Source organism: Lacrimispora sp. 210928-DFI.3.58 (assembly GCF_020554865.1).
GTDB lineage: Bacteria > Bacillota > Clostridia > Lachnospirales > Lachnospiraceae > Enterocloster.
The window spans coordinates 1-57,671 of the sequence record NZ_JAJCIC010000005.1 but is presented as its reverse complement, the minus strand read 5'-3'; the positions used below and the strand labels follow the sequence as shown (position 1 = coordinate 57,671).

At 48.1% G+C, this 57,671-nt stretch carries 60 protein-coding genes (1 of these 60 running past the window's edge); 5 read left to right on the top strand and 55 right to left on the bottom strand.

From position 1 onward, the window contains the following. The 48 genes from LIZ87_RS04880 to LIZ87_RS04640 form a co-directional block, all read right to left on the bottom strand. Window positions 1–14, bottom strand: partial view of a DUF2262 domain-containing protein gene (locus LIZ87_RS04880; protein ID WP_227145596.1) — the 5' end (the start) only. It extends 829 nt beyond the left edge of the window; 14 of the gene's 843 nt are visible here — the first part of the coding sequence; the start codon lies at window positions 12–14; the stop codon falls past the left edge of the window. Between the two features lie 13 nt (window positions 15–27). Then, a complete protein-coding gene (locus tag LIZ87_RS04875; RefSeq protein ID WP_442912180.1) occupies window positions 28–1,005 on the bottom strand; it encodes a hypothetical protein in 978 nt (325 codons plus the stop codon). Window positions 1,006–1,158: 153 nt separating this feature from the next. Continuing rightward, window positions 1,159–1,425 (bottom strand): hypothetical protein, encoded by a 267-nt coding sequence (locus LIZ87_RS04870; RefSeq protein WP_227145592.1) that lies wholly within the window; start codon window positions 1,423–1,425, stop codon window positions 1,159–1,161. 170 nt (window positions 1,426–1,595) lie between these two features. Next, window positions 1,596–1,859 carry a helix-turn-helix domain-containing protein gene (locus LIZ87_RS04865; RefSeq protein WP_002593789.1) on the bottom strand — a complete coding sequence of 88 codons (264 nt, stop codon included), beginning with the start codon at window positions 1,857–1,859 and terminating at the stop codon, window positions 1,596–1,598. Between the two features lie 15 nt (window positions 1,860–1,874). Continuing rightward, window positions 1,875–3,653, bottom strand: coding sequence for a VirD4-like conjugal transfer protein, CD1115 family (locus LIZ87_RS04860; RefSeq protein WP_178711368.1), 1,779 nt, complete (start codon window positions 3,651–3,653; stop codon window positions 1,875–1,877). A 54-nt stretch (window positions 3,654–3,707) separates the two neighbouring features. Beyond that, window positions 3,708–4,646, bottom strand: a complete 939-nt coding sequence (locus LIZ87_RS04855; RefSeq protein ID WP_178711366.1) for a DUF3991 and toprim domain-containing protein — start codon at window positions 4,644–4,646, stop codon at window positions 3,708–3,710. A 14-nt stretch (window positions 4,647–4,660) separates the two neighbouring features. Then, on the bottom strand, window positions 4,661–7,537 hold the full coding sequence (gene mobP3 / locus LIZ87_RS04850; protein ID WP_227145590.1) for a MobP3 family relaxase: 2,877 nt from the start codon (window positions 7,535–7,537) through the stop codon (window positions 4,661–4,663). A 346-nt stretch (window positions 7,538–7,883) separates the two neighbouring features. Next, window positions 7,884–8,297: a hypothetical protein gene (locus tag LIZ87_RS04845; RefSeq protein ID WP_002593797.1), complete on the bottom strand. Its 414-nt coding sequence runs from the start codon at window positions 8,295–8,297 to the stop codon at window positions 7,884–7,886. A 406-nt stretch (window positions 8,298–8,703) separates the two neighbouring features. Then, window positions 8,704–8,967, bottom strand: coding sequence for a DUF6103 family protein (locus LIZ87_RS04840; RefSeq protein WP_055650613.1), 264 nt, complete (start codon window positions 8,965–8,967; stop codon window positions 8,704–8,706). 69 nt (window positions 8,968–9,036) lie between these two features. Continuing rightward, on the bottom strand, window positions 9,037–9,315 hold the full coding sequence (locus tag LIZ87_RS04835) for a chemotaxis protein (protein ID WP_227145588.1): 279 nt from the start codon (window positions 9,313–9,315) through the stop codon (window positions 9,037–9,039). A gap of 113 nt (window positions 9,316–9,428) precedes the next feature. Beyond that, window positions 9,429–10,382 carry a C40 family peptidase gene (locus LIZ87_RS04830; RefSeq protein WP_330664540.1) on the bottom strand — a complete coding sequence of 318 codons (954 nt, stop codon included), beginning with the start codon at window positions 10,380–10,382 and terminating at the stop codon, window positions 9,429–9,431. Window positions 10,383–10,507: 125 nt separating this feature from the next. Next, window positions 10,508–10,972, bottom strand: a complete 465-nt coding sequence (locus LIZ87_RS04825) for a gamma-glutamylcyclotransferase family protein (RefSeq protein WP_442912181.1) — start codon at window positions 10,970–10,972, stop codon at window positions 10,508–10,510. A 71-nt stretch (window positions 10,973–11,043) separates the two neighbouring features. Next, window positions 11,044–12,087: an amidoligase family protein gene (locus tag LIZ87_RS04820; protein ID WP_227145582.1), complete on the bottom strand. Its 1,044-nt coding sequence runs from the start codon at window positions 12,085–12,087 to the stop codon at window positions 11,044–11,046. Window positions 12,088–12,102: 15 nt separating this feature from the next. After that, a complete protein-coding gene (locus tag LIZ87_RS04815) occupies window positions 12,103–13,932 on the bottom strand; it encodes a TraG/VirB4 family ATPase (RefSeq protein ID WP_178711361.1) in 1,830 nt (609 codons plus the stop codon). Window positions 13,933–13,949: 17 nt separating this feature from the next. Continuing rightward, window positions 13,950–14,549 carry a hypothetical protein gene (locus LIZ87_RS04810; RefSeq protein ID WP_002593804.1) on the bottom strand — a complete coding sequence of 200 codons (600 nt, stop codon included), beginning with the start codon at window positions 14,547–14,549 and terminating at the stop codon, window positions 13,950–13,952. After that, complete coding sequence (locus tag LIZ87_RS22845) at window positions 14,546–14,806, bottom strand: hypothetical protein (RefSeq protein WP_038292378.1); 261 nt, start codon at window positions 14,804–14,806, stop codon at window positions 14,546–14,548. The genes LIZ87_RS04810 and LIZ87_RS22845 overlap by 4 nt, the downstream gene beginning before the upstream one ends. Before the next feature lie 68 nt (window positions 14,807–14,874). Further along, window positions 14,875–15,225: a 4-oxalocrotonate tautomerase gene (locus LIZ87_RS04800; protein WP_227145580.1), complete on the bottom strand. Its 351-nt coding sequence runs from the start codon at window positions 15,223–15,225 to the stop codon at window positions 14,875–14,877. Between the two features lie 110 nt (window positions 15,226–15,335). Continuing rightward, window positions 15,336–17,057, bottom strand: coding sequence for a DNA cytosine methyltransferase (locus tag LIZ87_RS04795; RefSeq protein WP_227145578.1), 1,722 nt, complete (start codon window positions 17,055–17,057; stop codon window positions 15,336–15,338). Further along, window positions 17,054–17,428 carry a DUF7768 domain-containing protein gene (locus LIZ87_RS04790; RefSeq protein ID WP_195597384.1) on the bottom strand — a complete coding sequence of 125 codons (375 nt, stop codon included), beginning with the start codon at window positions 17,426–17,428 and terminating at the stop codon, window positions 17,054–17,056. The genes LIZ87_RS04795 and LIZ87_RS04790 overlap by 4 nt, the downstream gene beginning before the upstream one ends. A gap of 15 nt (window positions 17,429–17,443) precedes the next feature. Beyond that, window positions 17,444–18,346, bottom strand: coding sequence for a conjugal transfer protein TrbL family protein (locus tag LIZ87_RS04785; protein WP_118584659.1), 903 nt, complete (start codon window positions 18,344–18,346; stop codon window positions 17,444–17,446). Between the two features lie 17 nt (window positions 18,347–18,363). Next, complete coding sequence (locus LIZ87_RS04780) at window positions 18,364–19,383, bottom strand: DUF4259 domain-containing protein (protein ID WP_227145576.1); 1,020 nt, start codon at window positions 19,381–19,383, stop codon at window positions 18,364–18,366. 10 nt (window positions 19,384–19,393) lie between these two features. After that, window positions 19,394–19,729, bottom strand: a complete 336-nt coding sequence (locus LIZ87_RS04775) for a DUF3852 domain-containing protein (RefSeq protein WP_002593811.1) — start codon at window positions 19,727–19,729, stop codon at window positions 19,394–19,396. A gap of 46 nt (window positions 19,730–19,775) precedes the next feature. Further along, a complete protein-coding gene (locus LIZ87_RS04770) occupies window positions 19,776–21,479 on the bottom strand; it encodes a hypothetical protein (protein ID WP_178711358.1) in 1,704 nt (567 codons plus the stop codon). Window positions 21,480–21,575: 96 nt separating this feature from the next. Continuing rightward, window positions 21,576–22,184, bottom strand: coding sequence for a DUF6550 family protein (locus LIZ87_RS04765; protein ID WP_055650603.1), 609 nt, complete (start codon window positions 22,182–22,184; stop codon window positions 21,576–21,578). Between the two features lie 81 nt (window positions 22,185–22,265). Further along, entirely contained in the window at window positions 22,266–22,811 is a 546-nt protein-coding gene (locus LIZ87_RS04760; protein ID WP_002593814.1) for a hypothetical protein, read from the bottom strand. A 22-nt stretch (window positions 22,812–22,833) separates the two neighbouring features. After that, a complete protein-coding gene (locus LIZ87_RS04755; RefSeq protein ID WP_002593815.1) occupies window positions 22,834–23,244 on the bottom strand; it encodes a DUF4320 family protein in 411 nt (136 codons plus the stop codon). Between the two features lie 17 nt (window positions 23,245–23,261). Next, window positions 23,262–24,134 carry a hypothetical protein gene (locus LIZ87_RS04750; protein ID WP_002593816.1) on the bottom strand — a complete coding sequence of 291 codons (873 nt, stop codon included), beginning with the start codon at window positions 24,132–24,134 and terminating at the stop codon, window positions 23,262–23,264. Window positions 24,135–24,136: 2 nt separating this feature from the next. Continuing rightward, on the bottom strand, window positions 24,137–25,066 hold the full coding sequence (locus tag LIZ87_RS04745; protein WP_055650602.1) for a type II secretion system F family protein: 930 nt from the start codon (window positions 25,064–25,066) through the stop codon (window positions 24,137–24,139). Beyond that, window positions 25,063–26,709, bottom strand: a complete 1,647-nt coding sequence (locus LIZ87_RS04740; RefSeq protein ID WP_002593818.1) for an ATPase, T2SS/T4P/T4SS family — start codon at window positions 26,707–26,709, stop codon at window positions 25,063–25,065. Before LIZ87_RS04740 ends, LIZ87_RS04745 begins: the two co-directional genes overlap by 4 nt. Beyond that, on the bottom strand, window positions 26,703–27,515 hold the full coding sequence (locus tag LIZ87_RS04735; RefSeq protein ID WP_227145573.1) for an AAA family ATPase: 813 nt from the start codon (window positions 27,513–27,515) through the stop codon (window positions 26,703–26,705). Before LIZ87_RS04735 ends, LIZ87_RS04740 begins: the two co-directional genes overlap by 7 nt. 3 nt (window positions 27,516–27,518) lie before the next feature. Beyond that, window positions 27,519–28,379 (bottom strand): Flp pilus assembly protein CpaB, encoded by an 861-nt coding sequence (cpaB, locus tag LIZ87_RS04730; RefSeq protein WP_117472002.1) that lies wholly within the window; start codon window positions 28,377–28,379, stop codon window positions 27,519–27,521. 149 nt (window positions 28,380–28,528) lie between these two features. Beyond that, a complete protein-coding gene (locus tag LIZ87_RS04725; RefSeq protein WP_227145571.1) occupies window positions 28,529–28,987 on the bottom strand; it encodes a prepilin peptidase in 459 nt (152 codons plus the stop codon). A gap of 1 nt (window position 28,988) precedes the next feature. Next, window positions 28,989–29,228, bottom strand: a complete 240-nt coding sequence (locus tag LIZ87_RS04720; protein ID WP_227145569.1) for a DUF6133 family protein — start codon at window positions 29,226–29,228, stop codon at window positions 28,989–28,991. Window positions 29,229–29,276: 48 nt separating this feature from the next. Beyond that, window positions 29,277–29,603: a SpoVG family protein gene (locus tag LIZ87_RS04715; protein ID WP_002593823.1), complete on the bottom strand. Its 327-nt coding sequence runs from the start codon at window positions 29,601–29,603 to the stop codon at window positions 29,277–29,279. Window positions 29,604–29,690: 87 nt separating this feature from the next. After that, window positions 29,691–30,251 carry a YodL domain-containing protein gene (locus tag LIZ87_RS04710; RefSeq protein WP_227145567.1) on the bottom strand — a complete coding sequence of 187 codons (561 nt, stop codon included), beginning with the start codon at window positions 30,249–30,251 and terminating at the stop codon, window positions 29,691–29,693. Window positions 30,252–30,267: 16 nt separating this feature from the next. Next, a complete protein-coding gene (locus LIZ87_RS04705; protein WP_002593825.1) occupies window positions 30,268–30,828 on the bottom strand; it encodes a hypothetical protein in 561 nt (186 codons plus the stop codon). Window positions 30,829–30,832: 4 nt separating this feature from the next. Beyond that, on the bottom strand, window positions 30,833–31,111 hold the full coding sequence (locus tag LIZ87_RS04700) for an AbrB/MazE/SpoVT family DNA-binding domain-containing protein (RefSeq protein ID WP_227145565.1): 279 nt from the start codon (window positions 31,109–31,111) through the stop codon (window positions 30,833–30,835). Beyond that, entirely contained in the window at window positions 31,108–31,257 is a 150-nt protein-coding gene (locus LIZ87_RS04695) for a hypothetical protein (RefSeq protein WP_227145563.1), read from the bottom strand. Before LIZ87_RS04695 ends, LIZ87_RS04700 begins: the two co-directional genes overlap by 4 nt. Before the next feature lie 107 nt (window positions 31,258–31,364). After that, entirely contained in the window at window positions 31,365–32,345 is a 981-nt protein-coding gene (locus LIZ87_RS04690) for a DNA adenine methylase (RefSeq protein WP_084770634.1), read from the bottom strand. Window positions 32,346–32,395: 50 nt separating this feature from the next. Beyond that, window positions 32,396–33,388 (bottom strand): DUF5688 family protein, encoded by a 993-nt coding sequence (locus LIZ87_RS04685; RefSeq protein ID WP_227145561.1) that lies wholly within the window; start codon window positions 33,386–33,388, stop codon window positions 32,396–32,398. A 71-nt stretch (window positions 33,389–33,459) separates the two neighbouring features. Continuing rightward, window positions 33,460–35,133, bottom strand: a complete 1,674-nt coding sequence (locus LIZ87_RS04680) for an antirestriction protein ArdA (RefSeq protein WP_227145559.1) — start codon at window positions 35,131–35,133, stop codon at window positions 33,460–33,462. Continuing rightward, on the bottom strand, window positions 35,120–35,683 hold the full coding sequence (locus tag LIZ87_RS04675) for a hypothetical protein (protein ID WP_227145557.1): 564 nt from the start codon (window positions 35,681–35,683) through the stop codon (window positions 35,120–35,122). The genes LIZ87_RS04680 and LIZ87_RS04675 overlap by 14 nt, the downstream gene beginning before the upstream one ends. Beyond that, window positions 35,652–36,308: a hypothetical protein gene (locus LIZ87_RS04670; protein ID WP_227145555.1), complete on the bottom strand. Its 657-nt coding sequence runs from the start codon at window positions 36,306–36,308 to the stop codon at window positions 35,652–35,654. Before LIZ87_RS04670 ends, LIZ87_RS04675 begins: the two co-directional genes overlap by 32 nt. A 999-nt stretch (window positions 36,309–37,307) precedes the next feature. Continuing rightward, the gene (locus tag LIZ87_RS04660) at window positions 37,308–38,555 is read right to left on the bottom strand and encodes a type II secretion system F family protein (RefSeq protein ID WP_178313812.1); all 1,248 of its coding nucleotides are present in this window, start codon (window positions 38,553–38,555) and stop codon (window positions 37,308–37,310) included. Beyond that, complete coding sequence (locus tag LIZ87_RS04655) at window positions 38,555–39,385, bottom strand: type II secretion system F family protein (RefSeq protein WP_227145553.1); 831 nt, start codon at window positions 39,383–39,385, stop codon at window positions 38,555–38,557. The genes LIZ87_RS04660 and LIZ87_RS04655 overlap by 1 nt, the downstream gene beginning before the upstream one ends. Next, a complete protein-coding gene (locus LIZ87_RS04650) occupies window positions 39,282–40,421 on the bottom strand; it encodes a CpaF family protein (protein WP_227145731.1) in 1,140 nt (379 codons plus the stop codon). Before LIZ87_RS04650 ends, LIZ87_RS04655 begins: the two co-directional genes overlap by 104 nt. Before the next feature lie 113 nt (window positions 40,422–40,534). Further along, complete coding sequence (locus LIZ87_RS04645) at window positions 40,535–41,548, bottom strand: hypothetical protein (protein WP_227145551.1); 1,014 nt, start codon at window positions 41,546–41,548, stop codon at window positions 40,535–40,537. A gap of 89 nt (window positions 41,549–41,637) precedes the next feature. After that, window positions 41,638–42,165, bottom strand: a complete 528-nt coding sequence (locus LIZ87_RS04640) for a prepilin peptidase (protein ID WP_178313816.1) — start codon at window positions 42,163–42,165, stop codon at window positions 41,638–41,640. Window positions 42,166–42,461: 296 nt separating this feature from the next. On the opposite strand from LIZ87_RS04640, the gene LIZ87_RS04635 reads away from it, so the two are divergent. From LIZ87_RS04635 to LIZ87_RS04615, 5 genes are all read left to right on the top strand, one after another. Then, window positions 42,462–42,815 carry an ArsR/SmtB family transcription factor gene (locus LIZ87_RS04635; protein ID WP_178313818.1) on the top strand — a complete coding sequence of 118 codons (354 nt, stop codon included), beginning with the start codon at window positions 42,462–42,464 and terminating at the stop codon, window positions 42,813–42,815. 264 nt (window positions 42,816–43,079) lie between these two features. Beyond that, a complete protein-coding gene (locus tag LIZ87_RS22840; protein WP_178313848.1) occupies window positions 43,080–43,304 on the top strand; it encodes a YaaL family protein in 225 nt (74 codons plus the stop codon). A gap of 60 nt (window positions 43,305–43,364) precedes the next feature. Continuing rightward, window positions 43,365–44,708: an alpha-amylase family glycosyl hydrolase gene (locus tag LIZ87_RS04625; protein WP_178313820.1), complete on the top strand. Its 1,344-nt coding sequence runs from the start codon at window positions 43,365–43,367 to the stop codon at window positions 44,706–44,708. 1 nt (window position 44,709) lies between these two features. Continuing rightward, window positions 44,710–46,689 carry a 1,4-alpha-glucan branching protein GlgB gene (glgB, locus tag LIZ87_RS04620; protein WP_227145549.1) on the top strand — a complete coding sequence of 660 codons (1,980 nt, stop codon included), beginning with the start codon at window positions 44,710–44,712 and terminating at the stop codon, window positions 46,687–46,689. Between the two features lie 141 nt (window positions 46,690–46,830). Beyond that, window positions 46,831–47,580, top strand: a complete 750-nt coding sequence (locus tag LIZ87_RS04615; protein ID WP_178313824.1) for an aminoglycoside phosphotransferase family protein — start codon at window positions 46,831–46,833, stop codon at window positions 47,578–47,580. Between the two features lie 268 nt (window positions 47,581–47,848). Here the strand turns inward: LIZ87_RS04615 and LIZ87_RS04610 are convergent, their stop codons facing one another. The 7 genes from LIZ87_RS04610 to LIZ87_RS04580 form a co-directional block, all read right to left on the bottom strand. Next, window positions 47,849–50,296 carry a sensor histidine kinase gene (locus LIZ87_RS04610; protein WP_227145547.1) on the bottom strand — a complete coding sequence of 816 codons (2,448 nt, stop codon included), beginning with the start codon at window positions 50,294–50,296 and terminating at the stop codon, window positions 47,849–47,851. 8 nt (window positions 50,297–50,304) lie between these two features. Then, complete coding sequence (locus LIZ87_RS04605) at window positions 50,305–51,000, bottom strand: response regulator transcription factor (protein ID WP_227145545.1); 696 nt, start codon at window positions 50,998–51,000, stop codon at window positions 50,305–50,307. Between the two features lie 38 nt (window positions 51,001–51,038). Beyond that, entirely contained in the window at window positions 51,039–52,601 is a 1,563-nt protein-coding gene (locus tag LIZ87_RS04600; protein ID WP_227145730.1) for a C40 family peptidase, read from the bottom strand. Between the two features lie 205 nt (window positions 52,602–52,806). Next, the gene (locus LIZ87_RS04595) at window positions 52,807–53,478 is read right to left on the bottom strand and encodes a MerR family transcriptional regulator (RefSeq protein WP_178313832.1); all 672 of its coding nucleotides are present in this window, start codon (window positions 53,476–53,478) and stop codon (window positions 52,807–52,809) included. Between the two features lie 87 nt (window positions 53,479–53,565). After that, entirely contained in the window at window positions 53,566–54,918 is a 1,353-nt protein-coding gene (gene dnaB, locus LIZ87_RS04590; RefSeq protein WP_178313834.1) for a replicative DNA helicase, read from the bottom strand. 6 nt (window positions 54,919–54,924) lie between these two features. Beyond that, on the bottom strand, window positions 54,925–55,371 hold the full coding sequence (gene rplI, locus LIZ87_RS04585; RefSeq protein ID WP_178313836.1) for a 50S ribosomal protein L9: 447 nt from the start codon (window positions 55,369–55,371) through the stop codon (window positions 54,925–54,927). 94 nt (window positions 55,372–55,465) lie between these two features. Further along, window positions 55,466–57,514 (bottom strand): DHH family phosphoesterase, encoded by a 2,049-nt coding sequence (locus tag LIZ87_RS04580; protein WP_178313838.1) that lies wholly within the window; start codon window positions 57,512–57,514, stop codon window positions 55,466–55,468. Window positions 57,515–57,671: the final 157 nt, after the last annotated feature.

Below are 57,671 nucleotides of genomic sequence, written 5' to 3'. Positions count from 1 at the left end.
GTTCTCTTTTTCATGGCGTTCTCCCTTTCAGGTCTGCTGGTGCTGCATGGACACGATATGGCAGTCCGGGCAGAACTCCACATAGAGCGTGCCCTCCGCACAGTCAAACACCGTATCCCACTGGATTTGGACCAGATACTTCATGGGCTTGCCGCAGTGAGGACAGGTCGTATATTCCGCGTCCTGCACCCAGTTGCCAAAGCCGCCGACGGTGTTCACATCCTGGCAGGCCGCGCCGTAAAACAGGGGCACCGGCGCTTCGCCCAGCACAAAGGGATTTTCGGTGAGGGCCTTGTAGTCCTCGGGACTGACATAGCAATCCGTCTTCTCCGCCCCGTCAAAGAGCTCGGAGGGAAAGACTTCCACGCCGCCATCCAGGGTAAAACGGTTAAAGGCGGGGCCTTTCAAAAAGCCCACACAACTGGGGCAGCATGTGGCGGTCAGGATACCGTCCAGTCCCAGAAACCGGAGCCGCTCATCCCGGCCGTCCAGCACCAATATATCCACCATGCGTCCGCCGCAGTGGGGACAGGTATCTTCCCGTTCTAGGCCAATGCGGACGGGAGATTTCTCGCCAGTGGTTCCCTTGACCATAGGATAGCAGGTGTCGAAGTTGAGTTGGATTTTCTGGCCCTCCTTGTCGAAGGTCCAGCCTCCGATCTGCGCATAGCTGGATGGGTCTACATAGAGGCCCTTGCGCCAGGGCCGGGGATTTCGCTCCAGCTCCAGCAGAGTCTCCATTGCCTTGTCATCTCCTTGCATAGCAAGGCAACTCATCAGGTTGGAGGCCGCGCTGGAATATTCCGCGGACAACAGCGCATGGATCAGACCATCCCGCACATCGGCGGGAGCGTGATAATAGATCTCACAGGGCCAGAACACCTCTGCGGCCAGTGCCACTCGCTGAATCTCCGGGGTGATGGCATCATGGTAGCCAAGCAGCTGCCAAAAGTCGGCGAACTCTGGATCCTCCATATCAGCCAGCCTCTGGATGTTCTGTATCAAGTTTCTTTGTTTTTCGACAATTTGTTCCGGCGTCCAGGCCAGAGCAGCTTGCCGTTCTTGCTCGCACTTACATTTCCAACACAATCCCTCATAACCCAAGGGGGTTCCACAGCTGGGGCAGGTATATTTCAGACTCATGTTCTCATACTCCTTTCAGGCAATAAAAAAGCCCCACGCCGCACTGTCATAAAGACAGGCTGACGCAGGACATGAAGAAGCCGCGTTGAAGGAGCCGCATCCACCAGAGGATGTAGTTTCTTCAACAACCAAAATATTTTTTTCGTATCTTAAAGCAGCAAATTGCTGTCCAATATATTTGTTCATAGCGGCACCCTTTTTGTTCACATAGCATTTTTTTATTATACCACATATTGTTTTATTCGGGAATATTTTTCTTACCCTAAGTTGTTTTATATTCACCAAAAATTGATACGCATTAACCTCACACTCACCTTCTTTTTTTATAGATAACTGTCTAATTTTTTCTCTGATTATTATATTTCTTCAAGTGATACCTTCTCTTCATATGTCATATTGCCATATCCCATATGCCACCAAGAAAACAAACTGATCCCTTGGTGGCGTATCTTCTAGCTGCTGTCTATCAGCGTATATAAAAGACTGCTTTTTCCTCCGTTTTCACGCCACCTCTGTTCCTTTTTTATAAGCCCAGCCTTTACCAGATCCTGAATCGCCCGTTCTACAGTTCTCCGTGATAGGTTTAATTCCTTTGCGATAGTGCCAATCGCAGGATAGCATTGTCCGTCTGTATTACTCCGGTCCTTCAAATACATATACACAGCTTTAGCCCGATGGGGCAGATCTGAAGAATAAATTTTAGAAAAATAAGCCATCTGTTCTCCTCTCTGCTAATCGGTTCTAAGAGGTGGTCTTCGAGTAGCTGCCTTATGCTGTTTTTCCTTCGCTGTCTCTCCATGAGCCTTTCCTCCTAAAAAAGAAGCCTCCTCCAACTTTCCGCTTTCAACAGATCCCCTCCATAAGTCTTCCTCATCAAAATCAGACCGCCTTACTATTTCCTCCTCCAATTCCAATCGGTCAGCATATACAACCTCTCTTGCTGCCTGTTCCGGGACTTCATAAACCTCCTCAAACCGGATACCCCATTTAAAAAACAAAGGAAGTCTTGTTTTCATAGGGCATACCCCTGTCTTAGCAAGAATGAAATTCCCTTTTGGCAAGGTCTTTAACTCCTCCGGCGCCATTAATGGTCTGCTCATCATCTGCAGGCTCTGGCTGGGGTCATTTTTTCCTCTGGATATAGAACCAGACAACACTGTTCTGTTTCCCAATGCTTTTGATAAGATTTCTGCGCTCTCTGAGTTTGGTGCAAAACCTCCAAACAAAATATCCTGGCAGTTATCGATGATAATACTGGAACCTTCTTTTCCATAATTCTTTTCCAACTGCGCAAAGCTCTGAATGATAGGAACCATGCTGATCCGTCTGGAACGGCCTGCAGAAAACATCATCTCCATGGATTCAATTTTTGGTATGGTTCCGATTTCATCCGCAAACATCATGACTCTGTTGGGCAGCTTTCCTCCATGTTCATCTGCAATCGTCAACATTTCCCGGTAAAGCTGTTGTAAAAACAGGGATACCATAAAATACTTCGTGTTATCTTCTTCCGGCAGCACAATAAAAATTGCTGACTTTTCCCTACAGAATGTTTCCGTGTCCAAGGTACTCTCAAAGCACAGGATCTGTTCCATTTCAGAATCCAGAAACGCATTCAATCTGGACATGGTTGTGGATAGCACAGAGGCCATTGCCTGATCCGCAGAATTTAAAGCTGCTCCTGCAAACCACTTCGCCTTGTGAGTAGGTGGCAGCTTATCCATAAGTAACTGGAACAGGCTCCGGTTCTTCACTGGGGATGGCGCTAGAAGATCCTGAATCAGCTTGAACACAGAAATGATATGGCGTTTCTCTGGCGGGCAATACTCTGCAATCAACAGAATCACAGAAGTCAGCAAACCTTCTGCTGCATCATAGAAAAAAGCATTTTGTCCATAACTGCTGGCAGAAGCCCCTTCAGAGCAGATGATTGTTTTAGCTGTAATTTTCGCATACTTCTCTGCTCTTGCCTTTGCTGCCAGATTTTCAGGATTCTTTAAATACTCATCCATGTATTTATTAACCAGCGTCAGGATATTGTTGCCATCAGAACGGGTGGGATTTCGTAAATCCAGAATGGAAATCCGATAGCCATAATATTCCTTGGCTATACCTGCATAATTACGAAACAGATCGCCCTTCGTGTCTGTGGTGAGGAAACTCATTCCAGAAGCACAGGCATATTCGATATTAGGGTATAAGAAGTTTGCGGTCTTACCCACTCCTGCTGCCCCGATCATGAGACAGTGAATATCTCCACTGTCTACCAGTGCTGTGATGGAATTTCCTTTCTTTTTGTATCCAACTACCAGCCCCTGCTCTTTTGGTAGATGCTTTCCTGCTCTCCATTGCTCCGGTTCATATGGTACATGAGCATACGTTTCCCGTATTTCCTTTTCCGTTGCAAACCGTGCAGTTCCATACTGCCCGTCTCCTACCGTTCTCGATTTAATTCCGTTTAAGGTATAATGATTTGATATCATTACCAGACTGCCGATTACAGCGAACATCCCCAAACCTATACAAATAAATATAATGACTCCCTGTATCCTACTCCCCTCCTCTCACATCATCTGTATAACTGTCTGCTGTCTGTTCATATATTCCGGCGGTGGCTTCTTCAGCTCTTGAAGATCCTCATTCCAATCCTTCAGATTTGAAAAAAGCGAGAATACCATATGGTATCCCCGCTCAGACAGGTTTTTCTTTATCCGTTCCCTTGCCTGGATTCCCGCCTTATCATGATCCAGACATAAAGCAATTTGGGAGATGTGCGGTGCATCATTCAAAAGCTGCATCAACGCATGTTCTGCCACCCCACAGAGTGCCACATAACTATGATCCATCCACCCCTTTTGATACATGGAAATAAAAGACAGCATATCAATCGGTGCCTCAAATACATACACGGTATTACTCTTCCCAACCCAACGAAAACTGTACCTTGGATCACATCCTTCTACATTCCCCTTAAATGGTTGTCCCTTCTGACAGGTTCCCCTTTTATGTGCATGGCGTGGGATTCCATCTGAATCAAAACCCACAAACACAACATTATGATATTTAACATCTTCATAAATCATGTGTTTTCCTGCAAATACAGATACTACTTTAGGATCCACACACCTTGTCTTTATCAGATACGCAAAAGCACGGTGCATGGTCTGGTTCGCCTCTGGAAGTACAAATGGCTTTTTCGGTTCTAGTTGCTGATTCACGCTTTCCCGGTATGCAACTCCCTGTTCTCCACCAAGCAGCATTGTAACTGCATCCGGAAAGCTCTGGTTATAAAACATCCGCACAAAGTCAATGGCACAGCCTCCCTTTTCTGTCGCGTGATCATACCATCGATTTCCCCTCACTGTAATACTGTGATCACTGGCCAGGCGCTTTTCTCTTCCAGAACGAAGCAGCTTTTCCCCCTGCCTGGAAAGAAAATCTTCCAGATCCACCGCATTGGCCCTCTGTTTCTGTTCTTCCGTAAAATAAACAAATTCTCCCATGCCATCCTCCTTCGTCAATAAATACCTTGTGCCGGCTCCTGATCATCCCTATGATGTCCTTGAGCCTGCTTTTTCTCTGACAGTTTCCTGCGTCGTTTCCGGTCAATCTGATACCGCTTCATTTCCATTGGTCTCTGTACTTCTTCGCAAAACAGCTTTTCCAGATGATGAAGCAGCCTGGTTGCTGCCAGAAACAAGGACGGATCCTGATATGCATCCAGATGTTCCAGTAAAAAACTGGCATACAGATTTCCTTGTTCTGCCGATGCTGTCAGATATTCCACTGCCTTTTCCCGATCACGGGAAACATCTCTGCCACAGAGATATAACTTTCCCAACACATACTGAGCATACTGGTTTCCTTTTTCCGCACATAATCCCAGGTAATGTACTGCTGTTTCCACATTTTTCGTTACATGTTCTCCTGAAAGATATAACTTCCCTAACTGATAAAAGGCCCATTCATTTTTCTGCTCCGCTGCCTGTTGAAGCCATTTCATTGCCACTTCCACTTGAGGAGAAAACGCTTCCCCCTTGAGATATAGCATTCCAAGCCGATACTGCGCATATGGATTTCCTTTTTCCGCTGACAGGCTGAGCCACTTCACAGCCGCTTCCACATCCTTCGGTATTTCCTCCCCCAAAAGCAACAAACATCCCATCCGATATGCAGCATATTCATTTCCAAGTTCTGCTGCAGAGCGGAACCATTTCATGGCCTGATCCATATCTTTATTAAAATACACACCATCCTGGTATAATTTCCCCAACACATACTGGGCAGCTGAGTGCTCTGCATTTGCTGCTTTTGTAAGCCATTCCACTGCCTGGCCGCTGTCTCCACTTCCCGTTTCCAGCCAGAGTGTTCCAAGTGCATACTGAGCATTGATATTCCCCAGCTTTGCAGACTTTTCCCAATACCTGGCCGCCCCCTCATCATCTTTGCTGGTTCCCATTCCAGTATGAAGCATCTGACCAATCCGGTACTGGAGTTTATCATCATGACTTTTTTCTTCCAGAACCACAAAACCGGAATACGCATTCTGAAATCTCCACTCTGCCTGCTGTAAATCCGGCTCTGTACCAAAACCATCCCTATACATCTTCGCCAGTTCCAGGCTGGCATAAGGATTCCCCTGCTCTGCTGAACTCATATACAGAGAAAACGCCCGTATATTATTTTGCTCCACCCCCCGGCCCCGCCGGTAAAGCCCAGCCAGAGAATACTGGGCATACTTATGATCCATTGCAGCCGCCTGAGAAAACCAGTGTGCCGCTTTTTCATAATTTTGTTCTGATCCCAAACCAGAAGCATACATTTTCCCAATACGATATTGCAGATAGGGTTTCTTCTTTTTCTTTACGGATTCTTCTCTTACAAGAAATGCTTCCAATGCCTTCTCATACCATTTCTGTGCCAGCCCCACATCCGCATCCCGTCCCAAGCCATCCGCAAACATCCGGCCAAGGTCGTGCATGGCAAACCCATTCCCCAGCTCTGCCTCCTGAAGGAACTTCTGATATGCCTTTTCAAAATCCTGTAATGTAGAATCGCTGCCATACAAGTAATTCCTAGCCTGTATATATCCATCTGTCCACCAGTTGGAACTGGATTTTCCTTTTCTGCCATTAGGAAAAAGCTCTTGCTTAAGTTCCTCCTCCGCATAGTCCGAATCTAGTTCCCCTGTCAGCTCTGCTGTGGGATCTGGTTCTTGTATAAAAAAATCGTCCTTTGGCTCTGAGTATCCATCTTCATTCTCTTCAAACAAAAAATGATGACTGCCAAGCCTTAATGCTTCTGCAATCACCATATTTTTGATACTTTTTAATTTAGGCTGTTTTGATAAAGGCGGTAATTCTTCCGTCTGTTTTCGGTAGGTCTTCACAATCTCATCCTGCCATAGCCCCCATTCCCGGTACAGGGCAGACACCCGGTCATCTTTCTCCAACTCGTCTACGATGTGATCGACCAGATCCTTCACATCTCTCTTCAGGTAGCCATAAACCTTTTTCCCACCTGTATTCTGCAGCCGTTTAGAAAGCTGCATCATACTGGTTTCAATTTCCGAACTCTTAAGCGTCCCCGCCCGTATTTCATCTATCCATGTCTTCATTACAACTTCCGACCGTTCCTTTAAATTCATACGAGACTGCGCCTGTTCCTCATAAATATTTGCAAAATCCTGACGGAAAATATCATGCGCCAGCTCAGAACGCATGGCCTCAATCGACTGCTTTGTCAGATACCCTTCTCCATCTTTTACTGAGTACACCAATAGATGAACATGGGGATGATGGCTTTCATTATGAAATGCAGCGTACCATTTCAGATTGGCGCTGTCAATTTTCATATGCTTACACAGCATTGCCCGTTTGGAACGCAGCAATGCCATCCACTGAACAGCACTGTCGTACCCTAACCGGGCTGCATCCTCGCGCCGAAGGGAAATCACATGTGTCCACACAATTCCCTTGTGATCTGCCACCTGATTCTGCACCTGTCCAAGAACCACCGGTTCTCCCTCATCTGTAAACAGACCATGCTCACCAATCTTTTCTACACGGGGACGATGCGCCAGATAATCCACATAATTTTTTCGTGTCGCTGCTATATCAAGATTTTGTTCCAATGCACAGGAAATAAATTCCGAGGCATTTTCGATTGTTGGTTTTCTTTGATAATCTTCATACTCCAGCATTTCTTTTGTCGCCGGAAAATCCTGCAGGAGCTGATGCACCAACTTCTTTTGACTCACCGTTGCTGGGAGGTACTTTTTACTCGTATCAATTTTCTCTACCCCTTTCCGCGTTCCAATGTAATGGACATAATTTTCTTTCTGAGATGGTTTTGCATCTTTTAAATATCGGGAAGTAAAAATAAGTTTTGGCATGTTACTCCTTTTAAAAAAACAAAAAGGAACCTATGGCATATCACACCATGATTCCTCCTGCTTTTATCATATCATCTTCCGTTACAGTTTTTACCATTTGGAGCATATCAGGCACTTTGCTTAATCCAGTCAGAAAAAAAGTCTATCTGCTCTTTCGTGTGAAACCAATACTCCACGTTTCCCATAACCATAGGTGCCGCTTCGATTCTATCCACAAACTTGGATATGTTTCATAAGATGTCTGAGTCCCCTTTTCTCCATACAAAATGTGAGTTGGAATGATCCATGTATAAGTCGAAGGAATTACAAATCAATTCTCCTTCCATCTTTTCTTTCCCAACAACATCTACACATCCCGCTTTTGATAATGATACGCATCTTCAAACTTCACAGTTCCATTGATCCGCCTCACTTCATCAACACATTTTACGTGCAGCCTGTTTAAAGATTCTTCATCCACATCATGGGTGTAGGCAATTACCTGTGAGAGCTTGGACAATTCCACTGCTATCTTAAAGTCCATCCTGGCCAGACGGTTCTCACTATCCTGAACGGTTCCCGTAAGCACAGACGCCAGTGACTGCAAAAAATAATTTTCTGCTTTTCCTGCAAGAAGATATCCCATATAGAATTTAAGCGCTTCTGCTACAAATTCGTTTCTGGAACGCACATTGGCAGTCTCCAACAACCCGTCTGCCTGTTCTAATATTGCTTTCTCGATATAAATCCCAACACGGACTTTCGCATTTTCGCTCCCCATCGTTCCCTCCTTACCAGGTATTCACAAAATCTCTCTCATTTCCTCCAAAATCCTGCCACTTTCAAAAATCCAGCACCATTCTTTCGACCGCCTTTCCCAAAAGTATTCAAACCAAATTTCCCGAACGGCTTTGCCGGTCGGTGTTTTCCAGGGGTGGGCTGCCAAAAGCAGCATACCCCCTTTAACCTGCACACGTTTCGACCCTGCCAACCACTCAGGAATCCCGTATCCCCCCGTGTTCTTGCTGTTTCCATAACCTTCTCTCACATTTGCCCAACACCGCTTAAAATCCTCGTATGGGTACCACGATGCCACCTAGCTGTCCAAAGCCCGACACAGGGGCACACAGGGGGCTACACGGGGATGTCATGGATGACTGGGGATTCCGTTTTCTTTTTTCTGGTTATCATACGATTTCTGATTCTTCCAGCTGGGACTCCTCCCGTCTCGCAGTCCGATCAGCTCTACGGGTACGTTCTCTGGCGGATATTTCTCTTGCCACCTTGTCATCAATATATTCACGGGTAGCCTGCGGGACATATTTTTCATACAGTTTCTGTACTGTATCATTTAATTCCCCCTGAAGATCGGTGTCCCTTTTTTCCATGTGGAACTTTAACGCATCCAATTTTTCTGTGTTAAAACTGACATTGATCGTAGTATTTCTCATTTCAAATCTCCTTTTTCTTTCAGAAAGCAAATCAGGCGGCTGCTCACACAGCCGCCCGATCTCGTTTCATCAGGTTCTTAAATAATGGATTAGTTCAATGGCATCTGCAAGACCTGCCTTATAATACCTCAGACGCTCCTGTTCCGGTATATCCATTTTAGCCATAAGCTGGTCATCCAACCATTGCCGGTCATCCTCTGAAAGGCTATTGAGAATTCGATCCATGCGGAGGACATGTTCCTTGGTCTCTATGCAATAAGCGGGAACCTTGTCCTCTTCACTTTTTCTCTTCAGCTCCAGAACTCGTTCTTCGATTACCTGATTTAACTGATCCATAATCTCATCCATCGGTTACTTCCCTCCTTTCAGCCACACACAATACCGAACTTTTTTCTAAAAGTCGATATCACATATCCATAAACTGTCCCGGCAAATCTGCACAAATTTCATTTTTAGCTGCCTCATTCCGGAATAGTTGCCAGCCTTCCAAAAGCATACAGATGGCTGTTCCAGTAAGGAGAAGTAAGGTCCGCATAGCCAATAGGCGAACCACAATGCAGCATCCTAGAGCCTCCAACATAAATCCCCACATGGCTGACCGCCCCCGCAGATGCATAAGTTCCCGTAAAAAACACCAAATCTCCGGGTCTAGCTTCCTCTCTTGACACAATCGCACACTGGTCATAAATCCCCTGAGCTGTTGTTCGGGAAAGGTGATACACCCCGGATCTCGTGTAGACCCAACAGATATATCCACTGCAGTCGAAACTGGTATCTGGAGAACTACCGCCCCATACATAGGGATAACCAATATAACGGGTTGCCTCTGCCATCAGCGCGGAAAAACTCCCATCTCCCATAGCCTGTCCGGGAGGAAGACCATTTCCACCTGGTACACTCACACCGTATTTTGCCAGCATATAGATGCGCTGTACATTCGTTTTATCTTCCAGAGAAACCTCCTGGTTTAATTCTGCAACAAGATTTCCGTAGACCATATTTAGGCTTTGGATTGGAATTGCAACTGTATAGTTTTCTCCCTCTTCATCCTCCCTCTCCTCATACTCTACAAAACAATCTGCGAATGCCCGGTAGTCCCCCTCATCCATCCGAGGGTGCTCCTTACCAAAAAACAGGGCATAAAAAATCGCTTTTACCTGGTAGGGATCTACTTCTTCGGCTTCTGCCATACCATTGATTTCATTTAACACCCCATCCAGTTTTTCAAAACTGTCCTGCATATTTTCGATGTACATCCGATACTCTGCTGGCACCTTTGAGGACAAATACCCTCCATGAAAGGACAGCTGGACAGCAGAAATGTTATGGTCTACAGTCCCAGAAAGTGTGCACATAATCATGGTGGCAATTAAAATAACAGGGGTTACTAATGCTGCAATAACAGAAAAAACCACAGTCCGCCCATTCCGGCCAGAGAGGGTAAGCGCTACCAGTTTTGCTGTCACAGCGGCAGCTGAGACGGCCATAAAATCACTCCTTCCACACTTTTTATCGAGATATTCATCTGACGCATCAGGATTTATTTCATTCCATCATAGCCCCCCATATGAAACAGGCTCTGCTGATAGAAGCCTCCCTCTCTTTCCTGTTTCTGTACAAGCTGATAAGCATGTTCGATTGCGTCCTCCAGAAACTGGGTTTCAAACCCTGCCGTTTCGTACCCTTGCCAGATTACATTGGCATAATGGTCAGAGGGAATTCCAAATGAATGCCCTGGTGTCATCACATAAACCATGGCCGGAACAATTTTTCCATCCAGTTCAATCTCCAGCATCTGCTTATCATAGAAATTCGGATACCCTTCATAAAGATCCAGCGATGCCTCGTCTTTCTTCTGAATCTCCCAGACCAGTACCGGCACAGTACTCCCTGCTTTAGGTTCTACGGTTGCCACAGCCCCCCTGCGGCCTCCCCGAAATAACAGTTCGTAATCCTTTAATTCACTCTTTCCTACTACCTTCGCAGTCGGACAACGAAATGCCATCTGCTCCAGATTCAGATTGCTCCCATAGGCAATATAAAGTCTTTGTTTTCCCTTCAATTTGCTTCCTCCTGTCACATTCGCATACAAAAAGCCGGGGATTCCTGTGCTTCCCCAGCTGATTCTAATTCCTCAATTGGATGAATGGTTTCCTGTCTCTGGATCCGTTCTGCCAATTCCTTCTCCCGCTTCTGTCGCATTCTTTCCTTTTGTGCTTCCGCCTGAGCCGGATCCTTCCAGGCAATACAGCCCGGCAGATTTGCCAGCAGATGCTGACGAGCTGTGGCGAATTCTTCCCCATTTAATCCTAGCCGTAAAAGCCAAGTGCGGAATGTATACTTCTCATTGCTGGTCTGAGTTTTTCTTCTGCTGGCGCAGGACTGATTCAGCGCTTGGGCGCCAATCGCCAGACAAAACTGGATATAGGCCTTAATCTTGCCTGCATGAAGCGTCCCATTGAACAGACGAAATTCCACAGTTCCTTTCTGAAAAACAGAATGAAGGTTCAGACAATGATAGCGGCTATCATCATAATGCGCATCCCTCCGGCTCTCTCCGTTGTACCAGATCCGCTCTACAGCTTCCATACTTTTAGGTTTTCTCCGGTTTAACTCATCCAAAAATCGTGTATCCACCGGCTGACACCAACGATGCTGCCTTTCCACAGACACTCCAAGCGCTTTATAGATCAAGTCTTCCTTGGATGCCATGATATTGGTGATATTACGGAGAGTTCTGGCATCAAACGGCTCTGCATTAATATGCACATGGATTCCGCAGCTCTTGTTTGTCAGGGCACCATGCTCTTTCAGTTTCCGAATAATTTCCTGAATGGTAACAATGTCTTCATAGCGACAGATTGGACTCACCATCTCTGTCCGGTATTCCACATCAGCATTTACCCTGCTTCCATTTACCTTCCGTTCTGCGTGAATACTGCTATCGCTCATAAATTTCCACTGCCGCCCCTCCGTGTCAATGGCTGCATAGGTATCGTAATAGGTTCCCAGATATTTGACTCTAGTTCCAAAATACTCTGCCGTTACTTCAGCCGCTTTCGCACGGGTAATGCCGGTCATCTCAATCTCAATGCCAAATTTCTGCTCCTTTAACTCCATTCATAGTCTCCCCTTTTAGCGTCCTCCTGCCTTTCCGAACAGTCTGGCTTTGTGTTCCGGGGCATTTACCATTAAGTTATATCGCTCATTTCCACATTTATACAGGCAAACTCCCCGTTGTGGATACCGGATCAGGTTATACTCACTATCCTCCAGCTGCAGGGTATCCGTATAAAACTTGGCATCAATGCTCCCCGCATTGAACAGAAACTGATGCGTCGGGATGGAAAACAGCGGCTTGGTATACTCCCTCACGCCATCCAGATTAAAATCCTCTAGGTTCTGGCTGGCTATGATAACTGCAGAATCTTTTTTTCGCACACGCTTCATAAAATTTCTAACATACTCTACTGCAGTCAGGTTGGAAAGGAACAGATAAAACTCATCCAGACTGGCTGCCGTATTGCCTTGTGTCAAAAGAACATCGCTCATAAACGAAAGCACATTAAAAAGCAATGCATTTTTAAGGCTCCTGCTGGCCTGTAACAGTCCTTTTACCCCAAAGGTAATGAAGCCATCATCGGTGATATTGGTATGTCCATTAAAGAACTTGCTCTCAGCTCCCACACACATAGAATTCAGCCCAAGAAGAATACTCTGAAGCATTTCTGCTGTATAAAGCTGTCTTCTGTTTTCGTCAAATCCCTGATATTCTTCCTCAATGAACGCATAAAGATCGGAGAGAACTGGGTAATCCTCCGCAGCCAGGCATTCAAAATCACTTTCGTCTGTAATCCCCCATCTGGTATATAACTTCTGCAGCATGATCTCAATCACATCGATTTCCCTGTCGGAAAAATCCTTGTAGCTTCGGAAAAAATCCTTTAAGAAACTGATATGCTGGGATAATCTGGACCGGATGCGAAAGGTCTGAGGTGCATCCAGATCCTCTGGGCTTCCCGCTTCGTCCCAGGTTTTCGGTTCCAGAGGGTTGATAATGAACTCCCCGCTCATTAAGTCGATAAAACACCCTCCCAGATTATTGGTCAGATCTTCATACTCCATTTCCGGATCCAGAGCGCAGATATGCATTCCGGACTCCCTTAAATTCGTCAGCAGCAATTTAAGCAGATAGCTTTTTCCCTGTCCGCTGTTTCCCAGAATCAGGATATTGGCATTCGTCTTATCATCTGCTCTCCGGTTAAAATCCACCAGTACATTACTCCCAAATTTATCTTTCCCAATATAGAACCCGTGAGGATCCGTCTTTCCTGAATAGTTAAAGGGATACAGATTCGCCACACTGCTGGCCGGAAGCACTCTCTCAAACTGATCCTTAAACAGGTTATAACCGCTTGGCATTACACACCGGAACCCCTGTTGTTGACGGAGGATCAGTCGGTCTACATTCAATTTTGACCGGATCAGTTCCGTTAGTACTTCTGTCTGAAGAAGCTTCAAATGCTCCAGATCATGGGCACACAACTCCAGATATACTGCCGTATGGAGGAGGGGTTCTCGGTTGCGGTGCATCTGGGCTACGATGGTAGTTACATCCTGTAAATTACTTTCAGCCAGAACAGTCTGCTGTAAATCACTGGTATTGCTCCGATCCATCCGGTTTTTGTTGGCTGCATTACTGATGATCTTCCGCTCCTCAACGGGTGTCACATGACGGGTATAAATCCGCAAGGTTACACCATCTTTCTCCCCTAAATGTGAGAGAATTGCCTGCTCTTCCGTAGCAGTCGGGTACTCCCGCAGTGCCCAGACACAACGATAGGTGTTACCGCAAATAAAATGATCTGTTTCAAATTTAATGACAGACGGGGCGATCATATCCAGAAATTCCTGGATACGCACATTATCTTCCCTGTCATCAACTGCTGTCCTTCCTTTTTTCAAGTCATCTCCTCCTCACTCTAAATCTCTGGTATGATCCACCGCTCCCCGTCAAAGTCTTCAAACTTCTCTGTGGTCACGTTCTGCTCATAGTAAACAGCCAGGATACGTTTGATATCCTCTTTATCTGCCCGTTTAACAGAAAAACTCTGTTCCTTCAGGGATTTTTCAATCCTGGAAAGGTACGGAAAAATATCCGATTCCTTTTCATCTTTTAACCGTAGCATAATCAGAAATTCACGGGCTGTCGCCATCTGCACCTGAATCCGGTCCAGATGGGTCTGATCCTGTTCCAAAAGACGGCGTATGACTGGATTCTCTTCCTGCTCCATCTGACTTTTCAGAAACCGCTTGTTGTCTTCAAAGCTTTCCCTGCTGTTTAGACACAGCATCTCAATCTCTGCCACTCCTTTTAGCACAGTCATAAGAGCATAGATTCTTGCCCCGACACTAGATTCGGACAAAACAGAAATATTCGTTGGTTTTACAATAAAATACACCAGCTCCCCCTGTCCGTAGGTCACCAGACTGTAGTCTGTTATCTCCTTTGCACCAATGAACTGCCGTGTGGAGAGGCGCTTCTCTGCCTCTTTTTTCGCTTTTCTTTTCTCCCTGCTCATTCATACCTCCACTCAAAAAATTGCTGACGCATAAAAAAATACGCACAGGCATACCGGATAAAATCCAGAATGCTGGTATCTTCAAAGCGGATCGTCAGAAATCCATATACCCCTGTCAGAACACAAGGGAACATAAATCCCGCCTGCGTAGCTGCTAAAATGGAGACCAATCCGCAAATACCAAGAATCCCAATGTCCCGAAGCTGCCATAACCAAAGTGTTGCTTTTGATTTCAAATGGTCCGGATAAATATACAACCGATCACCTCCAAATAATAACCGCCGGCATGATGAAGCTCTGCCGGCGGTATGTTCGATCCTTCCTCTTATTCAGTTTCCTCAAGTTCTGCCTTTCCCTCTGTCTCCTGCATCTCTCCAGATACTACATGTTCTTCCTGCGAAAGTACATCTTCAATCAGTCCGATCACAAATTCTTTCTGGCTCTGTCCTGTCTTTTTGAGGTATTTTTTTAACCTCTGAAATAACTCCTCTGATACCTGAAATGCCAGTGTCCTGGTTCCGTTTGCCATCTCTCTTTCTCCCTTCTCAAAGTGGTCTTTTAGAATCCGTTCCATATACTCGTTCAGCTTGATTCCCCATTCTTCCTGTTCTTCCCGCACTTTCTTATGCAGGGATTCTGGAATCATGGCGCATAAATTTTTCTTACGCTCTTCCATTTGACTCTCCTTTCCTCGTTTTTACAAGCCAAGTATATCCATAAAGAGATGAGATAGCTATGACGATACCCAACAAAGATTGCCTGAAAACGGAAGCAGAACTACCAATCTTATGGTTCTTTCTCCTCCTTCATCTTCCGCAAAAAATAAGCGATACCACGGAGAACAAAATCCACACACGGTATCGCTACGCTATTTCCAAGAGCTTTGTAACGGGCACTGTCCGAGGCACCAGGGATATCTGTCCAGTGATCCGGAAAACCCTGCAACCGTTCACACTCCAAAGGCGTCAGCCTCCGGATCAGTTTCCGGTTCTCAACAATACATTTATTTTCGCTGACATATTGATTATTAATCCCCTTATGATCTGTATATCCAATGGTTCCTACCGTATTCTGATACGGCTCACACACCAGATCCGTAGCATCCTTATGCTGTCTGGCGCTCTGAGTCGCTGTTACCCGATTTTGCAGAAATTCATCACTTCTCTGGCGGCTGAACACTGCATGACGGTCTGCGCTCGTAAGAGTATAGGAAATATCCGGCTGGCATCCCAGACCATTTCCTCCATTTTGTACTTCCCGATCAATGATATTTCCGGCAATACAATAACTCTCCGGCATATCTGAGACCAGTGGGACATTGTTTCCTCCTGTTCCATACCGGGCTGACATGGTAGGAGCCACCTCATGCGGACCTGTATATCTGGCATCAATCCCGTGATTCTCAAACAGAATCTGCTGATTGTTCCCGCCGGTTTCTGCCTCCTCTGTAAGAGCTGGATCCGGAGTTTCTTCTGTCCCAGCACTACCCTGCTGGATGCCCATCACCAGAGGCGGATGACCACTCATCCCTGCCCGCAAGGTTGCTGTTACATCGACCGAAACATCCATACGCTCTCCTCCTTGGTCATTGAGGCACAGACACTCTTCTTTTTCTGCACTTTCAAACTTCCTCATCCCCTCTGCCACAAAGGTCTGCATCTGCATATTGGTCGTTGCCATCAAAGCTCCGGATATTCCGTTGAGGTTGATCGTTTCTTCCCTCTGATTAATATGAAACGCAAAAATATCCACCTGTTTTTCCTCTGCTACTCTACTCCCGCCTGAATCCGCAGAGCTGTTTCCAGCTGTGGTGGTAACTCCTTTCCCCTGACCTTGGCCCTCCGCAGGATCCCCAAGCAGGCGTTCCTGCTCAAATAATATCTTTGGTGCGGTGAGTCCTCCAAAATCTGCGACAAGGAAGATTCTACGGCGGCGCTGGGCGACTCCCCAGTATTGAGCATCCAAGACTCTCCAAGCCAGGCTGAATTGATCTCCCAAAATGGCAGCCCCAGCAGATTCCCAGCGCCCGGTGTCAGGTCGAGGCACATGACAGGTACTGTCCTTGATATGGACAATCTCCTCGATGACCGCCCGGAAATCTTCTCCATTTGCGGAGCTGAATGCTCCAGGGACATTTTCCCAAACGAGGTATCGAGGTCGAATAAAGTCATCTGATACCCCTCGTCTTTCATCCTCTGCTCTCATCTCCTTTACTATGCGTACCTGGTCCATAAACAGACCGGAGCGCTCCCCTGCCAATCCTTTCCGTAATCCGGCTACTGACAAATCCTGACAGGGGCTGCCTCCGCAGATTACATCCACAGGCGGCAATTTTGCTCCATCCAGTTTTGTAATGTCCCCTACATGGATCATATCTGGAAACCGAAGTTTGGTTACCCTCATGGGAAACGGTTCTATCTCACTGGCCCATACCGGCACACCTCCACAGTGAACTGCCGCCAAAGGGAATCCTCCAATCCCGTCAAACAGGCTCCCCAGTGTCATCATCCGCCCATCTCCATTCCCTTTTGTATCGGTACTTCACATAGTTCCCATCCAATCTCCTGTTCGCTGACCCGTCTAAGCGGAATCTGAAGCTGCCTTGCTGCACGGATTTCCTGCTCCATTCCTGAAGACAGTTCACTTCCACACACCCAGACTTCCTCACACACCTTCAAAATCCGAAGCCCCATATCTGTTCCCAGCTTCCTCTCTTCTGGGACTCCATCATCCAGCATCTGCGGATATAGCAGATGGGAGGCAATTGGCGTAACCCCCTGGTTCATGGCATAACGACAGGCTGCCTTTGCAAATGCTACATTCCGCTCAACATCTCCAGAATACGGAGATGCAATATACACCAGTTTGTTGCGTTCCATCCTTCACCGTCCTCTCTACTTAGAAACCACTTGCACAACCGTCCTTGTTAGGTTCATAGCTCCCTGCGCTGCATAGACTGCTCCCATCACATTTGCTTTGGTTCCCGTTTCCAACCCAAACTGCCCCGCAATCCGCGGAATCTCACCTGCCGATAACATAAGTCCCAGACCAAGCAGTGCCTGATCCTTAACGACCATCAGACCTGCGATCAGGACCGTCGCCTGTAAAAATGCGGTCAGGCACAGACCGATTACCTGCTTGCACCAGCCAACAAATCCATCAATATATCCCCTTGGCACACTGAATAAATAAAGGCTCCCTACTGCAATCTGGATCAGAAGGATCCCGCCCCGTTTTAAGTTCGCAAAGAACACTTTGATCACCGCATAACCCATGAGGATCAAGAGAAAGATCATAAAAATCGGGCTGCTGATACTTCCGATTCCACCAAAAACTCCAGATATAGCAGCTTCTTGCCAGGTAGCAGCATCCTGAAGAGACTGCACAATCCCTGCCGCAACTGTCCCAATATCTTCTCCCAATCCTGTAATACCAGCTGTAAAACTCCCCTGAAGTGAAATACTGAGCTTATAAAGCTCCACTGGAACAGTCGTAAACAGGCTGGCTGCCAGGAATCCCTTGATTACATTCAGGGCAGTATCGCGTATGCTTCCCCTGCCATTCTGATATTCAATTCCGCATTCAAAGGCTGCCACTACGATTCCCGTCACATAAAGTGCCCATGCCAGATAATAAAAAAGAAGCACAACAGACTGTACCCAGCTCATTTCGAACAGTTCAGCCCCCATGCTTCCCATCTGCATGAAAAAATCCCCCAGAAATCCAACAATCTGACCATACAGCCAGTCAATGATCTGTCCCAGAACCGTGTCTGCAACAAAATCCCAGATAAACAAGTTTTAACCACCTCCCCTTAACACATCTTCTGTCCCATTTGCATAGCTTCCTCCGGTTCCTGAAACACTTGCAGATAGGTCTTTACCGCTTCACTGAGTACTTTATAATCCTCTTTTCCGGGCTGATATACATACCAGCCGATCTCCTTTCCATAGGACCAGATATGGGGATTTACCCCGTCGCGGAAGTTGGGATTAGTCGTTTTTTTCAGACCCCACACATCTCCAAATTTCACAACCATGCTGTCGATCGTTCCTTCATTCCGATTCAAAAGGGTCACTTTCAATCGGTCATAATGATCCGCAACCATGCCTGTCTGAAAGTTGATTTTGACACGGATCTGATCCGTCAGCCTTCCATAACAACAATTCCCGACAAACCTTGGTTCTGAAAAGCTCGCTCCCGTTCCAAACATTTTTTTTAGTTCCCTTTCAAAAAATGTCATGCTTTCCTCCTCCGACCTATGTGGGTTCTCACGTTCTTCCCCTTCTTTCTTTCCTGCCATTTTTCCTGGTTCCACCTTCTGGCAAATGCTTCCTGTCCATAATGCAACTGTTTCTCCCTCTCTTGTAAGCAGTTCATCCATCCTTCCAATCAGTTTTTCCATATGCGCCTGCCAGTGCTTCCAATCCCGTTCCTGAAACCAGCCGCCCCACAAAACTCCCGACTTCTCCTGCTCTTTTGCACATTTACGGCTGTAAAAAAGAGTTTCCGACAGATATTCCTTTACCCACTGAAGGGATTCTTTCGATGCTGTAAAAGAAGACAGGGAGGAAAACTTCTTATCCCCCCTGATTCCATCCAGTGCAGAAAAATCCTTCTCCTGGAATTTTACAATTAGTTCTGCCACTGCCATTGGGCTTGTATGAGACACCCCTTCTGACACTTCCGGAGGGGCATTCCAAGAATCTGCCTTCAGCCAGGCAAGCATCTGCCGGAGTTCTACATCCCCTTGTTCCGGAAGATGTTTCCGTATGAGACTGATGGCATCTAGTCCAGCATCGGACTCAAACGCAGTAATTCCCCAACATCCCATGATATACCTCCTAAATTCCAAGAATCTGCCAGATATAAAGCGGTGCAGTCAGTGTAAATACCAGACAGGCAAACAGAATTGCCGGTGCTGCCCATTCAAACTGCCCATGTTTCCGATAATCAAAGTATGCCGTTCCCAGTTTTCCAAAAAAGAACACGGCAAGGATCAGATCTATGGCTGGAAATACAACATGATCGACAACTGTTTTGATCTGTTGGGATGCCGTCTGCCAGGTTCCCTCAATCGCCCCGGCCACGTCCCCGGAAGCCGCATATGCCGGCATACAGATTAGGCTTGCGAAAACTGCGGCTGTACAAACAGATGTTATGATTTTCTTTGTTTTCATTAAAATGTTCCTCCTATTCCTGTGTAATTTCCTGCAAAAACTCCCCCTACTCTGGGTTCTGCGGTGCGATGTGCCAGTCACTCCATAGGTTTCCGTCAATGGTAATGGAATCGGTCAGATTCATGGAAAGCATCCCAGCCGGTGTCCAGCAATCCAACAACCATGTATATGGCGTATAGCTTCCATCCGGATACCAAATTGGTGTAAAATGCGTTCTCCTCTCATAGGTACTGTAACCATTTTTCTTAAACTCATGGGTCATATCATAGCCGCCATTCATCCGTTCCAAAAGCCTCCAAAACCTCTCATACTGAAATTCCGGAAAATAAGTCACCGCATTCTGCGCAGATGTCACTGCAGAACTCTGATTGGTGCTGACATGAGTTGTTACCTTTTCCTGGAATCCATAACCGGATTTCATCGTCCTTCCCGTAGCGGTAGGGGACTTTTCATCGGTTGTAATTCTCATATCTGCAGTCAGGCTTGCGGAGTATCGGTCCAGGTCAAACTCCCACCAGCCATGGTCACACCAGTACCCGTCATCATCCTCATCCCCGCTGTGCCATACCCAGTATTCCCTCCACCATGGTCTCCACACACCCCAGGATGCAGAGGTTACTTCTGCATTGGAAGGAACCGAAGGTCTTGTAAACCCGTCATTCCGGTCATCCGCATTGGGATCTGGCGGTGGATTTTCATCCAGATCCACAACCTTGATGTGAAGAGTTCCTTTACTTGTTCCTCCTCCGCCCCGCACACGGACGGTCATCGTCATAGTCTGAGGCTGCTCCGGTGTTGTCCAGCGGATCCAAGCCAGCTGACTGTCGCCGGACGGATAATATACCTCTCCCACCTCGTAGCTTCTTCCTCCTACGGAAAATGTTACGGATACCGGATGATCCGGATCACTCTGTCCTCCGCTTACCTCTACTGCCGTAATCACTTCCGTGTTAGTCCTATACTCATAATCATAGGTCGTGATCTCCGGTTCCTCTGGTGGCACATCCCGAAACCGTACAATGCCAAGTCCCAGGGAACTTTTTATTTCACTGTTGGAACGGATTCCCGATGTAGGACCTCCCCAAGCCGGATATCCCAGATCCGGTGTTTCCAAAAACATAGAAAGTGGTAGATTCTGAAATGCCACTGTTGGAAGGACAGCACGAAGCCCACCACTTAACATCTCATCATAGAGCGCTGCCTCTGTTGCTGTAACTGCAATCAGGGTTCCCTGAAATTTAAGAAAACTGATCGGCTCCAATAAGAGCCTATACTCCCCTCCCACCAGTGTGTCAAAATCCATTCCAGTCAGTCCTGCAATGCTGCGCACCACCTGTTCATCTGTAAAATAACTTTTAATCTGCTCAATGTTTGCCTGCCCCAGACTTTTCGAGCTGATGATTCTGGGTAGAGACTGTGCCGGATTTACATACTCATATGGATTGGTATCAATCATCAAAGCACTTCCTCTGGTATAAGACATTTTACTGACTTTCCCAAAGGAGTAGGCAATATTCGGATGCTTGTTTGTTAAGTCAATCGGTCTTGTTACCGGATCATGGCTCTCTGCCCGAATGACAGTAACCCGCACCCCTTCATTTCCCGGTGACCAGGAATTCTGACTGGTCCCCTGTCCCATACTTCCGCCGCCCCCATCAAGATTTCCGTCCCCTACTGCATAAACCTGGATGGAGAGTATCAAAGACAGTAAGATTGAGACTATGAAAAACACACATTTCTTCTGTTTCAAGTATCCTCCTTTCCAACCACAGGAAGCCTTGTTTCCTTCCCTGGTATCTGGGAAAAGAAAAAACACCACATTGATGTGGTGCTTCTTCTTTCTGTCTTAATCCATAATGCCAATCTTATTCCCGTTTTCATACATATCTTCTGCTGCAGTTCCAGAGCCTCCTCCTCCATGGTTTTCTACCCAGCCGAATCCTGGAACATAGATCTGGTTCCCGGAAGTATCTCCTGCCTGCGGCTGTTCCGGATCTGCTACCGGTTCGGACGGTTTTTCTACCGCTTCATGATCCACGGGAACCGGAGGAGTATCCTGCTTTGTACCATCTGGTTTTTGTGTTGGATCTGTCAGGATCTCCTTGCTTGGCGGTTCTGGTTTAGTTGGTTTTGGTTGGATACTCTGCGTTGTCTGATCAGTCTGTGGCGACCGGCTGTCCACCGCCTGAGTGTCTGTTTCCTGATTTTCTCCGATTCCTGGATGAATCACAAGGCTCTCTTCTTCTCTGGATACTACTTTACTTTCCTCTTCCTTCTTTTCAAAATCTCCAGGATCTACAATCAATTCTGTTTCCGTCTCCCCTGTTCCTGGCAGAACATCTTCACCGGACGGTTTCGGACCAAACTGCATTCCAATGGCAGCGATCAGGCCGATTCCTATGAGCACGCCGCCCAAAATTGCCAGATTCTTTTTCATCTTCTCTGTCAGTTTCATGATTCTGCTCCTCCTTTATCCTGTTTTCTGTTTTGTTATGCACAACATACTATACAATCCTCTCAAAGTCCAGGTCATTCCCTAGAACACCTCTGTATATCCAGCCTGTACCTTCAATGTGATCCACATGGATGGAAGAATCCGGCCGCCAAACCGAACTGGAACCTCCAGTCTAACAATGGCATCTGCCTCAAACCGCTGCGCATGGGCTGGATCTGATGGGGCCAGAGGTGCATTCCGAAGCGTCACTTGCAGGCTATCTATGGCAAACTCCATTGCAGTTCCAGTATCCGCATACTTTACATGCCTGCCGCCAGACAATTGGGTCCCTATGGTTTCATCCAGATAATCATAAATGTCCCCTTCATTCAGATCTTCTTCCCAGCTTCCCTCTCCAAAGGGAACATAGCTGCCAGAATATCCCTCCCTGACTCCATGATACACACCTGCATAATTATCATTGACTGTGGAAATGACAGCATCCTCCACGGCTTCCCGCACACCTGCCGCAATGACTTGAAGCCGGAAATACTCACTAATCCCACACATCAGAATAATCAGCGAAAGAACAATCCCGATGGTCATGGGAAATGAGGAGGCTCGCCTGTCTCTCAGTATCTCTTTCATCCGTTTCCGCAATCCCTCCACCTCATTTCCAGTAAACTTCTGATTTTCCAGCTGCCTGTGCGCGAAGCGTAACCGGAAAAGAAGCAAACTCGCCAAACAGACCGATATTTGTATCCATCGTCAGGGTAACGGTAACCTCTTCATTTAACTGGATTCTTCCATGACTGGACCATAAAATGTCCGGATGAAGCCCTGTTTTTTCCGACAGCACAGCGGCACGGCGGCTTGTCTCTGCACCTACGCGCCCGCTTACCTCTGCTTCACGCACCAGTTCTGTAGCGAAGGTATCCAGCTGCTGTTTCTGAATAAAAACCGGAAGCACACGCATGGCAAGGGCAAGCACCATGACCGCACACAAAACCAGCACGATCACATCCACATATCCTTCGCCCCGTCTTTCTGACAGCGCTCTCCATAAACGATGACTCCTCATCCTCTCCTCCTTCCTGTCTAAAACATTCCTCCAAGGCTCTCCAATGCCACATAGCAGATAATCGCCAAATAAGTCAGCAGAAAACATACCAGCATGACAAAGGAAAAAACACGGATCTTAGGAGGGATTTTCTGTGCCTGTGCTTTTAATCTCTGCAGTTCGATCTGCTTAAAATCATGAGCCAGCATCTGAAAATACACTGTGCTGTCATCCCCTCGAAGGACACCAATCAATCCACGTACCACATCGGACAGCATGGGCGAGTTCAGTCTTGCCTCAAATCGTGTCAGCGCCGCTTCATAATTGGAGGAACGCATATCCGCCAGAAGAATATCTAACTCTCCAGTCAGCGCTGGTCCCGCATTCCCCTTGAATCGCTCCAACATACCGATCACATTACGGCTTGCTTTCAGTTCCTGTTCCATAGTCGCCACCATTCTCGGAAGCTCCCCCTCTATCTCTTCCCGCTTTGCCTTTAAGGTTTCATCCGCTTTCTGGTTTTCCTTAAAGTAAAGAAGTAAGGCCAGCACAACCACAACAGGAACCAGTAGCGGAAAAAGGAACATGCAGGGAATCGCCCCCAAAAGTACTGCGCCTGATTTTACCAGAGCATACGCCTGATACACTTCCGGGGTCATATTCATTCCACTGGCTTTTAACACATTCTGCATCCTGCTTCTCTTATATGCATCCATCCGGATGAAACCAGACAGTCGCACTGCTAGGATCATAAAATAAGTTTCCAATGTCTTTGCCGCTTTCCGCTCCTGTTTTACCGTACCCAGCATGGCCTTCGCCGCACCCATGGTAGGTAACTTTAGAACAGACGCAGTTAAAAAGAAAAGTCCCAGAGCTAAAAACAGCCCGAATAAAAATAACAAGCCTTCCATAGCTACCTCCTGTATTCAATGGGACGGGTCAGTTTCACTACAAAGCCAGCGGATATAAAAATAGCCGCCGCAGTGGCAGCCAGAATACACTGTCCCAGTACCGTATGCATCAGTACATCATACCAGTCCTGATTCAGCAGATACATAAGAGGAATATTGCCTACTACAAACACAACCATAATCATAAACTCTTTTCTTGGTTCTGCGATCATGTATTCCAGTTCTGCGTTCACATTCCGCATATCTGACAGCTTTGATACGATGGGCGGCAGTGTAGTCTTTAAGCTCCGGTCATGCTGGCAGTCACTGACCGCATCGCACCACTCCCGAAACACCTCATTATCAATCCTTCCCCGCAAAATCCGAAGGGCGGCCTGAACATCCGGATTTACCATTTTAATCTGGATAAGAAAATCCTGAAATACTCTGGACACTGGAGGATTTAAATATGCTATATTCTCCTCCACCGCCGTCACAATATCTTCTGTCCTCAGATATGCTGTGGTAATGACCGAAAGCGCCGTTTCCAGTTCTGCAGACACATCCCTTTTATAATGATTGGCAGTCAGTTTCACATACCAGAATGGTAGAAATAAAAAACCCACTGCCATCACCGGAGCTAGGAAAAAATTCCCCAACAAAATAGCAATGGATCCCCCAGCGCAAAACAGTGCCAGAGCAACTGCGCAGATGATGGAAAACCGGTTCCCCCTGCCCGTCATTTGAAGGATGTTCTGTGCTTCCTCCAGTTCCCTGCGCAAAATCCCTGATTTTTTTCTTCCTGATGATTCCCTGATGTCTTCCCGCAGACTTCGTTTTGGATTCAATAGAAATCCAAACAGGCTGTCCGTAAACTCCACTGGCTTCATTCCCAGCAGTAAAAATACACCCACGATCATTCCCGCACACGCCAATAGCTGAATCGCCGTCATTCATTCTCCTCCTCTCTATCCTTTTTTACATTCAAAAGTCCTGCCAGCGTTTCCTGCGGCATTCCATTCTCCATCAGCCGTCTTGCCAGACTGTCCGAGATTGGGTTGATTTGTCTATGGTGCCCCACAATTACAAACTTTCCATCCTCCACCCTGTTTTCCGTAATCTGATATTGAAACAGCGGACGGTATCGTCTGGTTCCATCTGCCAGAATCTCACACTCCATGATTTCCATTAAACGGCGTTCCTTGTTTTCCAGCTGTTTGCAGAAAGCGATGATCGGATAGGCTTCCGTTACAAATCCCATCAGAGTCTCATCACTCATATCCACAGCACGTTTACACAGGGAAACCATGCGGCGGTAAGTTGCCTCACAACTCATGGAATGGATGGTTGTCACAACCGCAACACCGGTTCTGGCAGCCTCCTGTGCCGCATTCGCTTCTGGTCCACGCATTTCTCCTACCACAATAATGTCCGGATTAAAGCGTAGCGCCATATCAAGGAGTGCAATCTGATCTACTCTCTGCCTCTCATTCTCGCTGTCACGGGTCAAGGTGTGAATCACGGAATTGACTACCCTCCCATCCTTTCTGCGTACCAGCGCCAGCTCCCTTGAACCATTCTCAATACTGTAAATACGCTTACCGTCCGGAATTGTGGTCAGAAGCCAGCCTAACAGTGTGGTTTTTCCGGAGCTTGTGGCTCCCGCCACACACACAGAGATTCCATACCGGATGCACTCCGATAAAAAATCCAGCATCTGACTGGTTGCCGTTCCTCCCTTTATAAAGTCCTGTTTCTTCATGCTCTGGGGATTCACAATTCGGATCGAGGCTGCCACCCCGACATCCTCATCAACAAGAGGTGTCTTCAGTACAGCAATACGGATATTTTTACTTAAATGTCCCAGAACGCTTGGACTCGCATCATCCAGCACCATCCCAGACACATGCAACATACGCCGAATGACATTGATGGCATGTTCGGGGCTTTCAAAATGCTCTTTCAATTTTTCTGTCACTCCACCAGAATACTGGACCTCCACATCATCCCAGGCATTTACATCGATCTCCTCGATTCCTTCCCCGTAGATGTACTTTGTGAGAAAACCGAACTCTGCCATTTCTGAATAAATCGCATCAATCAGCTCATCCGTGGTTTTTCCCGGTACTTGTATACGGTTATCCTGAATATACTTCCCGGCAAATCGGCGAATCTGTGCTTTTATTTCTTCGTTTCCATCTCCGGTTACCAGATTACTGTATTCTTTGGAAAGATACGCCTGTATCTCCTGCAGCACGGACTGAAAGTCACGCCCTTCATCCTCTGATGCAAAAAACAGGTCATGGGTACGGAGAGAACGACCTCCCGTTTTTTGAGTACACAAAGGAGCCTCTATGTCCTCCTCTTCTGACCAGATATCCTCCTTTCCATGCATCTGTCCTTCACAAGCCTGTTCCGACAGGCTATCATTTTGGAAGTTTTCTTCTGTCCCCTCCCCTCCATCCAAGCCATCCAAAGAAGCCTCCGTTTCCATGATCTCCTCCGGAAGATGTCCAGAATCCTGTCGTGTTTCTTCCCGAACAGCTTCGGGAAAACCCGCAGAAAACGCGGCTTTGCTGCGTCTTTCCCCTAACATCCGAACACCTCCTTTGTGATTGCTTCCATGGTTTTTCTAAACCCCTTACTGTCCTTTAGCACCAGTTCTTTCAGAAGGTTCCCTTCCAGAACCTGTGCCTTTACTTCCTCGGAATGAGGGATCTGGAATGCCACATTGCCGAGCACCCGTTCAATGTGTTCGCTGGCCTCATTGGGATATACATTGCTGGCCACTTTATACTGCTTTTCTGCATCCCACTGACTGTCCTTAAGAAGCGGAAGCTGACTGGAAAGATAACTGATGGATTTCAGATCACAGTTTACCAGCCGCAGCACTGCATCCGCCTCCATCAAGGCAATGGCCGAAAGAATGTCATTGGCAATACAGCTTCCACAATCAACGATGATATAGGGAGCGATCTTTCTCAAACACTGCAGTAATTCCTCTGCCTGTGTCCGCTCGTAAGGTGGATATGTGTATTCATTTTCCCCCTTCCTCATTCCAAGGATCGTTAGATGGCGTATTTTTTTATGAGTAATACAGTTATGGCGTACCAACGATTCCGACACATGGGTTGCTGCCAGAACACTCCCCAGAGAATGCTCCTCGTCCAGGTCTCCCGGAGGACAGATACAGGGAAGCATCGGTGTATTCATATCACACAGAAGGAGAGCCACATCCTTCTTCTGCATGGCAAGACGCGCCGCCAGCTTCACTGCTGTCGTGGTTTTACCAGATCCAGGACTTCCCCAGACTGCCAGCATTTGATTCTCATTTTCCGGTTCCCAGTCAGGAGCGCTGTCCCCGGCTCCCCTGCTGAAAATACTGTTTTTCAGAAAATTCAAGGCTTACTCCACCTCGCTTTCCTCTGTTTCGCCCTGTTCGGACTCCTCCTGCTCCTCTGCTTTGGTTTCCTCTGGCTCCTTATCAGAATGATCCGGCGCCTCGTTTTCTTCCGCTTCTCCTTCCATATCTTCTGGAGGATACAGTTCCGTTAATATCTGGTTTTGCGCTTCCAAAAACTGCCCTGCACTCTTTTCATCCCCACGATACACCAGAGACAAATGCAGTTTTCCATCTGCCTCCAGCTCTGCCAGAACCATTGACTGCTCTGGCGTTACCAGCAAGGTAACGGTTCCAGGCAGCTCACGATCCGCTCCATCTTCCAGTTCTTCTCCCGTATTTGCGTCATATCCGCTGTTTGCAGTCACAGCAATGACCTCCACATACTGAAGCTCCGCAGGAATTACCGTTTTTCCCTGCTTTCTATAATCTGGAGCTATAACTGACACAATATCGCCGCTCTTTAGCTTTCCAGACAATCCATTGGCAAATGCCTTAACCGTAACAGAGATTGCCTGCTTTTCTCCTGTCAGATGATAGAGATAGGCATTTTCTGCCGCCGGCTCTTCTGCAATCTTGGATGTCAGGATGTAATCTCCTGGCGCCAAATCTGCAGATGCAAATGCCCCAACCACAGTATCCGAATGTTTTACTACATCATCTGGCAGGTTATAACTGCCAACCTCTATGGTCTTTACCATGTCAGAAGTAATTTCTTCTCCCACTGAAATTGGTTTTACTACACGGACAATTTCCGTCTTTTCACTCATAGCCTTATTAAACAATGGTGTAACTGCAAAGCAGATGATCAAAGACAGCACGATGCAAAGCACACCAAGTACAGTCCTGTTTTTCAAAAATCGCATTTCATCTCCTCCAACTCTTTTCCTTATTTTGGTTCCTTTTTAACCAGTGTTCCACTGACTGCTGTCTACCTATTTTCTGTTGTGGTATATGATGGCCGCAATCATTGTAAGCGGCACTGCAACACAAACCATGATCCATAATTTCTTCTTCATATCATCCATCCTCCTAATCTCATACAATAAACGGCTGCCGCTCCTCCTGCCAGAAACGGTCCCACAGGAAATGCTTCTTTAGCTCGTTTTCCCTTGAACCGATTCCACAGGCAGACCATACAACCATACATCACAAATCCTGTCAGTCCTAAACAGGAAGCAGTCAGACTTGCAGGAAGTCCCAGTACCAAGCCGGTTGCTCCTGCCAGCTTGATATCACCGCCGCCAATTCCTCCTTCCCTCTTGCAAAATAATGCAACTATGAGGTATGGCACTGCCCCTAAAGCTCCAAACAGCTGTCTGGGTGCAAAGTTCAGAAAGGAAAGCAGGGCAATCCCTGCCTGGAATCGGTCCGGAATAATCCGGTACCGAAGATCCCAGGCAGAAACCGCAATAAGCAGCGAGAAAAAAAGCACTGCCTGTACTGCCTGAAGCAGCGATATCCTGATCTCCATATCAACCGCTATAGTCAAACATTTCCTGCACCCTGCGTACCAGTGTAGGAAGTACGGTATCATTAAACAGTGCATAAAGACCTGCCAGAAGCAGTGCTCCCAGCACAACTGCGATCAGGATCTTAATGGCTGTGTCCACATATCCCTCACCAGACGTATCCTGAAGCTTGTTTTTTACATTCCACATATGCATAACCATTGCATTTCGATAATTTACCAGCTGTTTTTTAATATTCTTCATTTGATCTCCTCCATTGATTTTCTGTTTTTGTTCTCTGTACCCCTTAAATCAGACCATGTTCTGCCCTGGATTTTGAGGGGGTGCTGTCTGTAAGGTAGATGCCTGTGCCATGGACAGTGCCTCTCCATACGCTCCCAATACCGCTTGTTTCAGCTCGTTGCGGAATTCCTCCGTCACAGGAAAACAGATATCCTTGTATCCATCCTGTGTTTTCCGGCTGGGCATAGACATAAAAAGCCCATCCTTACCTCCCTCGACGATTTTGATTCCCCGGACGGCAAAACACCCGGCGATTGTGGCGGATGCATAGGCTCTGATCCCGCCCTGTACTCCTGGTGGATACATAGATGTAATCCGAACGTCTAAATCTGGCATACTGATTCTTCCTCCTTTGTTTTTTTCTGCTCATAAACCGTTCCTTTCTGGATCTATTTCAGTCAAGCAGACAACCAAAACTGCCTGCTAAAACTGCATGGTGTGTATGAATTCCTCCGCCGGTTGCGACTCTGTAAAATCAATTCTCTTAAAGTCATAGCGATCCACATAAAAAAAGGAACTCCCTATTTCATCATAGAGTTCCAGCACATCACTAATGGATAGCCCATGACCTGTATAACCGGACGGCGGATGATACCGGAATTTATCATAGAGTTCTTCCAGGTCATTGGTGTCAGATGCCCCTTCATAGACTTTGATATAAAAATCCGGCTTGGGGGAGCCATATTGCTGCTCCATCTGGGAAAGTGCAAGGAACTTCATATGCACATCCACATCTCCTCTCAGTTGCCAGATGCGTACATCTTTTAACCCCTTTGCCGCTTCCATATCTTCCTGGCTATTTGCCAATCGGTCGTAGATCCCGTCCTGCCACTGAATTTTTTGGATATTCCTCTGCTTACGCAGGAAGCTTTCTAATGCTTCATTCTGAAACATGGGATCCACTACTGCACATCCTTCCGTCACACGACCTACCCGGTTCCCATAATACCGAATCACTCCATTTTCAATCTGAATCTGCTTCATTTCCCTTCCCTCATTTCTAAATCATCTCCATCCCCCCGTCCTTCTGTGCCTGTTGAAACTGTTCCAGACTCTGCACATCGGGAAAGATCATCCTTCCCTCTAACATTTCCAGTACGGCAAAATCATCCCTGTCGCAGATCAAAATCCGATACTGGTAGTCCTTCTGCATCATTACATAGCTCCATACTTCCTCTGGATTTGCCAGCCATACCCCTGACGCATAGCGTCCATCCGGCAGAAAACTGTATCCAGAATATTCTGGGGAATGTCCATGTAAATCCAGCGCCCCAAATGGACGGATCTGGGAGAGCTGGAGCCGTTCCTTTTCCCCCAACAGTTCTGGCCGCAGCACACCAACCACATCCCTGTTCCAGCAGTGCCATGCCTCCCCAGTAGATAAGGAAACCAGATGGGCAATGGAATGTCTGGGATTTTCTGTTTTCTGGATATTCGTACAGAAAAAAAGCTGCCCCGTGTAATGCTCTGGTAATACCTTTGAGGGAAGAACCACCACCCGGTTCTGGATAGATGCCTCCTTTTCTGTCTGCATACAATCCTTTTCTGTGAATTCCTGCATGATCTTACCACTCCTTTTTCTGCAGCAGTCTGCTCAGTTCTCCGATCAGATCCAGTCGGAGGCTGTCCGGCATAAACTGAAATGCAGTACGAACATATGCCTCCACTGCCTCCGGAGACTGATCTCCCACCTCGATAACCTCTACCTTCCGGACTGTAATTTTTCCACCCGCCATTCCCAGACAAACAATATCCCCATACTCCAGCTTTGCCGCTTCCCTCATAGATTTTGGAATCAGGACACGTCCCTTTCCATCCACTAAACGATACATCGGTTTACTCATCTGGTCCTTTTCTCCTTTCCCATCAATGCCTCCACTTCATTGGGTTCAATCCCCAGCTCATCGAACACCTTCAGATAGGGTTTGCAAACCGTCTGTACCGGAGCCTCAATACCAATCAGAATCACTCCGGGGACTGTTTCTATCATCAAATCACAATCAAGCGGAATCCCAGCCGTCAGTAACAGTTCACTAGGCACAGAAAGGACACCGTTTTCCTTTTTTTGCACCATTGTTTTTCTCTTGTTTTCTGTTCTCATAGCACCTCTCTTTCCGGACAGATTTCTTCCCGGATCTCATAATGATCCGTTTCTCCATCTCCCCACATTCCAAATAGATCCAGCTGTCTTGGTTTTGACCGCTCCCTCTCACCAGGATCATAATTGGTAATAATGACCTCTGGAAACTCACAACCGCCCTCATACCTCTGGGCCAGGTTATTGATGCGGGTAACGGCTGTAATAAAATATCCTGCATACAGTTCCCGGATGAAATCGCAGTCATTGTAGCTGACCATCCACTTCCCCCTGCTCCCTGTCAGAGTGTCTCGGAGCCGTTTGTGATCCTCTTTTCGGAATACCACTGCATAATGACCTTCCGTCTCATAATAGGGCGGATCGCAATAAAAAAAGGCACTATCCCGGTCATACTGCCGAATCAGTGCCTCAAAGTCTTTATTTTCTATTACGGTATCTGCCAGCCTGCGGGATGCCTGCCAAATGGTGTCAAAGCAGTTCCTCACATCAAACGGACGGCAGCCAAAGGACGTGCAGCCACTTCCATAGCTGTACCGGATCAGTTTAAAAAATGCAGCCGCCCGTTTTACATCGGTTACCTCTGCATTTTCCAGCAGGATTTTTTTCACTTCCTCATAATCCGGCGGCATCAGATGCTTCTCTGCCAGCTCCAGCTCCTCAATTAAAAATCGGGTATCCGGTTCCTGCTTTTCAATAAAATTACGGATTACTGTAAATTCATCCCTGCTGTTTAACGGAAGAAATCCGAGTTCCTTAAGGAATGCCCCCGTGCGGTTCTTGACGCAATAAAACAGGTTTGCCAAGTTAGAGTTATAATCATTATAAATCTCCATACACCGGTCATCTGGTGGTTTTCCAAACAGTACCCAACCACCTCCGCCGAACACCTCAATGTACCGGTCATAACTTGCAGGAAACATCGTGTAAATCAGGCTGCGGAGTGCTTTCTTTCCGCCAACCCATGAAATAAAACTGTTGATTCTGCATCCCTCCTAACATCCGCAATACTCGTGAAACATATAACTGAGTCCTACGAAAATACCGGTGACATCCCAGGTTCAAAGTCCAGCTTCTCTGCCTGTTCTACTGCCTTTTCCAGTCTTTGGGCTTCCCTATCAAATCGGTAAACAAAATTCCCCAGCCTTTCCTGTGGATCTACGGCTTCCGCATTTACTGCCTCTACCATCGCATTCAGTTCTCTTACGCTCATATTCTCTGTTTCTTTTAGAATAATCGTTTCATGAATCGATGACGGAATCACGATTAAATCTGATCCCAGCTTTTCTGCAATAAGAGACATTACCTCTTCATCACACATATAAACCGCCCCATTGACCCGATTTGAATTCGTCAGAACATACATCATTGCATTAGGATCCACATCCTCTAAATGTTCCAAACCACCAGCCTTTATATCTCCCGATTCATCAAAATACATTTTTGCCAACATATCCTGTAATTCCAAAAAACAGGGAGGATTGCTCTGCTTCATGTTTTCCCAGGCATCCCGTTTTAATTGCTCCTCGCTGACTCCCAGACACTTCAGCCTGTCATAATTGATAATGGCACCCCCGCTATTTTCTCCGTCAACCAACACACAAAAACCATAAACCAGTGCCAAATTCTCTCGTATTTCATGAGGACAGTTTTCCAGAAAATTAGCATTTTCCTGTGCATTACGGACATAGACGGTCAGCCCCTTCTTTATGGTTTCATAATCCCATTCTCTACTGGAAATGCCATCTATACTTATTTTAGTTTCCTGACACTTCTGATAATCCTGAGCGATTTTCTGCCACACATCTTCAAGCTTGTTTCCGTTCTCAAGTTCCTGATAATATGGTTCCAGATATAAAAGTGGAACGGATGTGTACCTTTTGCCACCTGACAGATATACTCCTTGTAATCTGATGTTGTTATTTTTTAACACCTCCCTGATTTTCACTTTCCTTTCCTGAAAAGAGTCCGGGAAAAATCGTTTTAAATTCTTTTCTGTCAATTTCAAAAACTCTTCATAGGTCATTTTCTACTCTCCTTCGCACTCATTCTTATTAATTTCCACCACTCGATCACAACACAATTCCAGCTCTTCCCTTACTGCATTTTCATTCCCTGCTCTGTGTTCTGCTGTGCCTGTATTAGAAAATCTTCATTGCGGGTAATCATTCCATAGGCTGTCTGAACACTTTCCAACAGCCCAAGCTGACGTTCCCCATATCCTTGAAAGTCAAATGTAGCAAATGCTGGATCATCAATATTAATCTCCAATTCACGAAACAGATACCTTGTATACGCAGCCATGGAATACATCTGTGGATCATAGGAATAACAATCCAGATTTTCCGCAATGTGAAGAGCCTGTTCCAGGCTATCGCATTGCTCTAGCTCCAAAGCTGCCTCGAATTTGCAAAGCGTTCTATCATCAGTAAATTCCTGAATCCGTCTTGCCAGTTCATTCAGCGTCTCAATGTCATCTGTCTGCTTAACGGATAATCCTTGCACTGTGCTGATGCTCTCCGCAATGATACAGTCATCAAAAGTTCTCTCATTTAATCTGTTCAGCACCCACTGAAATCCCAAATCTGTAGTTGGAAGCTCCAGCCAGGTTCCCTGTTCTTCCGGATATTGAGATCCGACCAGACGAAGAGAAAAAATCCCTCCAGCCACTCCGTCAATATCGGGAAGGTGAATTCCATCATAAATATCTTGATAGGAAAGAGCATTCTCAAATACATAACCTTTTGAGGTAAATATGCCCACTTCTTCCTTGCGCTGATCCATCCCCACTCTTTGCGGATCCAGTAATTTTCTTACATCCACTTCAAAAATATGGATCCAGTCCAATCTATCTTCTTCTAAGCAGAATTCTCCCAACATCCTGTCATTTATAATACCAGGGCGGAATTCAAAGCACTTCAGGTTATAACAAAGATTGAGTAAATCTTTTATCCCAACTGGAGCATCCGTATTTTTTTCCTGACGCATCTGAATGGCTGCTTCATAAGTTTCCAGCTGAATGGAATCCATATGAGCAACCAGACAGGCTAATACATTGACTTCTTCCAAAGTAACAGCTTTTGCCTTTTCCAATACACTTGTAAGAAAAGATGGCCATTCCCCCAGAAGTTCAATCTGGTAAGGCTCATTTTCATGAATAAAAGCTCTCATCTTTGCATCCTTCAAAAAAGCGGGTTCTGCTGGAAGCCTCAGCTTCGCCCCTTGATAACTCCGCTCTAGGAAATATGCTTCTGAATAAATGGCAACATCCAGGGCTGGTTTTAATGTATGCGCCGTCCCTTTCAAAACCTCTTCCGGACATACAAAGTAATCCAGTCCCTCATTTCCAAGAAAAACCGTAAGTTCTCCATCTGGTACCAGGATCCTTGTCTCTTGCATTTCTCTGATAAAGCCTCCAGCAGCAATCATCTCCCATGTTTCTGCTAAACTCTGAACCTCCTCATGTGTCAGTTTATCCTGTGAGTCTGCCTGCAGTACACTCCATAATCTTCCCCCATAAGCTTCCAGATCCAGTGACAGACTAACCGGCTTATGCAGCCTTATTTCATTATTAAAGTATGTCATCAATTTCTGATTTCTTTTTCCCAATAATCCTACATCTTCCATATGGTCGCGTATAAAAGACGAATAGTTTTCCATCTCATAAGCGGTCAGATGAGTACCTTCCTCTGTACTATTCAGAGGATATATCTCTCCTTCTATGGGACTGAACAATCGAAGGGTATAAAATTCTCCATCATAATGCTCCAAAAACAATCCCTCCTTTCTGAACGACTGGTTCCTGCTCTTCTCCTTTCAAACCTTCTTCTGTGGTCAGAAAGAATTCATCTCCACTGTTCCAAAAGCTGACATACAGTTCTCCCTCTGGAATTTTGATTCCCCGCTGTTCAAAGCCTTCTCCCCACCCATCACTTTCCTGACCTTCCCAGTACTCCTTTACTGCTTCAATCTCCCTTTCAGAAAGCTGGTTAAGACTTTCTACTTCCAGAACTCCCCATAGTTCCCCCCGCCAGACTTCCACGGTAGGCTTCATACTGTAAATTTTCTCTTCTAACTTTGGATCATCCAGATAGACCGCCAGCCCCCTATCTCCTTCTTCCTCAAGATTTTCCTCTGCAATCCGTTTCAGGATCTCCGTCTCATAGCTGCACAACTCAGCTGGAAATACCTCCTCGCCGTATTCCTCCAAGTTTCCCCAGTCATCTTTTGCATACATGGTAGCTATCAGAGGACTGAAAAACCGAAGTACAGAACGCTCCGTTGTTTTTTCACTGATGCTGTCCGATTTTACTCCTGTCAATACTTCTTTCCTCCTCTCGTAAAACTCTGCTTCCATGCCTGCGAATCATACAGGCCGTCATAATCCATTCAAATGCTCGGTCGCTCACCAGCTCTGGATCTGTAAGTTCTGATAAACGAATATGACTGCTTCCCTGATACAGATCCCTTGCCATATGAAACAAAACGTAGCCATCCAAATCAACACCATGGATATGGATTTTGGAAAAATGAATCCCCTCCTGGTCAATTGCCGCTAAAGCTCTGCTACACAAAAATCGATCTGCGGAAAGAAGATAGACCGCAGAACAGGTCGCTGCTTCTTCAATGGCTCTGTTACACTTCTCTCCCATAGCCAAAAACCGTTCTCTATGACCATTTTGAAAAAAGCACGGATTTCTTCTCCCTGTCAGACGGCACACGCGGCTTACAAAGGTGCTGACAGCCACTTCCTCTGCCAACACCTCCAGAAGCTCATAAAACGGGACACAATCGGTAACACGGCGTTCACACGGGCTTCTCTGATTTTCCAGACAACCAGAAAGGTGACTGATAACCATTCCGCTCCTTCTTGGACGAAATCCTGGTATATGCTGCATTTCCTTTTCCAGTCCAGCATAACGTGTATCACTCATAAATCGAATCATTGTCTCCTACCTCCTCAATATCTCAATTTCTTCTACCCTAATGTCATTCCTCCATATCCTTGTTCTTTTGATTCTGATAATGTTTCAACCGCCTCCTCCCTTGTACGAAACATTCTCCACGGTGAAACTCGATGATAAAGTCCAGTATGACTTCGTACTCCAAAATACCTCCCGTCATAACTCTCTACCGTATATTCGCAGGTACTTTTTTTGTTTTGTTTGTGATCATCACACAGGTATCTCCCTTATTCCATCCATAAGGAAAGCCCGAATCTTCTTTTAGCTTTTTTTCATCCATTTTCTTCAATTACCACACTCCCCTTTTCTTTGAACTTTTTAACGCCAAAAAGCCAACCATGTTCTAGTAAATAAAACATGATTGGCTCACCTGCTTCTAAATATATAAATACCAGTTATCCCCTTAAATCTTTTTCTCCTTATGATTTATCCACAAGGTTGTCCAGACTTACCTTTTAAGATCACACCTAAAGCGACAATACGAGTACAGATTCCAGATGTTGGCTAATATTGGATAATCTTTTCGATACTTGAACTTTGTTCTATACCTTATATTTTGTCTGGTGCACCAGCAATGAATATCCTTCATCATCATCGAATCTCCCATACCTATACGCTCGCCTAATATATTAATCTTATACTCATCCATCTCTGTTTTCGCAAATAAATAGAACCATACATTATAATATCTGATTCTATACACCTTGCAATCATCACTGTACTTCATACACACTCCTGTTTATACTGTTTCTCTATTTCCACTATTTCCACTGTATCTACATAATATATAGCGTGAATTAGGGGGTAAATATTCCCACCAGTATCAATACCAGCTCTATGACACCTACCCCCTGCTCATCTCTCATAAGCTCTTCTGCTCTTTTTCTCATATCCATCCTCATTCCTCCTCTTCTTTCATGCTTCAATCCGTGCGCAGCAATGGATGAAAATCTTTTCCCCAGCCTGCTAAGCGTACAGCGTCTAACGGAATTCCATAAGCGCCGGAACCGCGATCATGACCATTACCACTGCCAAAAGCATAAACAGCGGCGCCAGCAGCCTGGTACCCGCCTCCTCTCCCAGCCTGCGGGCCTGGTGCTTGCGCAGTTCAAAGGCGTCTGTCATTTCCAGCTTCAGAGCCTCTCTCAGGTTCTTAGAGCCGTTTTTCCGGCTTTGCTCCAGCAGGCCGCTTAATTTCATATATTGCTGGAGGCCGCACCGCCTTCCAAATTCCGAAAATGCACGTCCTTCCGGGACGCCCGTCCTCATCTGGCAGCTGGCAGCGTACATTTCCTCGTACGCATACCGCTTGGGACGTTTTCCCGCCTCTGCCCTTCTGTGATAATCCTCTGAGACCCTGTCCCAGGCTGTCCGTATACTCATCCCTGCTCCCAGAAAGATCACAAGCTTTGAGACCACCTCCGAATAGTCTAACAGCATCTGGCGCATTCTGGCCTCCTTCTTCCTGCGCCCGTCCTCCTTTTCCTTTATACTCACAGCCAGGGCGGCAAACACGCCCAGAAGGGCCAAGCTCCAAAAGGGGGAGCCCTCACTGCTGCGGTAGGATATGTCCCGGCCTTCAAATGCAGACGGGAGCTGAAACTGCGCTTCTGTTCTCTGCCGGCTTTCCTCCTCTTTCATATAGGCTAAAAATGCCTCTCTCTGCCGCTCCTCCTCTGTTAAAAGCGGCGGCAGAAGCCGCACCGGGATCTCAAATTCCTCCGGCCAGTTTCCCTCCGAGAGCCTCAGACTTAAAAACACCTCTGCCCCGGACTCCTCCAGTCCTTCCGAATGAACCGTCCCAAAGGAGTCGATCAGCTCCGGCTCCTCTGACCTCCATTTCAGTCCTACTCCATACTGCTCCAACGAGGTAACAAGCTCCAGATCACTTCTCACCTCGTTCAATGAGGGATTTTCCTTCAAAATATACTGCGGCAGCTCCTCCAATATCCTCTCATATACCTGATGGGCCTCCTCCCTGGTATAAGAACGCTCCTCAAGGGTAAGCTTGAGAGGGATCTCCTCCTCCAAAATCCCCTCTGCCACCAGCTCATAGGATATCTGGCCCTGTCCATAGGAATTGCGCTCCAGCACATTTCCATTTTCCCCAAGGCTTCCCTTGACATAAGTCCAATGGGCCCCTATTCCCAACACCAGCCCTGCGGCCAGGCAGGCTGCCTGCTTTCTGTACCTTCTGCCACCGGTTTTCCCTGTTTGCATTTCCATCATCACACCTCAATATCCAAAATATGGCCCGCCAGCAGCACTGCCGCCACATACATTCCCAGACATACTGTCATGATGGCCCGCCCGGCCAAAGACCCATACATCATCCGAAAGAAGCCCGGAGATGTCACATCGATATACAGCACGATCCCAAAGGGAATGCTGTTCATGATCTTCTGCTCCAGCATCCTGGAGGCTGTCATGGTGTGGATCTCCTCCTGGACCTGTATCTTGTCCCGGATGATCCCTGCCGTGTGGCTGATAATATCCACCAGCTCCCCTCCGCTCCGCTTGGCAGCTGCAAATACCTGGGCAAAGTTGTCTGCGTCTGCGATACCGCTGCGCTCTCCAAAATCAGCCAGGAGAAGCTCTGCCGGGCGGTTCATCCTCACTCCTGCCGCCAGCAGGCGGAACTCCTCCGTGATCATGGCCTTTTCGCCATACAGGATACCCAGCTCCTCCACACTTCCTGCAAGGCTGTTTTCCAGGGAATACCCGGCGCTCAAGAAAGAGGAAAGGACTAAAATGCCCTCCTTAAACTGTATGGTAAGTCTTCTCAGCCGCTCCTTTTTCAGCTCCTTCTTTTTATAAAGGGGATAGCAGAGCCCCAGAGGGAGCATCACTGCAAATGCGATCCAGCTTCGGTAAAAGGTATAGGCCGCCAGTCCGCTGACAGCTGCTCCCTGTGCCCCATACAGCGCCCACTCCCTGACAGAAAGGCGGTAGATCTCATACCGTTCTAAGCTTTTCCCTGCTTTTAAGCTCCCCTGTCTTTTTGAGGCAGCCTTCCTCCCTGTCATATTCATAGAGCGTTTCCAGCTCCACCGTCCCATCGCGTACTCCTCCTATCTCCACAATAGACAGCACTCTTCTGCTGCCGTCCTTCAGCCTTCCCAGGTGCACCATCACATCCAGCGCCGATGCGATCTGCCTGCGTATGGCATCTAAGGGAAGGCTTGCCGCCATCAGCACCATGGTCTCCAGCCTGCTGATCATATCCGCCGGGCTGTTCCCATGGCCTGTGGACAGGGAGCCCGGATGTCCTGTATTCATGGCCTGGAGCATATCGAGAGTCTCCTTCCCCCTGACCTCTCCCACGATGATCCGGTCCGGGTTCATGCGGAGAGATGCCCGTATCAGCTGGCTTATGGTGATCTCTCCCTCTCCCTCCGTGTTCGCATTCCTGGTCTCTAACCGCACCAGGTTTGGCACCTGGGTGATCTGAAGCTCCGCGGAATCCTCGATTGTGATCACCCGCTCCTCCTGGGGGATAAAGGAGGACAGGGCATTTAAAAATGTGGTCTTCCCGGAGTTGGTCCCGCCGCTTATAAACAGGTTGTACCTGGCCTCCACCAGCTGTTCCAGAAACAGGGCTGCCTCCTCTGTCAGCGCGTTTCCCTGTATCAGCCTTTCCATGGTAATAGGAACCGGGAACTTACGGATCGTCATTACCGGGCCGTCAAGGGCCACGGGCGGAAGCACGATATGTACTCGTGAGCCATCCTCCAGCCTGGCATCTGCGATGGGAGTTGACACGTTCACCACCCGGTTCACCCGCCCTACAATCTGCTGGATAATGTCCTCCAGCTGCTCTGGCTTTTCAAAGCCCCTGTCCCACAGCTCTGCCGTGCCATCCCTTTCTATAAATATTTTCCCGGCCCCATTTACCATGATCTCTGTCACATGCTCATCATCCAAAAGCTCCTGCAGGATATCCAGCCTGCGGAAGCTGTCATAGAGACTGTTCCTCAGCCACAGACGTTCCTTTAAGGGAAGGTAGATCTGCTGCCCCTTCTGCCCGATAGCCCGGTCAATGGCCGCAAACAGTTCCTCGTCCTCCATATGGCGCCTGTCCTGTATCTCCTCCATGACCTCGCTGCGAAGCTGGGCCCGAATCCCTGCTCCTGCAGCCCTGATCCCCACTGCCCCGATTCCGGCTGTCCCCGTTTCTGCTGCCCCCATTCCTGGCTTTTCCTCTCCGGTCATCTGCCTTCCATACCTCCCCCATCGCTTCCCAAAAGGCGCCTCACATAATCTCCCAGCTCTCCCCAGAGAAGCTGCTCCATATATCCCTCTCTCCTGTGATAAACCTTAGGAGCAGGGAGCTTCAGCTTCTGGATCTTCTCCCGTATGCGTCCTCCGTCGGCAATGGACAAATATTCCTCAAATTCCTCGATCTTTGCCATGGAAATACAGTCCTCCCTGACAGGCATATAGATCACGTCACAGGCATCCAGAAGCGCCGGGGCTCCCCGCCCGGTCTGCCCCAGATCTACTACCAGCCTGTCATATCCGCTCTCCCTGGCGATCTTCCCGATAAGCAGTGCCAGATCCTCTGCCAGTACCTCATTCAGATCCTCCCCATACCGCACCGGAGGAATATAATCAAGGCTTCCCCAGGTATAAACCATGGACTTTAATTTCATCCAATGAAACGTCCCCTGCCGGTACAGATAGAGCACATCGGACAGATCTGTCTGGTATTCGCCGCAGACCAGCCTGGAAAAACCGGAATAGGCTTCCAGATTCAGGTAAAGCACAGACATATTTTTCGACAGAACCTGCCCGATGGTCAGCGCCAGGGAGGATTTCATACAGCGGTTCACCGGAGAATAGACCCCATGCACCAGCGCCTTCCGGCCAACAAGTGCAAGGGCAGGCTCTGCCTGCAAACAGCCATAGTTTGCCATCACCTCCCGCATAATACAATCCCCGGACTGATATTTATAGATCGAAGCCCTTTCCGCCCCTGCCTCCTTAAGCTCTCCTTCACACAGAACCATCACATTGTTCGCCTTAAGCTCGGCCGCCTTTTGGACGGCCTTTTCCCCCACCAGAAGGATCTCCACCGGATGCTCCTTCATATACTGCTCCAGCTTCTCAAGGCTTGAAAATGCCATGGCAGTAAAGGGCAGCTTCTCCCTCTGATTTACATAATCCGCCAATTTCTCCGCGTAAACAGGATCCTCATCAAAAACCGCCATCATTTTTACCATATATTCCTGTATGCCTCCCTTCTCTCACATTGTTCCTGCCCTGCCCTCGCAGCAGCTTTTCCGCATTCAGAAACGCTCCTTCCCATCTTTTATCCCATGCTCCTGCCCCAAATTCCCACAACAAACGCTCCTGCGCAAAAACACGTTCCCAGCGGGATTACACAGCTTCGCCCATCCCGGCCGGCCTCATAATATAATGTAATTTCCTTTTCCTGGATCAAACGCCTGATATAGGCAGCTAAATACAGAAATCTTTGACATATGCTGCCATGATGCAGCATTTTCCAGAGAGCCAGAACAGCTCCCAGAACAAATCCAATACCAACAGCCAAGGCCCCTTTTTTCAGGCCCATCCACGCGGCAAGAAAAGCCATCATCTTCACATCTCCGCCGCCAGCCATTCCCGCTGCAAAAAACGGAAATGCCCCGGCCGTCACAACGGCTGCCCTAAGTAAAAATCCCGCTGCCGCAGCCCAGGCCTCCAGCTCCCCAGCCTCTCCTGCAGCCAAAAGCCTGTCCAAAAAGCCTCCCGCCATCCCCAAAAAGAGGATCCTGTTAGGGATCCGGTACTCCCTTGCATCTACCGCTGCAGCCGCTCCCAGGGCAGCCCAAGCCACACATCGAAACAGATTTTGGATACAATTCCCCCTTTCAAAGCCAGCTATGCACTTTTGCTGTTATTCTTTCCTGTCATTGTCTGCCGGAATCCTTTGCCTGAAGCAGGCCTTTGCATTATCCTTGAATCATAGAATGAAAAATAGAAATTTCTGAATGCTCCTTCATTATGAAGGATTTTTCCCGGAAAGTCAAGACTATTTTCGGCAAAAATTGTAACTAGGAGGGTTGACCTCATACACCAATAATGGTAAAATATAAAAGGTTTAAAAATTTAAACCAAAGGAGGGATCGGCACATGACAACAGCACAGGAATTGCAGAAACAGTTTCACATCTGTATGCCCTTATTCATTGCTCTGGGCGATGAGATGCGCCTGTCCATTATTGAGGTTCTGACAGAGGAAGCCATGAAGGGGACACCCTCTTCTGACTCTATTAATTTTGAACGCCATGGTCTGAATGTCAATGAGATCACGCGGCGTACAAGCCTATCCCGGCCAGCGATCTCTCATCATCTGAAGATCCTAAAGGATGCCGGGCTGGTGGGAGTGCGCCAGGAGGGCACGGCCAATTATTACTATCTGACCCTGCGGGAAACAAACCGCACCCTAATGGAGCTGGGATACCGGCTGGAGGAGTTTTTGTATTAGTGCTCCGGCCGCCGGACAATGCATAAAATGACATTTTCCAGATATACTATTTTTATCAATATTTGGGAGATGAACATGATGCTACAATTTTTAAAAGCAGTCCGGGAGACAGCGGCCTCTGCTTCCGGCTTTGCTGCCAGCCTTGCGGCCGGACCCCAGGCAATTGAGCCGGAAACAGAAAGCACTGCAGGCCATGAGCAGAAAAAGGCCGGACGTGCAGCAGCGCTGGCCGATAACGGCGCCAGCGCCATCCAGGCCAGACCTATAAGCAAAAGCCTCCGCCGCGCCGCCAAGCGCGCCAACATACAGCCGGAGCTCCTTCTGCTGCGCGCAGAGATCGAGCGTACACGCTGGGCCATTGACACTGCCCGGAACCACTTCGAACAGGTGGTGGATCCCACCCTGATCGACTGCTATATTTATGAGCTGAATGCAGCCCAGCTGCGATATCAGTTCCTTTTAAGAAAGTTCAAAAGCCAGGAGACCTAAATGCCACCTTGCCGGTCTCCCGGCACACAAAACTATACAAGATTGCGAGGATGACACATCATGAGTACCTGGTATGAAAAGGGAGTATTTTATCACATGTATCCCCTGGGGATGACGGGAGCCCCTAAACACAATGACACTGAAACCGTAGTCAACCGCTTTGAGAGCCTGAACCTATGGATTCCCCACATCCGTTCCCTGGGCTGCAATGCCATCTACATAGGGCCATTGTTTGAATCCACCAGCCATGGCTACGATACAAGGGATTATAAGCTGGTTGACAGGCGTCTGGGCGACAATGACTCCTTTAAAACATTCGTCTCCCTCTGCCACGAAAGCGGCATCAAGGTCGTGGTGGACGGCGTGTTCAACCACACTGGCCGTGAATTTTTTGCTTTTCAGGATATACGTGAAAAGAGATGGGATTCTCCCTACAAGGACTGGTACAAGGGTGTAAATTTTGACTGGCAGAGTCCCTGCGGTGATCCCTTTGGATACGAGGTCTGGCAGGGACATTTTGAGCTGCCCTGCCTGAACCTGTACAATCCGGCAGTAAAGCAGTACCTTTTTGACGTTATCCGCTTCTGGGTACAGGAATTTGACATTGACGGCATCCGTCTTGACTGTGCCAATGTGCTGGAATTTGGTTTCATGAAGGAGCTGCGCAGGGAGACTGCTTCCATGAAGGAGGATTTCTGGCTCATGGGAGAGGTGATCCACGGAGATTACAGCCGCTGGGTAAATCCGGAAATGCTCCACTCCGTCACCAACTATGAACTCCACAAGAGCATTTACTCCGGCTTTAATGACCATAACTTCTTTGAGATCGCCCACAATGTACGCCGTTTAGAGGCCATAGGACGGCAGCTCTACACCTTTGTGGACAATCATGATGAGGACAGGATCGCAAGCAAATTAAAGAAGAAGGAGCATCTCTTCCCTGTCTACCTCTGCCTCATGACTCTGCCCGGCATTCCTTCTATTTATTATGGGGGTGAATGGGGTGTGGAGGGAAGGCGCACCCGCACAAGCGATGATGATCTCCGTCCTGCCATTTCCATCGCGGAAAAGGATAAGCTCCACTGTGAGCTCACGGACTGGATCTCCCGCCTGGGACGCATCCATGAGGAAGAGGAAGCACTTCATACAGGCCGCTACCAGGAGCTGCTCCTTACCAACCGACAGTATGCATATGCCCGGCACGGCAAGAACAGCGTGATCATAGCTGCTGTCAACAATGATGACAAGGAAGCAGAGCTTTGGATCCCTGTACCTGTACAGGCCAGGGAAGCTGTTTTGCTTTTAGAAGAATCGAAAGAGTCTCTTCCTATTATAGATGGAAAGATCCACATTAAAATAAAGGGCAACTGGGGAGCTGTCCTTATGATCAAGGGGGAAAACTGATATGCCAGCAAAAAAACAACCGACAGGGACAAGCGGGAAGCGCACACGCAGCACATCAACAGCCAGCAAAACATCACCGGTCAAAAAGGCTCATAAAGCTACGGGCTTTATCACGGACCTGGACTGCTATCTTTTTGGAGCAGGCACTCATTACGATATCTACCAGAAGCTGGGCGCCCATCCCAAAACCTACAGAGGAAAAGACGGCATCTACTTTGCAGTCTGGGCGCCTCACGCAAAGGCCGTCCATCTGGTAGGCGATTTCAACGGATGGAATCCGGAAGCAAACGAAATGTTAAAGATCTCTGAATCCGGCATCTGGGAATACTTTAATCCCGGCATGAAAACCGGAGAGCTTTACAAATTTGCCATCACCACAGAATCCGGCAAGATCCTTTACAAGGCAGACCCCTTTGCCTTCAGCGCAGAATACCGCCCAGGCACAGCCTCCATCACAGCCGATATCGAAGGCTTCAAATGGACAGATGCAGGCTGGATCGAGAAACGCTCCCAGGCTGATGTGCAAAAGCAGCCCATGAGCATTTACGAAGTCCATCTGGGCTCCTGGCGCAAAAAGGACCGCCCGGAAAAGGATGGCTACTATACATACGCAGAGGCTGCCCATGAGCTGGCTGCCTATGTCAAGGAAATGGGCTACACCCATGTGGAGCTTCTCGGAATCGCAGAGCATCCCTTTGACGGCTCCTGGGGCTACCAGGTAACCGGCTATTTTGCTCCCACCTCCCGCTACGGCGCACCAAAGGATTTCATGTACTTTGTGAACTACCTCCACCGCCATGGGATCGGTATCATCCTTGACTGGGTTCCTGCTCATTTCCCAAAGGATGCCCATGGACTGGCTGATTTTGACGGACAGCCTGTATTTGAGTATGCAGATCCCAGAAAAGGCGAGCATCCTGACTGGGGAACAAAAGTATTCGACTATGGCAAGAATGAGGTAAAGGATTTCCTGATCAGCAATGCCCTCTACTGGGTGGAAAAGTACCACGTGGACGGCCTTCGTGTGGATGCCGTGGCTTCCATGCTCTACCTGGATTACGGGCGCAAGGACGGTCAGTGGGTTGCAAACAAATACGGCGGCAACCAGAATCTGGAGGCCATCGAATTTTTTAAGCATCTAAACAGTGTGGTTCAGGGACGCAATCACGGCGCTCTTGTCATTGCCGAAGAATCCACGGCCTGGCCAAAGGTGACAGGAAAGCCGGAGGACGATGGGCTTGGCTTTACCTTTAAGTGGAATATGGGCTGGATGCACGACTTTTTGGAGTACATGAAGCTGGATCCCTATTTCCGCAAATACAACCACAACCGCATGACCTTCGGTCTCACCTACTTTACCAGTGAAAATTATATCCTGGTTCTGTCCCATGATGAGGTGGTCCATTTAAAATGCTCCATGATCAACAAAATGCCGGGACTGGGAGAGGACAAGTTCTCCAACCTAAAGGCCGGCTACACCTTCATGATGGGCCATCCGGGAAAGAAGCTGCTCTTTATGGGACAGGATTTCGGCCAGTGGCATGAATGGGATGAGAAGGTTTCTCTGGACTGGTACCTGGCTGATGAGGACAGCCACAAGGGGCTTCAGAATTATGTGAAGGATCTGCTCCACCTTTACAAAAAATATCCCGCGCTTTACCGGCAGGACAATGACTGGAACGGATTCCAGTGGATCAATGCCAATGACGGCGACCGCAGCATCTTCAGCTTCATCCGCCGTGATGAGACAGGTAAGAAGAATCTGCTCTTTGTCATCAACTTCACGCCTGTGGAGCGGGCGGATTACCGTGTGGGTGTTCCGAAGAAGGGCAAGTATACTCTGATCCTGGATGAAAAGCACGGGGCATACAAGACAGGCGAGATGAAGAGCTACACAGTGGAAAAATCAGAGTGCGACGGACAGCCATTCTCCCTGGCTTACCCTCTTCCTGCATACGGAACTGCAGTTTTCCGTTTTTAATGTCAAAAGAAAGGCCAAAAGAACGTTAAAAATTTATCAATTTAGGTATGTACTTTTATCTCAGGTTGTAGTAGAATAAAATCAATGCGGCAGATAGTCTGCTGCAGCACCGTCTATAATGTGTGGAAGGAGAGTATAATTATGGCAAAAGAACTCATTTTCAGCAGTGCGAAGAAAACCATCTATCGTGATGGCGACACTGTCATCAAGGAATTCTGTGATGGATTCCCAAAAGCCGAAGTCCTCAACGAGGCACTCTGTAATGCCCGTGTAGAGAACATTGAAGCTCTTAACATTCCTAAGATCCTGGGGGTAACTCTGGTGGACGGCAAATGGTCCATTATTAAGGAATATGTGGATGGCAAAACCTTAGAACAGCTCATGGATGAAAATCCTGAGAAGATTGGTGAGTATATGGAGCAGATGGTGGATCTCCACCTTCATATCCATGCTCAGGCCTGCCCGCTCCTTAACAAATTAAAGGAAAAGACCATGCGCTCCATCAAGTCCGTAGAGGAATTGGATGCAAGTCAAAGATATGAGCTTCTGACCAGGCTGGACGGCATGCCCAAACACACCAAGCTCTGCCATGGCGATTTCAACCCGTCCAACATCATTGTTGGCAATGACGGCAAGCTTTACGTCATTGACTGGGTACACGCTTCCCAGGGTAATGCGAGCGCCGATGTGGCAAGAACCTACCTTCTGCTCAGCTTAAAGGACAAGAAAAAGGCCGAGATGTACATGGATATTTTCTGTGAGAAGACTGGCACAGAGAAGCGCTATGTACAGGGCTGGCTCCCAATCGTAGCCGCTGCCCAGTTAGCCTACAAGCGTCCGGAAGAGAAGGAATTGCTGGAGAGCTGGATCAACGTATTTGAGTACCAATAAGATCTGCTTACACATTATTTACTATGAAAGTGTTGCCAAGCGGCTGTGCGGACTGTGTGCTTGCGCGCAAGGACGTACAGACATTTGGCAGCCAAGCCGGTATGAGGAAGCAGGCCCACAGGCCGGATTCCGAATACCGGAGGCAGCTGCGGGAGCACGAAGTGCAAAGCAGCTGACTTTCATAACCGGTGATGTCGCCGTCAGGCGATATGTCCATGGAAAAGCCCCCGGAACATACTGTCCCGGGGGTATTTTCAAGATTTGTCCTCTAAACGCTCTGCGCTCTCTCCTGCTTTTCCGCCTCCGCTGTGAGAGCCGCTTCCTCCTCAGCTTCCGGCGCAGGGCTTTCAGCCTCTTTTCCATCCTCTTCTGTCTTCCCGGCATCAGCGCTGTTTGTCAGGGCATTTCTGTCCTCCCGGCGCTCACATCGTCTGATAGGGAACATGACAGTTGCCTTAAACAGGTCGCCGTCGATCTCAAGATGGAAGGTGCCGCCCTGTATCTGGGTAAGGCTCTGGGCAATAGAAAGTCCCAGGCCGCTTCCCTCTGTAGTTCTTGCCACATCTCCCCTGACAAAACGCTCTGTCAGCTCATCTGCACTGATATTCAAAGGATTCTCGGACACATTCTTCATGGTAAAAACAGCCTGGCCGTCCTTCTCTTCCACATCCACATAGATCCTGCTGTGCTCCATGGCATATTTAAATGCATTTGTATAGAGATTCTCCAGCACGCGCCACAGCCGCCTTCCATCTGCACGGATGATCAGTGCTGCCTCCGGCAGGCTGGATACCAGCTCCAGATGACGCATGGCAAAGCGCTCCTCAAACTCGCCGTTGGTCTGCTGCACCAGCTCCACCAGGTTGATATCAAACATCTCAAGCTTTACGTTTCCTGAGCTTGCCTTTGAGGCCTCCACCAGATCCTCTGTCAGTGTCTTTAGGCGCTGAGACTTCTGATCCAAGACCTCCAGGTATCCGGCGATCTTCGGATCGCTTATCTTCTCCCTCTTTAACAGATCCACGTAATTGATAATGGATGTGAGAGGCGTCTTGATATCATGGGAAACATTGGTGATCAGGTCCGCCTTCAGGCGCTCACTTTTCACCTGCTCCTTAAGCGCTGTTCCGAGGCCGCTGCTGATATTGTTGATATGCTCTCCCATGCTCCGTTCCTTGCCTGAGAGGCGCTCCAGATTCACGGTATACTCCGTATTCCCCTGGGAAATATTGGAAACTGCTTCATCCAGAAGATCACGCTGTATGGATTTTTTGAACAGATAGTGGAACATCAAGCCATCGATCCCCACAGCCAGGGCGAAAAAGGAATAGAACATGATGCGGTAGCTCAGCGCATCTTTGCTGAACACAAACACAAACAGGAGCCCCCACATCATCGCAGCATTTCCACATAAGAACGCCAGATAGCAAAAGCACATCCCTGCCGCATAGGTAATATGTCCCAGATAATCCTTAAACGACTCCTTAACCCGTTTTGCAAGGCTGTTCTCCCATATGGCCCTGGCCTTGTACCGGCGGAGCATGCCAAAGAGGAACAGCACCATGCTTCCATAAAGTATGGTGGCTTTTACAACCTTTTTCCAGTAATCCATCTGGCTTTCCGTGGCAAAAAGGCCAATGAGCTGCATCGCCAGATGTCTCCCCAAATACAGGATGGCAGCTGTTCCCATTGCCCACAGAAGTATGTAAGACTCTGTGTGGAGCTCATCGACAGGATAGAGTTGGATCTCCTCTCTATTCTCATCTACGTGGCCCGACAGGATCGACAGCAGCACCAGGGTTACAATACACCCGATGATACCTGCCGCAACGCCCTGCATCCCCAGGATAAACCCGCTTCTGGCATCGCTGTATTCTTTGGCCTCTATGGCATAGGCATCCTGATAGGGATATGTGGTGTCAATGGAAATGATCATATAATTCTGGTCATTATCATAGGGATTCCACCACTCCAGCAAAGGGGCCATGTTGACCGGGACCGCAGCAAGATTGGTTTCCATTTTGATGGTATTGCCCGGAATATATACGTATTTTCCTGTTGTCTTAAACTCCTCCAGGCTCATATCCGGCGCGTTGGTGTATACGGTCTCTTCCCCGCTGTCGCTGCAGTAGACGATGCGGAACCGCATGTTGGCCGGTTTTTCAATATAGTTGTAGTAAATGAAGGAATACTCTCCCAGATGCTCCAATATGTCCAGAGACAGCTCCTCCATTGTCATCCTGTTTTCCAGAAAGCCGTCATTGGGCAGGCGGGGATTGTACATCTGATAATCAATAACGACCTCCCTCTCATCCTCCTCCATGGAGGTGGGAATGCCCTGAAGGACAAAATTCTCATCCAGATAATATCCTCTTGTCTTCGCGTAGCGCACCATCCAGTCCAGGGTATAGTCCTCCTGGCGGCCGGGGCCGTCTGTGATACCCACGATCTTCTTGTGCATATCCAGCTTCCCGTCTGTCTCAAACATATCCCTGTATCCCACATAGGAAAAAATATACTCAATATCCTTTCCCAGCTGGATGCTGAAGGCATCCGAATCCTCATAGGAATCATCGAAGATCCACTTGATCCCTTTTCCGTAATTGGCATTAAAATACATGACGCTGATGCCTGCCACCACCATAATGAGAAATAGGATATGGATGACTGTCAATGTCGTTTTCTTCCTGTAGATTTTTATCCTGGATCTCTCCATAACATCACCTACTGTTTTTCAATCTTGTATCCCACGCCCCAAACAACCTTCAGGTATTTGGGCTCCCTGGGATTGATCTCGATCTTCTCACGTATGTGACGAATGTGGACAGCCACCGTATTGTCTGCACCGATGGCCTCCTCATTCCATATCTGCTCATAGATCTCATCAATGGAGAATACCTTTCCCGCATTCTTCACAAGAAGAAGGAGGATATTGTACTCAATGGGAGTCAGCTTAATGGGATCACCGTCCACTGTCACTTCCTTATTGTCATCATTGATCTGAAGCCCGCCGCATTTATAAACCTGTCCCTCCATCTGCTGGTTCATATTGCCCAGCTGGGTATAGCGGCGGAGCTGGGACTTCACTCTTGCCACCAGCTCTAAGGGATTAAAGGGCTTTGTGATATAGTCATCTGCCCCTATGTTAAGGCCCAGGATCTTATCCGCGTCCTCTGACTTTGCTGAAAGGATAATGATCGGGATACTGCTGTTTTCCCTTACCTTAAGGGTCGTGCGGATCCCGTCAAGCCCTGGCATCATCACATCTACGATCAGCAGATCGACCTCATTTTTTTCCAGATTTTCCAAAGCCTCAAAGCCGTCGTAGGCCTTGATTACCTTGTACCCTTCGCCTGTAAGATAAATATCGATCGCTTCTACGATCTGCCTGTCATCATCACATACAAGTATTGTCTGCATAGGAACCTCCTTCTCTCATACCTTCTCATTTGTATTGCTTAGAATATCCTCCATGCACAGATAAAGTTGTTTGCCCACCACTGGCTTAAGCTTCTGTGCACTACCTTGCCATTACTGGAGGAAGCATCGATCACCATACCGCCGCCGGCAGCAATTCCCACATGTCCTCTTACCACTACGATATCCCCGGCTCTGATATCGCCAAAATTAGAAATTTTTGTATATCTTCCTGCATTGCGCCAGCCGGAGGAGGTCATATAGCTCTGGCTCACGCCAGCCTGGTTCAGACACCAGTATACAAAACCGGAGCAGTCAAAGGAGTTTGGTCCCTTTGAACCCCACACATAGGGGCTTCCGATCTTGGAGGAGGCAATAGATATGAGGGTGGAAGCACCTCCGCTGGCCGGTATATTGACAGAAGGAGAGGTGGTCTGGCCGCCTCCCGCAGCTCCTCCCGTACTTCCGCCGCCGGTTGTGCCCGGATTCCTTCCGGCAGTCCCGCCTCCGGTGCTTCCTCCTGCGTTTCCTCCTGTCCCCGCTGCCGGGCGCTTTACATTGTCGCCGGTCAGCTTTGCCATGGTCTGCACGCCTACCAGTCCGTCTGCCGTAAGGCCGTTGCGGTTCTGGAAATTCTTTACTGCATTCTCTGTTACCTCTCCGTAGTATCCTGTCACGTTGGCAGAAGAAAGGTATCCGTATTTGCTTAACAGCTGCTGTATCCTGGTAACAGAATCTCCCCGCTCACCTAACATGAGGCCGTTGGGACGTGCCTCTGAACTGTTTAGCACCATGCGGGTGGATGGGCCCAGATAGCCGTCCACCACCTGGTCGTTGCGGGCCTGGAACTGTTTTACTGCCACCACGGTGTCCTGTCCGTAAGCGCCGTCAGGGGTGGTAGTCAGATAGCCCAGCTCTTTCAAGCGCTCCTGACATGCCAGGACCACATCGCTCTTCTCTCCGTATGAGAGGAAATTGGGCTTGATCTCATCACTGTAAAGCAGGTTAAATGTCTGCTGTCCCACCTTGCCGTCCCGGCTTAAGCCATTGACCTCCTGCAGCTTCAGCACAGCTGCCTCGGTGGAGTCTCCAAAGTTGCCTGTCACCAGATCTGCCGTGGCCAGATAGCCCAGCTCGTAGAGACGCTGCTGTATCCTCTGGATATCATCGCCCTGTGTCCCCTTTGAAACAGCATAATATTTGGCGTCAGTAGACATGATCGCGTCCCAGGTGGTATCTCCTACGATTCCATCCATGGGCAGTTCGTTCTGTCTCTGAAAATGCTTCACTGCCTGCTGGGTCACTTCCCCATAATATTCCGTGGGCTCATCGTTGTCCATAAAGCCCAGCTCCATCAGTCTTTCCTGGAGCTTTTTTACGATCTCATGGCGGACACCGATGCGCAGGTACTGGGGAGCAGGCTCCGCATCCGGCAGGTCCACATCATTTAACCCCGGCAGTATCTGCCCGTCTAACCCCAGCTGGGCAATCGTTTCCGGCACAGCCTGGATCACCACCGGCTCAGAGGATACCTCCTCCTGCATTACAGGCTCCGCCTCTTTGCTGCTGCCGCAGCCCCCCAGCATCACAGCCACTGCCGTCATCTGAAAGGCCAGACGGCACACGGCATGTATGTTATATCTCTTCTTTCTGTCCATTGAAGTATGTACCTTTCCTTACTTCTTCTTTCCGTATCTTTCAGCTCTTACTTCAACATATTAACACATTTTAAGTTTGATTGCGATATGATTTTAAGGTCTTAAGAAAATTGAAAGGCCGGAGGAATTATTTTCCTTCCGGCCTGTCCTTTTACTTCTTTCCATCCCGCAGCTTTTTTCCGCTGCGTCCAAATTTTCTGCGCTTAAAAAAGGGAACCTTTGCAGCGGCAGCCTCAGCCTGTCCGCCCTTCTGATAGGACCGGATGGTCTCATCCAGCTGCCTGAAACGCTCCTCCTCCTTCTGATCGGAAGCCTGGAGGAGAAATTCCAGCTCCTTTGCCATCTTTTCGTTCACAAGACTGCTGATATCCTGGCTCAGCTTTTCATTGTTGACCTCCAGAGCTCTTCCAATGATCAGATTCATGATCTGCTGGAACTGGGCCATCTTATCCTCCATGGAAAGGACTGTCACCTCATCGCTCTTGACCGCAGCCAGGCTGCCTCCACGTTCTTCCTCCTTAAACTCCTTTAAGGCCGCATCCATATCCCGCTCCAGGATCTCATCTGACAGCTCCCCCTGGGCCTTGCCGTCCTTTTCTAAGACCTGCTCTAAGGCATGCTTGATCGCCTTCAGCTGATACCCCTTTTCCTTCAGGTTCTTCACCTGCTTAAACAGACGGATATGCAGATCCGTATAATACCGGTGTCCCATTTCATTGCGGGGAATATCAAGCTCCAGCTCCTCTTCCCAGTACCTTAATACATGGGCCTCCACATCCACCTTTTTGGATGCATCCGATATCAGATAATGTACTTCATCCATAGCCATTCTCTCCTTCACATCTAAAACAGGCATGTCCTGCCTTACTATTAATGTATGCGTTGAGAATGGCTATTATGACATTTATTTTTACTGGCCGCCTCCCTGAGGCCTTGCCGCATTCACAAACTTTGTGTACTCCGGCTTCCATATCAGGTTCACTGTGCCGATAGGGCCATTACGCTGCTTCGCAATGATGACCTCAGCCTCATTGGGATGCTCCGTATCCTTATTATAGTAATCATCACGGTAGAGGAACATGACAACGTCCGCATCCTGCTCAATGGCTCCCGACTCACGCAGGTCAGAAAGCATAGGCCTGTGGTCTGTTCTCGTCTCGCAGGCTCTGGAGAGCTGGGACAGTGCGATCACCGGAGCGTGAAGCTCCCTTGCCAGCGCCTTTAAGGAGCGCGAAATGTCGGAGATCTCCTGCTGGCGGTTATCGTTTCCGCCCTTGCGGCTGCCGCTCATGAGCTGCAGGTAGTCGATGATCACCACACTTAAGCCGTATTCCAGCTTCATCTTCCTGCACTTGGAGCGGAGCTCTGATACGGAAATGCCTGGGGTGTCATCGATGATGAGCTTAGAATTTCCAATGACCCCCACTCCCTCTACCACTGCATCCCAGTCCGAATCAGTCAGAGTACCCGTGCGCAGCTTCTGGGAATCCACATTGGACTCCATGGAAAGCATACGGTTAACCAGCTGCTCCTTTGACATCTCAAGACTGAATATCATACAGGGCAGGCCCTTGCGCACTGCCACATGATCCACTACATTCAGCACAAAGGCCGTCTTGCCCATGGAAGGACGGGCGGCGATCAGGATAAAGTCAGAGGGCTGGAAGCCGGAAAGCTTATAATCCAGGTCAATAAACCCGGAGGGGATCCCTGTGACCGTTCCCTGGTTCTTGTAGGCCTCCTCGATCTTTTCCAGCACATTGATGGCAACCTGCTTGATGGGCACAAATTCCTGGCCCCCGCGGTTCTGGAGCAGGTTAAAAATGGACTTTTCTGTATCTGCCAGAATATTGTCCAAAGGCTCCTTGCCTGCATAGCAGGTGTTGGCAATGTCCTCCGTTGTCCTTATGAGCCTGCGCAGCACAGCCTTCTCGCTGACAATATTGGCGTAGGATCTCACATTTGCCGATGTGGGGACTATGGTGACAATATCCCGGACAAAATCCAGGCTGCTGACCTCCGGCGGCACATCCTTTTCCTTTAAGCGGTCCTGGAGTGTCACAAGATCCACAGGCTTCCCCTCATTAAAGAGCTCCACCATGGCATCAAACATGATCCCGTACTGCTGCTGGTAAAAATCACTGCCTGTAATGATCTCCGATGCGGCGATCACCGCCTCCCGGTCCATCAGCATGGAGCCGATCACAGACTGCTCTGCTTCCAGACTGTGGGGAAGCACACGTTTTATCAGAGCTTCTTCCATAATTTCTTACGCCTCGACTACCTTTACTGCCAGCTTCGCAGTCACATCCTTGTGAAGCTTCACAGGAACCTCGAAGCTGCCGATGGATTTGATCGGGTCATTCAGTACAATCTTCTTCTTATCTACCTCCAGGCCCAGCTGGTCGCTTATGGCCTTGCCGATCTCTTTGGAGGATACGGAACCGAAGGCCCTTCCGCCCTCTCCGGCCTTGATGGAAACGGTAACAGAGGACTTCTCCAGCTTCTCTCCCAGGGCCTTTGCCGCTGCCAGCTGCTCTGCTGCGATCTTCGCATCATTTGCCTTCTGAAGCTTTAAGTCATTTAAGTTCTTTGCTGTAGCCTCTACGCCCAGCTTCTTCGGAAGAATGAAGTTCCTGGCATAGCCGTCGTTTACCTTCACGATCTGTCCCTTTTTTCCTAATGCTTTTACATCTTCTAATAATACGATTTCCATTTTGATCTCTTCCTTTCTGTCTCTATCTTAACTGTTCAGTACCCCCACAGTTACCTCTGCCTTAACTTATCACCCAAAACGCGGTCTGAACTTCTTAAGAAACCTGGCCTTCCTCCACCATCTGGCGGATAACCTCTTTCAGCCGTTCTTTGGCCTCCTCTATGGAGACCTTCTGCATCTGGGCGCCTGCGATGGTCCGGTGGCCTCCGCCTCCCAGCTTTTCCATCATAACCTGCACATTGACCTCGTCAATGGAGCGGGCGCTGAAATAAATCGTGCCATTATAATCTGTCAGAACCACGGAAGCCTTAATGCCCCGGATCTCCAGCAGCTCATTGGCTGCCTGGGCTCCAATGATGGTGGGGCTGTCAAGTCCCTCAGCCGGACACACGCTGATGGCAAAGGCATCCATATAAACCTCTGCAGCCCGGACGGCCTCGGCCTTTGCCTGATAATCCCGCATGTTCTCCCTGAACAGCTTGCGGACCCTGGTAATGTCTGCTCCGTTCCTCCTCAGGAAAGCTGCGGCCTCAAAGGTGCGGACTCCTGTCTGGTTGGTAAAGTTCTGCGTATCGATCACAATGCCGGCATACATGGCATCTGCCTCTGCCGGCCTTACGCGGATGCCGTCAGCAATATACTGCAGCACCTCCGCCACCATCTCGCAGGCAGAGGACGCATAGGGCTCCACATAGGAAAGCACTGCATTATCAATGATCTCACTGCTGGTCCTGTGGTGATCCAGCACAACGATGGTCTTCACCATACGAAGGAGGGAAGGTTCATCTGTGATACTGGGCCTGTTCACATCCACCACCACCAGCATGGTACCGGGATCCACAAGCTCCTGGGCCTGGGGCCCTTTTAGGAACATATCCTCAGGGTACTCCCCATTTCCGATAAAACGGTCCATCATGGGGCGCACAGAGGAGGTTACCTCATTTACAACAATGTTGGCTTTCTTGTTCATGGACATGGCAATGCGGTAAATACCGATCGCTGCTCCAAAGGAGTCAATATCCGCCAGTCTGTGTCCCATGATCAGAAGGCGGTCCTTGTTCTCCATCAGCTCGCGGAGGGCGTGGGCTTTCACACGGGCCTTCACGCGGGTGGTCTTTTCCATCTGCTGGGCCTTGCCGCCGTAATACTGTATCTTGTCAGCATCCTTTACAACTGCCTGATCACCGCCGCGCCCCAGGGCCATGTCAATGGAGGTTCTGGCATAGTCGTAATTCTGGCTGTAGCTGTCCCCGTTCATACCAATTCCGATACTTAAGGTGACTGCCATGTCATTGCCGATGTTGACTGTCTTTACATCTTCAAGAATAGAGAAGCGCTCCTCCTGGATCCTTGCCATATACTGCTGCTTGATCACAAAGAAATATTTGTCCTTCTCCATCTTCTTCACAATACCGTTCATGCCGGAAATATATTTGCTGATCTTACGGTCTATGAGAGCCGTGAGCAAAGAGCGGCGGACCTCCTCCACGCTCTCTAAGGCCTCATCATAATTGTCCAGATAAATAAGGCCTGCCACCAGCTTCTGGTCATGGATCTGCTGCATATACTTTAAGGTCTGGGTCTCGTCTATCAGATACACGGCTGTGACTGAAGCGCCTTTGCCCTCCACGCCAAACTCCACTGCCGCCGATCCCATATGGTCCAGCATGATCTCTTTCAGATCTACTCTGAACTTCCTCTCACCATAGGTAGTGTGAACGCTCATCATCTCCCCGCCTGTGGCAAGAAGCTCCTTTGTCACCTCCGGGAAAATGGCTGTGATATTTTTCGCAGCGCTCTTATCCACTGCCAGAACCTCCCGGAATTCCCGGTTCATCCATAGCAGACGGCCGCTGCTGTCTGTCACTGCATAGGGGATCAGCATTTCCTCCATCAGGATCTGGCTGCTCTGTCCGTAGGCAGAGGAAAATGAGATCAGCCCCGCCAATATCCCCCTTTTTCTGGAAAAGTAGAGCCACAACGCGATCCCTATATAGATCAGGGTGAAAACCGATACAATGATCCCCGCCTTTAAGGATACCGCCGCTACCAAAGCCGTCAGCAGGATCATAAAGACCGACATCATAAGCGGCCACTGCAGGTAAGTCCTGAAGGTTCCCCGCACCCTTCCTTTATCTCTCATGGTTTGCCTCCAATCATATCCGAAACTGGAATACGCCTATCTTAATAAGTATAGCATATTCGGACTTATTCGTCCAGAACAAAGAAAACCCTTGAGTTTCCGTTCTGTAGGATTACAATACATGTGTTACAACTGAATAATTAAAAAGCAGAGATGC

Excerpts from the sequence above, each read along its gene's own strand:
- LIZ87_RS04865 (WP_002593789.1), bottom strand. The coding sequence starts at position 1,859 with ATGGCTTATTTTTCTAAAATTTATTCTTCAGATCTGCCCCATCGGGCT.
- LIZ87_RS04860 (WP_178711368.1), bottom strand. The coding sequence starts at position 3,653 with ATGTTCGCTGTAATCGGCAGTCTGGTAATGATATCAAATCATTATACC.
- LIZ87_RS04855 (WP_178711366.1), bottom strand. The coding sequence starts at position 4,646 with ATGGGAGAATTTGTTTATTTTACGGAAGAACAGAAACAGAGGGCCAAT.
- mobP3 (WP_227145590.1), bottom strand. The coding sequence starts at position 7,537 with ATGCCAAAACTTATTTTTACTTCCCGATATTTAAAAGATGCAAAACCA.
- LIZ87_RS04845 (WP_002593797.1), bottom strand. The coding sequence starts at position 8,297 with ATGGGGAGCGAAAATGCGAAAGTCCGTGTTGGGATTTATATCGAGAAA.
- LIZ87_RS04840 (WP_055650613.1), bottom strand. The coding sequence starts at position 8,967 with ATGAGAAATACTACGATCAATGTCAGTTTTAACACAGAAAAATTGGAT.
- LIZ87_RS04835 (WP_227145588.1), bottom strand. The coding sequence starts at position 9,315 with ATGGATGAGATTATGGATCAGTTAAATCAGGTAATCGAAGAACGAGTT.
- LIZ87_RS04825 (WP_442912181.1), bottom strand. The coding sequence starts at position 10,972 with ATGGCATTTCGTTGTCCGACTGCGAAGGTAGTAGGAAAGAGTGAATTA.
- LIZ87_RS04820 (WP_227145582.1), bottom strand. The coding sequence starts at position 12,087 with ATGGAGTTAAAGGAGCAGAAATTTGGCATTGAGATTGAGATGACCGGC.
- LIZ87_RS04810 (WP_002593804.1), bottom strand. The coding sequence starts at position 14,549 with ATGAGCAGGGAGAAAAGAAAAGCGAAAAAAGAGGCAGAGAAGCGCCTC.
- LIZ87_RS04800 (WP_227145580.1), bottom strand. The coding sequence starts at position 15,225 with ATGGAAGAGCGTAAGAAAAATTTATGCGCCATGATTCCAGAATCCCTG.
- LIZ87_RS04795 (WP_227145578.1), bottom strand. The coding sequence starts at position 17,057 with ATGATGACACTGGGGAGCCTGTTTGACGGGATTGGAGGATTCCCTTTG.
- LIZ87_RS04790 (WP_195597384.1), bottom strand. The coding sequence starts at position 17,428 with ATGGAACGCAACAAACTGGTGTATATTGCATCTCCGTATTCTGGAGAT.
- LIZ87_RS04780 (WP_227145576.1), bottom strand. The coding sequence starts at position 19,383 with ATGGGATGTTGGGGAATTACTGCGTTTGAGTCCGATGCTGGACTAGAT.
- LIZ87_RS04775 (WP_002593811.1), bottom strand. The coding sequence starts at position 19,729 with ATGAAAACAAAGAAAATCATAACATCTGTTTGTACAGCCGCAGTTTTC.
- LIZ87_RS04765 (WP_055650603.1), bottom strand. The coding sequence starts at position 22,184 with ATGAAACTGACAGAGAAGATGAAAAAGAATCTGGCAATTTTGGGCGGC.
- LIZ87_RS04760 (WP_002593814.1), bottom strand. The coding sequence starts at position 22,811 with ATGAAAGAGATACTGAGAGACAGGCGAGCCTCCTCATTTCCCATGACC.
- LIZ87_RS04755 (WP_002593815.1), bottom strand. The coding sequence starts at position 23,244 with ATGAGGAGTCATCGTTTATGGAGAGCGCTGTCAGAAAGACGGGGCGAA.
- LIZ87_RS04750 (WP_002593816.1), bottom strand. The coding sequence starts at position 24,134 with ATGGAAGGCTTGTTATTTTTATTCGGGCTGTTTTTAGCTCTGGGACTT.
- LIZ87_RS04745 (WP_055650602.1), bottom strand. The coding sequence starts at position 25,066 with ATGACGGCGATTCAGCTATTGGCGTGTGCGGGAATGATCGTGGGTGTA.
- LIZ87_RS04740 (WP_002593818.1), bottom strand. The coding sequence starts at position 26,709 with ATGTTAGGGGAAAGACGCAGCAAAGCCGCGTTTTCTGCGGGTTTTCCC.
- cpaB (WP_117472002.1), bottom strand. The coding sequence starts at position 28,379 with ATGCGATTTTTGAAAAACAGGACTGTACTTGGTGTGCTTTGCATCGTG.
- LIZ87_RS04725 (WP_227145571.1), bottom strand. The coding sequence starts at position 28,987 with ATGGAGATCAGGATATCGCTGCTTCAGGCAGTACAGGCAGTGCTTTTT.
- LIZ87_RS04720 (WP_227145569.1), bottom strand. The coding sequence starts at position 29,228 with ATGAAGAATATTAAAAAACAGCTGGTAAATTATCGAAATGCAATGGTT.
- LIZ87_RS04715 (WP_002593823.1), bottom strand. The coding sequence starts at position 29,603 with ATGCCAGATTTAGACGTTCGGATTACATCTATGTATCCACCAGGAGTA.
- LIZ87_RS04710 (WP_227145567.1), bottom strand. The coding sequence starts at position 30,251 with ATGAAGCAGATTCAGATTGAAAATGGAGTGATTCGGTATTATGGGAAC.
- LIZ87_RS04705 (WP_002593825.1), bottom strand. The coding sequence starts at position 30,828 with ATGCAGGAATTCACAGAAAAGGATTGTATGCAGACAGAAAAGGAGGCA.
- LIZ87_RS04700 (WP_227145565.1), bottom strand. The coding sequence starts at position 31,111 with ATGAGTAAACCGATGTATCGTTTAGTGGATGGAAAGGGACGTGTCCTG.
- LIZ87_RS04695 (WP_227145563.1), bottom strand. The coding sequence starts at position 31,257 with ATGATAGAAACAGTCCCCGGAGTGATTCTGATTGGTATTGAGGCTCCG.
- LIZ87_RS04685 (WP_227145561.1), bottom strand. The coding sequence starts at position 33,388 with ATGACCTATGAAGAGTTTTTGAAATTGACAGAAAAGAATTTAAAACGA.
- LIZ87_RS04670 (WP_227145555.1), bottom strand. The coding sequence starts at position 36,308 with ATGATTCGATTTATGAGTGATACACGTTATGCTGGACTGGAAAAGGAA.
- LIZ87_RS04660 (WP_178313812.1), bottom strand. The coding sequence starts at position 38,555 with ATGATGGAAATGCAAACAGGGAAAACCGGTGGCAGAAGGTACAGAAAG.
- LIZ87_RS04655 (WP_227145553.1), bottom strand. The coding sequence starts at position 39,385 with ATGGGACGGTGGAGCTGGAAACGCTCTATGAATATGACAGGGAGGAAG.
- LIZ87_RS04650 (WP_227145731.1), bottom strand. The coding sequence starts at position 40,421 with ATGGAGGAGATACAGGACAGGCGCCATATGGAGGACGAGGAACTGTTT.
- LIZ87_RS04645 (WP_227145551.1), bottom strand. The coding sequence starts at position 41,548 with ATGGTAAAAATGATGGCGGTTTTTGATGAGGATCCTGTTTACGCGGAG.
- LIZ87_RS04635 (WP_178313818.1), top strand. The coding sequence starts at position 42,462 with ATGACAACAGCACAGGAATTGCAGAAACAGTTTCACATCTGTATGCCC.
- LIZ87_RS04625 (WP_178313820.1), top strand. The coding sequence starts at position 43,365 with ATGAGTACCTGGTATGAAAAGGGAGTATTTTATCACATGTATCCCCTG.
- glgB (WP_227145549.1), top strand. The coding sequence starts at position 44,710 with ATGCCAGCAAAAAAACAACCGACAGGGACAAGCGGGAAGCGCACACGC.
- LIZ87_RS04615 (WP_178313824.1), top strand. The coding sequence starts at position 46,831 with ATGGCAAAAGAACTCATTTTCAGCAGTGCGAAGAAAACCATCTATCGT.
- LIZ87_RS04610 (WP_227145547.1), bottom strand. The coding sequence starts at position 50,296 with ATGGAGAGATCCAGGATAAAAATCTACAGGAAGAAAACGACATTGACA.
- LIZ87_RS04605 (WP_227145545.1), bottom strand. The coding sequence starts at position 51,000 with ATGCAGACAATACTTGTATGTGATGATGACAGGCAGATCGTAGAAGCG.
- LIZ87_RS04600 (WP_227145730.1), bottom strand. The coding sequence starts at position 52,601 with ATGACGGCAGTGGCTGTGATGCTGGGGGGCTGCGGCAGCAGCAAAGAG.
- LIZ87_RS04595 (WP_178313832.1), bottom strand. The coding sequence starts at position 53,478 with ATGGATGAAGTACATTATCTGATATCGGATGCATCCAAAAAGGTGGAT.
- dnaB (WP_178313834.1), bottom strand. The coding sequence starts at position 54,918 with ATGGAAGAAGCTCTGATAAAACGTGTGCTTCCCCACAGTCTGGAAGCA.
- rplI (WP_178313836.1), bottom strand. The coding sequence starts at position 55,371 with ATGGAAATCGTATTATTAGAAGATGTAAAAGCATTAGGAAAAAAGGGA.
- LIZ87_RS04580 (WP_178313838.1), bottom strand. The coding sequence starts at position 57,514 with ATGAGAGATAAAGGAAGGGTGCGGGGAACCTTCAGGACTTACCTGCAG.